General features: G+C 70.2%; 47 protein-coding genes (1 of these 47 running past the window's edge). 27 read left to right on the top strand and 20 right to left on the bottom strand.

The window, feature by feature from the left end; genetic code table 11:
• Positions 1 to 6,295, bottom strand: a 6,295-nt coding sequence (locus CV755_RS13825) for a type I polyketide synthase (protein WP_109280532.1), incomplete at its 3' end; no start/stop codon positions are given.
• A 150-nt stretch (positions 6,296 to 6,445) separates the two neighbouring features.
• Here CV755_RS13825 and CV755_RS13830 point away from each other — a divergent pair.
• The 4 genes from CV755_RS13830 to CV755_RS13845 are packed head-to-tail and all read left to right on the top strand — an operon-like array spanning position 6,446 to position 9,890.
• On the top strand, positions 6,446 to 7,027 hold the full coding sequence (locus tag CV755_RS13830; RefSeq protein ID WP_109280533.1) for a gamma carbonic anhydrase family protein: 582 nt from the start codon (positions 6,446 to 6,448) through the stop codon (positions 7,025 to 7,027).
• A gap of 33 nt (positions 7,028 to 7,060) precedes the next feature.
• The gene (locus CV755_RS13835; RefSeq protein ID WP_109280534.1) at positions 7,061 to 7,777 is read left to right on the top strand and encodes a (Fe-S)-binding protein; all 717 of its coding nucleotides are present in this window, start codon (positions 7,061 to 7,063) and stop codon (positions 7,775 to 7,777) included.
• Positions 7,771 to 9,240, top strand: a complete 1,470-nt coding sequence (locus CV755_RS13840; RefSeq protein ID WP_109280535.1) for a lactate utilization protein B — start codon at positions 7,771 to 7,773, stop codon at positions 9,238 to 9,240. The genes CV755_RS13835 and CV755_RS13840 overlap by 7 nt, the downstream gene beginning before the upstream one ends.
• A complete protein-coding gene (locus CV755_RS13845; RefSeq protein WP_241561197.1) occupies positions 9,210 to 9,890 on the top strand; it encodes a LutC/YkgG family protein in 681 nt (226 codons plus the stop codon). Before CV755_RS13840 ends, CV755_RS13845 begins: the two co-directional genes overlap by 31 nt.
• A 112-nt stretch (positions 9,891 to 10,002) precedes the next feature.
• Here CV755_RS13845 and CV755_RS13850 read toward each other — a convergent pair whose 3' ends face one another.
• Positions 10,003 to 11,808 carry an ABC transporter ATP-binding protein gene (locus tag CV755_RS13850; RefSeq protein WP_109280536.1) on the bottom strand — a complete coding sequence of 602 codons (1,806 nt, stop codon included), beginning with the start codon at positions 11,806 to 11,808 and terminating at the stop codon, positions 10,003 to 10,005.
• Between the two features lie 158 nt (positions 11,809 to 11,966).
• Here CV755_RS13850 and CV755_RS13855 point away from each other — a divergent pair, with 158 nt between their 5' ends.
• A complete protein-coding gene (locus tag CV755_RS13855; protein WP_241561198.1) occupies positions 11,967 to 12,443 on the top strand; it encodes a MarR family winged helix-turn-helix transcriptional regulator in 477 nt (158 codons plus the stop codon).
• Positions 12,444 to 12,457: 14 nt separating this feature from the next.
• On the opposite strand, the gene CV755_RS13860 is transcribed toward CV755_RS13855, so the two are convergent.
• Both CV755_RS13860 and CV755_RS13865 read right to left on the bottom strand, forming a co-directional pair.
• Positions 12,458 to 14,077 carry a peptide-N4-asparagine amidase gene (locus CV755_RS13860; protein ID WP_193553403.1) on the bottom strand — a complete coding sequence of 540 codons (1,620 nt, stop codon included), beginning with the start codon at positions 14,075 to 14,077 and terminating at the stop codon, positions 12,458 to 12,460.
• Positions 14,078 to 14,169: 92 nt separating this feature from the next.
• Positions 14,170 to 14,958, bottom strand: coding sequence for a metal-dependent hydrolase (locus CV755_RS13865; RefSeq protein WP_109280537.1), 789 nt, complete (start codon positions 14,956 to 14,958; stop codon positions 14,170 to 14,172).
• Positions 14,959 to 15,100: 142 nt separating this feature from the next.
• Between CV755_RS13865 and CV755_RS13870 the strand changes: the two genes are divergently transcribed.
• The gene (locus CV755_RS13870) at positions 15,101 to 17,614 is read left to right on the top strand and encodes a DEAD/DEAH box helicase (protein WP_109280538.1); all 2,514 of its coding nucleotides are present in this window, start codon (positions 15,101 to 15,103) and stop codon (positions 17,612 to 17,614) included.
• 95 nt (positions 17,615 to 17,709) lie between these two features.
• Here CV755_RS13870 and CV755_RS13875 read toward each other — a convergent pair whose 3' ends face one another.
• Complete coding sequence (locus CV755_RS13875) at positions 17,710 to 18,093, bottom strand: roadblock/LC7 domain-containing protein (RefSeq protein WP_109280539.1); 384 nt, start codon at positions 18,091 to 18,093, stop codon at positions 17,710 to 17,712.
• A gap of 91 nt (positions 18,094 to 18,184) precedes the next feature.
• Positions 18,185 to 18,967 (bottom strand): alpha/beta fold hydrolase, encoded by a 783-nt coding sequence (locus tag CV755_RS13880; protein ID WP_109280540.1) that lies wholly within the window; start codon positions 18,965 to 18,967, stop codon positions 18,185 to 18,187.
• A 126-nt stretch (positions 18,968 to 19,093) separates the two neighbouring features.
• On the opposite strand from CV755_RS13880, the gene CV755_RS13885 reads away from it, so the two are divergent.
• The 4 genes from CV755_RS13885 (at position 19,094) to CV755_RS13900 (ending at position 23,012) form a co-directional block, all read left to right on the top strand.
• Positions 19,094 to 19,621: a PadR family transcriptional regulator gene (locus CV755_RS13885; protein WP_109280541.1), complete on the top strand. Its 528-nt coding sequence runs from the start codon at positions 19,094 to 19,096 to the stop codon at positions 19,619 to 19,621.
• Between the two features lie 202 nt (positions 19,622 to 19,823).
• Complete coding sequence (locus CV755_RS13890) at positions 19,824 to 20,726, top strand: alkaline phosphatase family protein (protein WP_435881454.1); 903 nt, start codon at positions 19,824 to 19,826, stop codon at positions 20,724 to 20,726.
• A gap of 1 nt (position 20,727) precedes the next feature.
• Positions 20,728 to 21,996 carry an MFS transporter gene (locus tag CV755_RS13895; protein ID WP_241561199.1) on the top strand — a complete coding sequence of 423 codons (1,269 nt, stop codon included), beginning with the start codon at positions 20,728 to 20,730 and terminating at the stop codon, positions 21,994 to 21,996.
• Complete coding sequence (locus CV755_RS13900; protein ID WP_109280543.1) at positions 21,993 to 23,012, top strand: TolB-like translocation protein; 1,020 nt, start codon at positions 21,993 to 21,995, stop codon at positions 23,010 to 23,012. The genes CV755_RS13895 and CV755_RS13900 overlap by 4 nt, the downstream gene beginning before the upstream one ends.
• A gap of 66 nt (positions 23,013 to 23,078) precedes the next feature.
• On the opposite strand, the gene CV755_RS13905 is transcribed toward CV755_RS13900, so the two are convergent.
• Entirely contained in the window at positions 23,079 to 23,261 is a 183-nt protein-coding gene (locus tag CV755_RS13905; protein ID WP_109280544.1) for a hypothetical protein, read from the bottom strand.
• Positions 23,262 to 23,452: 191 nt separating this feature from the next.
• Between CV755_RS13905 and CV755_RS13910 the strand changes: the two genes are divergently transcribed.
• Complete coding sequence (locus CV755_RS13910; protein WP_241561200.1) at positions 23,453 to 26,281, top strand: DEAD/DEAH box helicase; 2,829 nt, start codon at positions 23,453 to 23,455, stop codon at positions 26,279 to 26,281.
• A gap of 93 nt (positions 26,282 to 26,374) precedes the next feature.
• Here the strand turns inward: CV755_RS13910 and CV755_RS13915 are convergent, their stop codons facing one another.
• Positions 26,375 to 27,232 (bottom strand): phosphatidylinositol-specific phospholipase C/glycerophosphodiester phosphodiesterase family protein, encoded by an 858-nt coding sequence (locus CV755_RS13915; protein WP_109280545.1) that lies wholly within the window; start codon positions 27,230 to 27,232, stop codon positions 26,375 to 26,377.
• A 219-nt stretch (positions 27,233 to 27,451) separates the two neighbouring features.
• Between CV755_RS13915 and CV755_RS13920 the strand changes: the two genes are divergently transcribed.
• Together CV755_RS13920 and CV755_RS13925 are read left to right on the top strand one after the other, a co-directional pair.
• Complete coding sequence (locus tag CV755_RS13920) at positions 27,452 to 28,696, top strand: phosphodiester glycosidase family protein (RefSeq protein ID WP_241561201.1); 1,245 nt, start codon at positions 27,452 to 27,454, stop codon at positions 28,694 to 28,696.
• Between the two features lie 172 nt (positions 28,697 to 28,868).
• Positions 28,869 to 30,275 carry a family 2B encapsulin nanocompartment shell protein gene (locus CV755_RS13925; protein WP_109280547.1) on the top strand — a complete coding sequence of 469 codons (1,407 nt, stop codon included), beginning with the start codon at positions 28,869 to 28,871 and terminating at the stop codon, positions 30,273 to 30,275.
• A 15-nt stretch (positions 30,276 to 30,290) separates the two neighbouring features.
• Here CV755_RS13925 and CV755_RS13930 read toward each other — a convergent pair whose 3' ends face one another.
• The gene (locus CV755_RS13930) at positions 30,291 to 30,485 is read right to left on the bottom strand and encodes a hypothetical protein (protein ID WP_109280576.1); all 195 of its coding nucleotides are present in this window, start codon (positions 30,483 to 30,485) and stop codon (positions 30,291 to 30,293) included.
• Between the two features lie 154 nt (positions 30,486 to 30,639).
• On the opposite strand from CV755_RS13930, the gene lysX reads away from it, so the two are divergent.
• The 3 genes from lysX to CV755_RS13945 all read left to right on the top strand — a co-directional run bounded on the left by lysX (position 30,640) and on the right by CV755_RS13945 (position 35,315).
• Entirely contained in the window at positions 30,640 to 33,981 is a 3,342-nt protein-coding gene (lysX, locus tag CV755_RS13935; protein WP_109280548.1) for a bifunctional lysylphosphatidylglycerol synthetase/lysine--tRNA ligase LysX, read from the top strand.
• A gap of 302 nt (positions 33,982 to 34,283) precedes the next feature.
• Positions 34,284 to 34,757: a hypothetical protein gene (locus CV755_RS13940; protein WP_109280549.1), complete on the top strand. Its 474-nt coding sequence runs from the start codon at positions 34,284 to 34,286 to the stop codon at positions 34,755 to 34,757.
• A gap of 39 nt (positions 34,758 to 34,796) precedes the next feature.
• Positions 34,797 to 35,315 carry an RICIN domain-containing protein gene (locus tag CV755_RS13945; protein ID WP_109280550.1) on the top strand — a complete coding sequence of 173 codons (519 nt, stop codon included), beginning with the start codon at positions 34,797 to 34,799 and terminating at the stop codon, positions 35,313 to 35,315.
• A 336-nt stretch (positions 35,316 to 35,651) separates the two neighbouring features.
• Here the strand turns inward: CV755_RS13945 and CV755_RS34215 are convergent, their stop codons facing one another.
• From CV755_RS34215 to CV755_RS13970, 6 genes are all read right to left on the bottom strand, one after another.
• Positions 35,652 to 36,398 (bottom strand): hypothetical protein, encoded by a 747-nt coding sequence (locus CV755_RS34215; protein ID WP_153068669.1) that lies wholly within the window; start codon positions 36,396 to 36,398, stop codon positions 35,652 to 35,654.
• A gap of 27 nt (positions 36,399 to 36,425) precedes the next feature.
• Positions 36,426 to 37,115, bottom strand: coding sequence for a pentapeptide repeat-containing protein (locus CV755_RS36700; RefSeq protein WP_109280552.1), 690 nt, complete (start codon positions 37,113 to 37,115; stop codon positions 36,426 to 36,428).
• A 70-nt stretch (positions 37,116 to 37,185) separates the two neighbouring features.
• On the bottom strand, positions 37,186 to 37,377 hold the full coding sequence (gene amcA / locus CV755_RS34945) for a multiple cyclophane-containing RiPP AmcA (RefSeq protein WP_109280553.1): 192 nt from the start codon (positions 37,375 to 37,377) through the stop codon (positions 37,186 to 37,188).
• 85 nt (positions 37,378 to 37,462) lie between these two features.
• On the bottom strand, positions 37,463 to 37,858 hold the full coding sequence (locus tag CV755_RS13965) for an ASCH domain-containing protein (protein WP_241561202.1): 396 nt from the start codon (positions 37,856 to 37,858) through the stop codon (positions 37,463 to 37,465).
• A 62-nt stretch (positions 37,859 to 37,920) separates the two neighbouring features.
• Positions 37,921 to 38,208 (bottom strand): hypothetical protein, encoded by a 288-nt coding sequence (locus tag CV755_RS34220; protein ID WP_153068670.1) that lies wholly within the window; start codon positions 38,206 to 38,208, stop codon positions 37,921 to 37,923.
• 431 nt (positions 38,209 to 38,639) lie between these two features.
• Positions 38,640 to 39,242, bottom strand: a complete 603-nt coding sequence (locus tag CV755_RS13970; RefSeq protein WP_109280554.1) for a bifunctional DNA primase/polymerase — start codon at positions 39,240 to 39,242, stop codon at positions 38,640 to 38,642.
• A 331-nt stretch (positions 39,243 to 39,573) separates the two neighbouring features.
• On the opposite strand from CV755_RS13970, the gene CV755_RS13975 reads away from it, so the two are divergent.
• Positions 39,574 to 40,830: an NsdA family TPR-like regulatory protein gene (locus tag CV755_RS13975; RefSeq protein ID WP_193553404.1), complete on the top strand. Its 1,257-nt coding sequence runs from the start codon at positions 39,574 to 39,576 to the stop codon at positions 40,828 to 40,830.
• Here the strand turns inward: CV755_RS13975 and CV755_RS13980 are convergent.
• Both CV755_RS13980 and CV755_RS13990 read right to left on the bottom strand, forming a co-directional pair.
• Positions 40,827 to 41,753 (bottom strand): phosphotransferase enzyme family protein, encoded by a 927-nt coding sequence (locus tag CV755_RS13980; RefSeq protein WP_109280556.1) that lies wholly within the window; start codon positions 41,751 to 41,753, stop codon positions 40,827 to 40,829. The two genes, CV755_RS13975 and CV755_RS13980, sit on opposite strands and share 4 nt — an antisense overlap.
• Positions 41,754 to 42,652: 899 nt before the next feature.
• A complete protein-coding gene (locus tag CV755_RS13990; protein WP_109280557.1) occupies positions 42,653 to 43,057 on the bottom strand; it encodes a DUF4265 domain-containing protein in 405 nt (134 codons plus the stop codon).
• Positions 43,058 to 43,240: 183 nt separating this feature from the next.
• Here CV755_RS13990 and CV755_RS13995 point away from each other — a divergent pair, with 183 nt between their 5' ends.
• The 3 genes from CV755_RS13995 (at position 43,241) to CV755_RS14005 (ending at position 45,743) form a co-directional block, all read left to right on the top strand.
• Positions 43,241 to 43,612, top strand: coding sequence for a hypothetical protein (locus tag CV755_RS13995; RefSeq protein ID WP_109280558.1), 372 nt, complete (start codon positions 43,241 to 43,243; stop codon positions 43,610 to 43,612).
• Between the two features lie 475 nt (positions 43,613 to 44,087).
• The gene (locus tag CV755_RS14000; protein ID WP_109280559.1) at positions 44,088 to 44,606 is read left to right on the top strand and encodes a ricin-type beta-trefoil lectin domain protein; all 519 of its coding nucleotides are present in this window, start codon (positions 44,088 to 44,090) and stop codon (positions 44,604 to 44,606) included.
• A gap of 354 nt (positions 44,607 to 44,960) precedes the next feature.
• The gene (locus CV755_RS14005; RefSeq protein WP_109280560.1) at positions 44,961 to 45,743 is read left to right on the top strand and encodes a bestrophin-like domain; all 783 of its coding nucleotides are present in this window, start codon (positions 44,961 to 44,963) and stop codon (positions 45,741 to 45,743) included.
• Positions 45,744 to 45,833: 90 nt separating this feature from the next.
• On the opposite strand, the gene CV755_RS14010 is transcribed toward CV755_RS14005, so the two are convergent.
• Positions 45,834 to 46,880, bottom strand: coding sequence for a LacI family DNA-binding transcriptional regulator (locus tag CV755_RS14010; RefSeq protein WP_109280561.1), 1,047 nt, complete (start codon positions 46,878 to 46,880; stop codon positions 45,834 to 45,836).
• A gap of 150 nt (positions 46,881 to 47,030) precedes the next feature.
• On the opposite strand from CV755_RS14010, the gene CV755_RS14015 reads away from it, so the two are divergent.
• The 7 genes from CV755_RS14015 (at position 47,031) to CV755_RS14045 (ending at position 57,072) form a co-directional block, all read left to right on the top strand.
• The gene (locus CV755_RS14015; protein ID WP_109280562.1) at positions 47,031 to 48,326 is read left to right on the top strand and encodes an ABC transporter substrate-binding protein; all 1,296 of its coding nucleotides are present in this window, start codon (positions 47,031 to 47,033) and stop codon (positions 48,324 to 48,326) included.
• A 20-nt stretch (positions 48,327 to 48,346) separates the two neighbouring features.
• A complete protein-coding gene (locus CV755_RS14020; RefSeq protein WP_241561203.1) occupies positions 48,347 to 49,231 on the top strand; it encodes a carbohydrate ABC transporter permease in 885 nt (294 codons plus the stop codon).
• Positions 49,231 to 50,058 (top strand): carbohydrate ABC transporter permease, encoded by an 828-nt coding sequence (locus CV755_RS14025; protein WP_109280564.1) that lies wholly within the window; start codon positions 49,231 to 49,233, stop codon positions 50,056 to 50,058. The genes CV755_RS14020 and CV755_RS14025 overlap by 1 nt, the downstream gene beginning before the upstream one ends.
• A gap of 28 nt (positions 50,059 to 50,086) precedes the next feature.
• The gene (locus tag CV755_RS14030) at positions 50,087 to 51,304 is read left to right on the top strand and encodes a glycoside hydrolase 5 family protein (RefSeq protein WP_422070548.1); all 1,218 of its coding nucleotides are present in this window, start codon (positions 50,087 to 50,089) and stop codon (positions 51,302 to 51,304) included.
• Positions 51,305 to 51,380: 76 nt separating this feature from the next.
• A complete protein-coding gene (locus CV755_RS14035) occupies positions 51,381 to 53,363 on the top strand; it encodes an endo-beta-N-acetylglucosaminidase (protein ID WP_109280565.1) in 1,983 nt (660 codons plus the stop codon).
• A gap of 35 nt (positions 53,364 to 53,398) precedes the next feature.
• Complete coding sequence (locus CV755_RS14040) at positions 53,399 to 56,398, top strand: alpha-mannosidase (RefSeq protein WP_109280566.1); 3,000 nt, start codon at positions 53,399 to 53,401, stop codon at positions 56,396 to 56,398.
• Positions 56,399 to 56,676: 278 nt separating this feature from the next.
• A complete protein-coding gene (locus tag CV755_RS14045; RefSeq protein ID WP_241561204.1) occupies positions 56,677 to 57,072 on the top strand; it encodes an NAD(P)H-dependent oxidoreductase in 396 nt (131 codons plus the stop codon).
• A gap of 28 nt (positions 57,073 to 57,100) precedes the next feature.
• On the opposite strand, the gene CV755_RS14050 is transcribed toward CV755_RS14045, so the two are convergent.
• Positions 57,101 to 57,295, bottom strand: coding sequence for a ferredoxin (locus CV755_RS14050; protein WP_109280567.1), 195 nt, complete (start codon positions 57,293 to 57,295; stop codon positions 57,101 to 57,103).
• A gap of 56 nt (positions 57,296 to 57,351) precedes the next feature.
• On the bottom strand, positions 57,352 to 57,671 hold the end of the coding sequence (locus CV755_RS14055) for a cytochrome P450 (protein WP_109280568.1). 871 nt of this gene lie beyond the right edge of the window; the window shows 320 of its 1,191 coding nt (coding positions 872-1,191); its start codon lies beyond the right edge, outside the window — the gene reads right to left on this strand; it ends in the stop codon at positions 57,352 to 57,354.

The raw sequence follows: 57,671 nt of genomic DNA on the forward strand, positions 1-57,671 counted from the left end.
GGCGGGCGGTGGCGGCGCCGAAGCCGCCCAGTCCGCCGGTGACCAGATAGCAGGCCCTCGGGTCCAGCCGGAGCACGCCGGGCTCACGGTGCAGCGGCGGGGCGGCGGCAAGCGAGATCACCACCTTGCCGATATGGCGGGAGTGCTGGAGCGCCTGGTAGCCATCGGCCACCCGCTGTGCCGGGTAGACATGGTGGGCGATGGGGCGGTGGACCTTCTCCCGCACCCGCTCGGTGATCTCGGCGAACTCGGCGGCCACGGCGGCCGGTTGCTGCCGGGCCAGCTGGGCCAGGTCGGCGGCGCAGAAGGTGAGGTTGTTGAGGAAGGGACCCAGGGGAAGGCGGTTGTCGGCATAGAGGTCCCGTTTGCCGAGTTCGACAAAGCGGCCGCCGGGCCGGAGCACCTCCAGTCCCCGGCTGATGGCCTCGCCCGCCAGGGAGTTGAGCACCACATCGACGCCGCGGCCGCCGGTGAGCTCCCGGATCCGGTCGGCAAAGCCCAGGCTGCGGGAGTCCAGGACATGCCGGACGCCCAGCAGGCGCAGCAGTTCGCGTTTGGCGGGGGTGCCCGCGGTGGCGATGACCTGGGCACCGGCCTGCCGGACATAGTGCACGGCGGCCAGTCCCACGCCGCCGGCGCCGCCGTGCACCAGTACGGTCTCGCCGGGGGCCAGCCGGGCCAGGTGGTGCAGGGCGTGGTGGACGGTGAGCAGGACCACCGGCAGGGTGGCGGCCGCGGTGAAGTCCAGCTCGCCGGGGATGCGGCCGACGGTGGCCGCGGGCAGCGCCACATGGGAGCGCAGGGTGCCCGAGCCGAAGCCGAACACCCGGTCGCCGACGGCCAGTTGGGAGACCTTGGCGCCGACCGCGGTGACCACTCCGGCGCACTCCATGCCGGCCCGCTGCCCGCCGTCCTCCGGGTCCAGCGGTACGGACCCCAGGGCCTGGAGGACGTCCCGGTAGTTGAGGCCGGCCGCGCGGACCTCGACCACCACCTCCCCGGGGCCGGGTTCGGGCACCGGGCCGGGGACCCAGTCCAGCCGGTAGCCGCGGCCGGGCTCGCTCACCCGCAGGGCGTACGCCGGCGCCTGGGCGGCGGGCGGGGGCGCGGACCCGGCGCGGACCCGGGGGACAAACCGTCCGGCGGCGCCGAGCAGGATCTCGTCCTCCTCATCGGGGTGGATGAGTTCGGCGGCCAGCCGGTCGGCGTCGTGCTCCACCCGGTCGGTGGGCTCCAGGGACACCCGGCGGACCCGGATGTCGGGGTGTTCGGCGGCCAGGCAGCGGGCCACGCCCCAGGCGGCGGCCAGCGCCGGGGCGGCGGGGGGTTCGGGGTCGGGCAGGGCACCGGTGGGCGGGGTGACCAGCCAGAGAGTGAGGCCGGTGCGGGATCCGGCGGCCACCGCCAGGGCGCGCAGCAGCGCGGTGTGGCCCACCGGGTCGCCGGTGCCCAGCAGCAGGACCACATTCAGCTCTCCAGGGTCCCTGGCCAGCAGGGTGGACCAGTAGTCGGCCTCGGTGCCGGTGGCGATGTGGCGCACCCGGCCGCCGGCCGCCGCCAGCCGTTCTCCGGTCACCGAGGCCAGGGCGGCCCGGGACGGCTCGGCGGCGATCAGCCAGCCGCCGGAGAGTTCCGGCTGTGCGGCGGCCGGGCGGGCGCGTTCCGGCCGTCCGGCCAGCAGTACGGTGCCGGCGGCCGGTTCGCCGAGGACGGCCGCATCCCGCCAGCCGCCCTCCGCCAGCAGCCGCCGCCAGCCCTCCGTGTCCGGCAGCGGCCCGTCGGGGCGGGCGGTGGTGTCCTCGCGTTCCCAGAAGGCGGGCGGCAGGGCGGTGAGCAGGGCGAGCACCGCCGGGTCCGGCGGGGTTACGGCCAGCAACTGCCCGCCGTCGTCCAGCAGTCGGGCCAGATGGTCCAGGGCGCGGGGCAGATGGCGGCTCGCGGTGAGCGAGCCCACCGCGATCACCAGGTCGAAGTCGCCCTCACTCCAGCCCTGTTGGGCCGGGTCACGGTCGGGGTCCAGAACCCGGTAGTCCATGAAGTCGTAGTCGGCGAAGCGGCGTTGGGCGCCGGGGAAGCCGGCGTTGGAGCGGTCGGCGAAGACATAGCGGGTACGGTCCGGCAGCAGCGGCAGCAGATGGGAGGTGGCGCCGCCGGTGCCGGCGCCCACTTCCAGGACGCGCAGCGGCCGGCCGGCGGGCCAGCGGCGGACCAGTTCGGCGAGCACGGTGGCGGCGGCCCGGTTGGCGTAGCGGCTGGTGCAGCCGTCGGTGCGCAGCTCCTGGAGCAGATGGCGGTTGGTCTCGGCGGCCAGCAGCTCGGCCGGGTCGCGGTGGCCGCGCAGCACCTCCACCAGTTGCACGGTGACGGCGGCGAGCAGGGCCAGTTCCACGCCGAGGCCGGGACATTCCTCGGCGGCCGCCCGGAAGCGTTCCAGCGGTGCGGCCCGGCGGGTCAGGCGCCAGCCCTGGTCCATGGGCTCGGCCAGGCCATGGGCGTGTGCGGTGCGCAGCAGCAGCTCCAGCAGTTCGCCATAGCCGGGGGCGGCGGGCAGTTCGGCGACGGTGAAGGTGCCGGTGCGGCCGTCGCCCAGCAGGGCGGCCACCGCGGCCGCGCCGAAGTGGGCGGTCAGTTCGCGCAGCCGGGCCAGGGCCCGGTGGTCCGTCTCGATGGCGCCCAATGGTCCGGCGCAGGCCAGGGCGGTCTGCGCGGGCGGGGGCAGTGGGGCGGGGGTGCGGGCGGGTCCGGGGCGGGGGGCGGCGCGGGCGACGGTGGTGTACGCCAGGCCGTGGCGGGCCCGCTGGTCGAACCGGCGCAGCCGGCAGCCCTCCAGGGTCAGGCAGACCAGTCCATTGGGGGCCAGCACGGTGATGTCCCACAGGGCCTCGCGTGTGGAGCGGGCGCGGGAGCGGACATGGATATGGCCGCCGGCCGGCATCCGCCGCCAGGCGCGCAGGCGTTCCACGGCCACCGGAAGGAAGGGCACTCCGTCCTCGGTGATGTCCTCCAGCAGCACCGCGCCGGCCTGCAGGGCGCCGTCCAGCAGCGCGGGGTGGGCCTCATAGCCGTCCAGGGCGGTGTGCGCGGCGGCGTACTCGGCCAGCACCTCGCCGTCGCCGACCCGCAGCCCGCGCAGCACCTGGAAGGCGGGGCCGTAGTGCAGGCCGTTGCGGCGGGTGAGCCGGTAGTGCTCCTCGGCGGTGCGGCGGCGGGGCAGTCCGGCGGTGATCCGTTCCAGGTCGGCGAGCTGGGGCACCGGTGCGTACAGCCGGCGCAGCCGGGCGCGGGCGTGCTGCTGCCAGGGGGCGCCGGGCTCGCTGCGGCCGGCGATCTGGATCAGGCCGTCGTCGGCGGACAGCGCGGTCTGCAGCTCGACCTGACGGTCTTCCTCGTCGAAGGGCAGTACCAGGGGTGTGGGCACGGTGAGCTGGGTGAGTTCCATGGCGGCGTCGATGACCCGGCGTCCGGCGGCCAGCATCATCTCGGCATAGCCGGCGGCGGGCATCACGGCGGTGCCGCCGATGCGGTGGTCGCTGAGGTAGGGCGCCCGGGCGGGGTCGAAGGGGCCGTGCCAGACGGGTTCGGCGACCGCGGCCCGTTCGCCGAGCAGGGGGTGGTCCACGGTGCCGTCGCCACAGCCGCCGGCCCAGGCGGCGGGGTCGCCGTTCCAGTGGTTCTCGCGCTGCCAGGGGTAGTTGGGCAGGTCCACCACCCGGCCGGGGCGGGGGAAGTGGGTCCGGTGGTCATGGCGTACGCCGCCGGCCAGCAGCCGGGCGGCGGCGTGGTGCACGGCCTGTTGTCCGGGGGCGTCCCTGGAGAGGGTGGGCAGCACCAGGGCGGGCGGCCGGGCGTCGGCGGTCAGCCGCCTGAGGTAGCCGCAGAGCACCGGGTGCGGGCCGATCTCCAGGTACATATCGCAGCCCAGGCCGGTGAGTTGGCGCACGGCGGGGGCGAACAGCACCGGGCGGCGCAGATTGTCCCACCAGTAACGGGCGCCCAGTTCGGTGCCGGAGAGCATGGTGCCGGTGGTGGCGGAGGCGTAAGGGACCTCGGCGCGGCGGGCCTTGAGGTCGGTGAGGTCGGCCAGCAGGCTCTCCTCCAGGCCGTCCATGGCGCGGCTGTGGAAGGCGTAGTCCAGGGCGAGCCGGCGGAAGAACAGCCCCTCGCGGGCGCAGTGTTCGCCGAGTTCGGCCAGGGAGTGCCGGTCACCGCTGATGGTCACGTCCTGGGCGCTGTTGATGCCCGCGATCTCCAGCCGGCCCTGGTGGGGCTCCAGCAGCCGCTGGGCGTGGGCGGGGTCGGCGCCCAGGGCGGCCATGCCCCAGTCGCCCGCGGTGCCGGCCTGGGCGCGGGAGCGGGCCACCACCACCCGGGCCGCGCCGGCCAGGTCCAGGGCGCCGGCCGCCCAGGCGGCGGCCATCTCGCCGGAGCTGTGTCCGGTCACCGCGGCCGGGGTGATGCCCTGGGCCCGCAGCATGGCCACCAGGCCCACCTGGACGGCGAACAGCAGGGGCTGGGCCACATCGGTGGTGTCCGGCCTGCCGGGGGTGGCCAGTTCCTGGTGTACCGACCAGCCGAGCAGCGGGCGCAGCACGGTGTCCGCCTCGGCCACGGCGGTGCGGAAGTCCCCGTCCTCTGCCAGGAGTTCGGCGCCCATGCCGGTCCACTGGGAGCCGTTGCCGGAGAAGACGAAGGCCACCGAGCCGCGTTCGGCGGCCGGGGTCACCGCGGCGGGTCCGGCATCGGCCAGCTCGCCCAGCCGCCGGGCGGCGGCGGCCGGGTCCGGGGCCAGTACCGCGATCCGCTTCTCATGGCGGCCCCGGCGGCGGGTGGTGGTGTACGCCAGGTCGTAGAACTCCTCGGGCGGGCAGCCGTGCAGCCGGGCGGCCAGCCGGCGGGCGGCCTCGGCGGCGGCCTCCTCGGTACGGCCGGAAACCAGCACCGGCAGGGCCCGGTGGCCGGGCGGCTGGGCGGGCCCGGTCGCCGGGGGCGGGGAGGCCAGCACCACATGGGCGTTGGCGCCGCCGAAGCCGAAGGAGTTCACCCCGGCCACCGCCCGGCCGTCGGCGGTGGGCTCCAGCGGGCGGGTCTCGGTGGCCGGGGCCAGGCCCAGCGCCCGGAAGTCGATGGCCGGGTTCAGCGGCAGCGCGTACAGATTTCCGGGCAGCCGGCGGTGGCGCAGCACCTGCATGGTCTTCAGCAGTCCGGCCATCCCGGAGGCCGGTTCCAGATGGCCCAGGTGGCTCTTGACCGAGCCCACCGGCAACGGCCGGCCCGAGGTGCGCCGGCTGCCCAGGGCCCGGCCGACCGCGCCGCACTCCACCGGGTCGCCCACCGGGGTGCCGGTGCCGTGCATCTCCACATAGACCAGCTCGTCCGGCTCGATTCCGGCGGCGGAGTAGACCTCGCGCAGCAGGGCCTCCTGGGCCTCGGGACTGGGCTGGGCCAGGCCGGGGGTGCGTCCGTCGGTGTTGACACCGCTGCCCAGGATGACGGCCTGCACCCGGTCGCCGTCGGCCAGCGCCGCGGCCAGGGGTTTGAGCACCACCAGGCCGCCGCCCTCGGCCCTTACATAGCCGTCTGCCTCGGCGGAGAAGGGGCGGCAGCGGCCGGTGGGCGAGAGCATGGAGGCCTTGGCGAAGCCGATGAACTCAAAGGGGCTGAGCAGGACATTGACGCCGGCGGCCAGGGCGAGTTCGCTGCGGCCGGTGCGCAGCGCCTCGCAGGCGTGGTGCAGGGCCACCAGGGAGGAGGAGCAGGCGGTGTCCACGGCCAGGCTGGGTCCGCGCAGGTCGAGGAAGTACGAGACCCGGTTGGCGATATTGCAGGCGGCGCCGCCGGTCATGGTGTAGGCGTTGGCCGAGCGGGGGTCGAGGCCCTGGAGCAAGGCGAAGGACTGGCTGGAGGCGCCCGCGTAGACGGCGGTCCGGGAGCCGGCCAGGGTGGCGGGGTCGATGCCGGCGCTGTCCAGGGCCTCGACGGCGAGTTCCAGCATCAGCCGCTGCTGGGGGTCCATGCGCCCGGCCTCGCGGGGCGACAGACCGAAATAGCCGGCGTCGAAGCCTCGTACATCGTCCAGGAAGCCGCCGGCCATGCAGTAGCTCTTGCCCGGGCGCCGGGGGTCCGGGTCCAGCCAGCGGGCCGCGTCAAAGCGGTCGGGCGGCACTTCTCCCGTCAGGTCCCGGCCCGCGCACAGGGCTTGCCAGAGTTCGTCCGGGCTGCTGATGCCGCCGGGGAGCCGGCAGGCGGCACCGACGATGGCGATGGCCCCGGAGCCCGCATCACATGACGACACCATGGAAAGACTCCTCACGGTGGAATGCCGGTATTTCGCTCTCAGGGGCTCATGCTAGGGGCGACTGTCGGAATATTCGGCCGCATGTCCGCAAGAAGGCACGGACAGCCCAAAGAACTTGGCGCTCCAGCAACCCGGGGAATCGGTACCTCCATGAAAAGTATTTCCGCACAAGACATTCAGGTTCCGGCGCTGCCGGGCGTGCTGACGGTTCCGGTTCTGGGCCGTGGGCCGCTGCCCGACCCCTCGGCTTTTGTGGCGCCGACCGCCGTGCTGGTGGGCCCGGTGGTGCTGGCCGCCCGGTCCAGCGTCTGGTACCACGCGGTGCTGCGGGCGGACGGCGACGAGATCCGGCTGGGCGAGTCCAGCAATGTGCAGGACGGGGTGGTGGTGCACAGCGATCCCGGGTTCGCCGTGCGCATCGGCGCCCGGGTGAGCGTGGGTCACCAGGCCACCCTGCATGGCTGTGTGGTGGAGGACGATGTGCTGGTGGGCCTGGGGGCCAGGGTGCTGAACGGGGCGCGGATCGGGGCGCTGAGCATTGTGGCGGCGGGCACCGTGGTGCCGGAGGGGCGCGAGGTGCCGCCGCGTTCCCTGGTGGCCGGACCGCACGGGGCCGTGGTGCGGCAGGTGACCGAGGAGGACATCGCCCTGATCGACACCCATGCCCAGAACTACCTGGGCCTGGCCGGCCTGCACCGATCTTCCCTGGCGCCCGGGGCTGCGACAGGATGACGGCGGGCCGGTCACCGTCGAGGAGGAGGGCCGATGCGCGTCGCGCTGTTCGTCACCTGCGTCAATGACACGCTCCGTCCGCGCACCGGGCGGGCCACGGTGGCGGTGCTGGAACGCCTGGGCGTCACCGTGGACTTCCCCATGGGGCAGAGCTGTTGCGGCCAGCCCTTTCTCAGCACCGGCTATCGCGGCCGCACCGGGCCGCTGGTGCGCCGGTATCTGGAGGCGTTCGGCGGTTACCAGCACATTGTCACGCCGTCCGCTTCCTGTGCCGCCATGGTCCGTGAGCAATTCCCGCGGCTGGCCGGTGAGACGGCAGCCGGGGTGGCCTCCCGGACTTTCGAACTGACCGAATTCCTGGTCGATGTGCTGGGGGTGACGGACGTCGGCGCGTATTTCCCTTATCCGGTCGCTTACCACCCCACCTGTCATGGGCTGCGCGTCCTGGGACTGGGTAACAGACCACGGCGGCTGCTGGAATGCGTAAAGGGGCTGGAATTGCGGGAGTTGGCGGGTGCGGAGGAATGCTGTGGATTCGGCGGCACCTTCTCGGTGAAGAATCCCGCGGTGTCCGCCGCCATGGGGGCCGACAAGGCGCGGGCCGTCACCGCCGCCGGGGCGAGCGCGGTATGCGCGGTGGACAACTCCTGTCTGCTGCATATCGGCGGCACCCTGGCCCGCCAGGGGTCGGCGGTGCGCCCGGTGCATCTGGCGGAGATCCTGGCCAGCACGGAAGGGGAGGTGTGGTGAAAACCCAGCTGGGCATGCCCGCCTTTCCCGAGGCCGCCGGCCGCTCCACCCGGGACCTCAGGCTGCGGGCCAATCTGCGGCATGCCACCGGACTGATCCGCGAGCGGCGGGCGGCGGCGGTGGCCGAACTGGCGGACTGGGAGCGGCTGCGGGCAGCGGCCGCCGCCGTCAAGGACCGCACCCTGCGCCATCTCGACCACTATCTGCTGCGGCTGGAGGAACGGGTCACCGCCGCGGGCGGCACCGTGCACTGGGCGGCCGACGCCGAGGAGGCCAACCGCATCGTCACCGGACTGGTACGGGCCACCGGCGAACGCGAGGTGGTCAAGGTCAAGTCCATGGCCACCCAGGAGATCGGGCTGAACGAGGCCCTGGCCCGGGCGGGCATCCGGGCCTATGAGACCGATCTGGCCGAACTGATTGTGCAGCTGGCCGACGACACCCCCTCCCACCTCCTGGTGCCCGCCGTGCACCGCAACCGCGGTGAGATCCGGGACATCTTCCGTGAGCGGATGGGGCATTGGGGCCGCCCGGCACCCAAGGGGCTGGGCGACCGGCCCGCCGAACTGGCCGAGGCCGCCCGGCTGCATCTGCGGGAGAAGTTCCTGCGGGCCAAAGTCGCCGTCTCCGGCGCCAACTTCATGGTCGCCGAGACGGGCACCCTGGTGGTGGTGGAATCCGAGGGCAACGGCCGGATGTGCCTCACCCTGCCCGAGACACTGATCTCGGTGGTGGGCATCGAGAAGACCGTGCCCACCTGGCAGGACCTGGAAATCTATCTGCAACTGCTGCCGCGCTCCTCCACCGCCGAGCGGATGAACCCCTATACCTCGCTATGGACCGGCACCACCGAGGGCGACGGCCCGCGCCACTTCCATCTGGTGCTGCTGGACAACGGGCGCACCGACACCCTGGCCGACCAGGTGGGCCGGCAGGCCCTGCGCTGCATCCGCTGCTCGGCCTGCCTCAATGTCTGCCCGGTCTATGAACGGGCCGGCGGCCATGCCTATGGCTCGCCCTACCCGGGGCCCATCGGCGCCATCCTCACCCCGCAACTGCGCGGCCTGGCCTCGCCGTTGGAGGAGTCGCTGCCCTTCGCCTCCACACTCTGCGGAGCCTGCTACGAGGTGTGCCCGGTGGCCATCGACATCCCCGAGGTGCTGCTGCATCTACGGGCCCGGGTGGCCGAGGGCGGCGAGGCCACCCTGCGGGGCACCCGCACGGTGATCAGGCCCGCCCGAAGGCACACCCTGGAACGGACGGTGATGGACGCCGCCGCCTGGGCGCTGGACCGCCCCGGGGTGCTGCGCCGGGGCCAGCGCCTGGCGGCCCGTACCCGCCGGCTGCATCCCCGGCGGCTGCCCGGGCCCGGCCGGGCCTGGACCGAGAGCCGCGAACTGCCCGAGGTACCACCGGAGTCGTTCCGCGACTGGTGGGCGCGCACCCGGGGCGGTGGCCGGTGAACGGCTATGGCAGCCGGGAGCGGATCCTGGCCCGGGTACGGCGGGCACTGGCGGACGTCCCCGCCCATGAGCGGCCCGCCGACCACCCCGTCCCCCGCGACTACGCCGCCGTGCACGGCACCCGGACACCCGAGGAAACCGTGGAACTGCTGGCCGCCAATCTGGCCGACTACCGCGCCCGGGTGCACCGTACGGACACCGCGGGCCTGCCCGCGCTGCTGGCCGGGCTGCTGGCCCGGCGCGGTGCGCGGCGGGTGGTGGTTCCCGCCGGGCTGCCGCCCCAGTGGCTTTCCCGGGCGGTGGTGGAGCCGGTCACCGACTCCCCCGCGCTGACCCACCGGGACCTGGACGCCATGGACAGCGTGGTCACCGGCTGCGCCCTGGCCATCGCGGAGACCGGCACCGTGGTCCTGGACGCCGGCCCGGACCAGGGGCGGCGCCGGATCACCCTGATCCCCGACCACCATCTGTGTGTGGTGCGCCTCCCCGACCAGGTGGTGGACTCGGTGCCGCAGGCCCTGCGCCGGCTGGACCCGCTGCGGCCGCTGACCTGGATCTCGGGCCCCTCGGCAACCAGCGATATCGAACTGGACCGGGTCGAAGGGGTCCATGGGCCGCGCACCCTGGAGGTGCTGCTGGTCAACCCCTGAGGGTGACCCTGTGGTTCGCGCCTGCGCGGGATGTGCCGGCCAAGCCGGGCCACCGGCTGATGGCCGAGGCAGTGGATCTCGCCGTGCTCGGACCGTCCCAAGGAGGCACCCTCTATCCCACCGTGGCCAGTTGGGCGTCCCGGCGCAGCAGGGCGGCATAGCGCCCGTCCTGCGCCAGCAGTTGCTCATGGGTGCCGGATTCGGCGATCCGCCCGGCGTCCAGGACCACGATCTGGTCGGCGTCGCGGATGGTGGAGAGCCGGTGGGCGATGGTGATGGTGGTGCGGCCCGCGGAGAGAGCGTCAATGGCCTGCTGGACGGCGTACTCGGTGCGGGTGTCCAGGGCGGAGGTCGCCTCGTCCAGGATGAGGATGGGCGGGTTGCGCAGGATGGTGCGGGCGATGGCCAGCCGCTGCTTCTCGCCGCCGGAGAAGCGGTGGCCCCGCTCGCCGACCAGGGTGTCATAGCCCTGGGGCAGGGCGTCGATATGGTCATGGATCTGGGCCGCCCGGGCCGCGGCCCGGATTTCCTCATCGGTGGCCTCCGGCTTGGCGAAGCGCAGATTGTCGGCCACCGAGGCATGGAAGAGATAGGTCTCCTGGGAGACCACCCCGACCGCCCGGGAGAGGCTGTCGAAGTCCAGCCGGCGCACATCCACTCCGTCGATCAGCACCCGCCCGCCGGTGACGTCATAGAGCCGGGGCACCAGCTGGCTCAGGGTGCTCTTGCCGGATCCGGTGGGCCCGACCACGGCCAGGCTGCCGCCGGCCGGCACGGCCAGATCGATCCCGGTGAGGGTGGGCGGGACGGAGCCCTCGGGGTCATAGCTGAACTCCACCTGTTCGAAGCGGACTTCGCCCCTGATCCGCTCCAGCCGCACCGGCCGCTCCGGTTCGGTGATCTCCACCGGGAGGTCCAGGTACTCGAAGATGCGCTGGAAGAGGGCGAGCGAGCTCTGGATGTCCACCCCGGTGCTCAGCAGGCTCACGGTGGGCCGCAGCAGGCCCTGTTGGAGGGAGACAAAGGCCACCAGGGTGCCCAGGGAGAGCCCCGGCCCGCCAAAGGCCAGGGCCATTCCCCCGGACCAGTAGAGGACGGCGGGCATGGCGGTCATCACAATGCCGATCACGGACATCCGCCAGCGGCCTGCCGTCCCGGCCCTTACCTCCAGCCCGGCCAGCCGCTCGGACTCCTCGGTGAACCGGGCGGTCAGCGAGTCGGCCCGGCCCATGGTGCGGCCCAGCAGGATGCCGCTGACCGAGAGCGACTCGGTGACCATGGTGGCCATCGCGGCAAGTTGCTTCTGCCGCTGGGAGGTTATCCTCTTGCGCTCCCGGCCCACCCGGTGGCTCAGCCAGGCGAACAGCGGCAGGAGCAGCAGCGAGACCGCGGTCAGCCGCCAGTCCAGGGCGAGCATCGCGGCAATGGTGGCCACCACACTGGTGAGATTGGAGACCAGCGAGGTGGCGGTGGAGGTCACGGTGGACTGCATCCCGCCGATGTCATTGGCGATCCTTGACTGGATCTCCCCGGAGCGGGTGCGGGTGAAGAAGGCCAGCGGCATGCTCTGCAGCCGGGCGTAGACCGCGGTGCGCAGATCGTGCATCACCCGCTGGCCCACGGTGGTGGAGATCAGCGTCTGGAGCACTCCGAAGACGCTGTTGACCACGGCGGCGCCGATCATCCCCAGGGCGAGCAGGGTGAGCAGCCCGGTGCGGTGCCGGGGGATGGCGGTGTCCAGCATCTCGCGCAGCAGGAACGGCGAGGCCAGGCCGACCAGCGAGGAGGCGGCCACCAGCCCGCCCACCAGGGCCAGTCGGCCCCGGTAGGGGCGGAACAGCCGGAAGATCCGGCGGACTTGGGCGGGTTGCCCGGTATCAGCGGGGGTCGGTAGAGAGTCGGTGGAATCGCGGCGCATGGCTCCTTCAGTGTGGTCGGGCTCGGCCGGGAAGGCCGCAACGGGACGGAGGCGGGCTTGGCACGCTCGGGGGCGGACCCTCCGAGCAACCCAACCAAGCAGAGCATAGCTCATTGTTACCTACGCTCACAATGCACTTCGTCCGATATCCTGGGCCCATGACCGCCCCCGACCCGTCCACGACCATGGCCGACCCCTCCGCCCAGGTGGCCGAGCAGCTGCTGCGGCTGACCCGCAAGCTCCAGCGCGCCCAGAAGCGCTATCTGGACCCGATCGGGATCACCCCCGCCCAGGCCCGGCTGCTGCGCGCGCTGTCCCATCACGACCGGGAGAGCGGCCCGCCGCGGATGGCGGATCTGGCCGGGCGCCTGGAGGTCGTCCCCCGGGCGGTCACCACCCTGGTGGACGCCCTGGAGGCGAATGGCGCGGTGCGCCGGGTGCCGGATCCGGTCAACCGCCGGGTGATCCGGGTGGAGCTCACCGAGGAGGGCCGGCAGACCCTCCGGGCGCTGCGCGAGGCGCGCCGCGGAGCAGTGGAGGAGATCCTGGCGCCGCTGACCGCCGAGCGCCGTGCGGCACTCGGCGGCCTGCTGGCCGAACTACTGGGCGGCGGCCCGGCACCGTGCGGGGATTAGGGCGCCGCCCCGCATCAGCAGCCCGAGCGGTCCTCGGTCAGCTGTCCTTGCACACTGACCAGGCTGCGGTCGTAGCACACCCCGGCCCCCCGCAGCTGGTACCGCTCCCGGGAAACCCCCTTCGCATGCCGCTGCTCCCGCGGCACGTTCTGCACATAGGACGCGTTACCGGCATAGGTGTCGTCCAGCCGGCTCCAGCCGAGCCGCTTCCCCGCCCGTACCGTGTCCATATCCGCCCGGTCGCCCATGGTCAGCACGGTCCGCAGCCGGTTGTCCGGATTGACGGTGGTCACCCCTTCCATGCGGTACTCGCGTCGAGTGGTGCTCACCGTGGCCGGTCCATGGCCCGCGACGGTGACCGTCTCGTCGTCGTTCCAGCGGGCCCGCAGACCGTCCGTGTTCTCGCCGTCCCTCCAGCGGTGCAGTGAGGTGTCGGTGACCCGACGGCTGACCGTGGTGGTGACGCGACCGTGCGAGGTCTTCAGATACCCGGCGACGGTCAGGGTGTGCTCGGCGTCGGCGGTCACCCGGTGCGGGGTGCCGGCCTGGTAGGCGGTGGTGTGCCGCGGGGTCTCCTCCCGGTACCCGGTGAGCCCGCCGGTGACCACGGCCGACTTGGCGTCCTGCCAGACCAGGACGTTGACCGGGGTGTCCCAGCCGCTCTGCCCCTTGGGTACCCCGGCCACCGACACCGATATCCGGTGCGGCTTCCCATCGTTCAACTGCCCGGCGAAGGGGGTGAGATCGAACTCCACCGGCTTGACGTCAAAGGCCCGCGGGCCGGGGATGACGTACCACAGGAAGGGGTTGGACCAGCCGCCGGTCCATACCGTCGGGTACGGGGCGGCGATCCCGGCGAGCCGGCCGTCCACCGAGACCCGCACCTCACGGTGCGGCCCGTACTGGGACTTGCAGGAGTAGGGCGCCTGCTCGGGCGCCGCCAGATACCAGAACTCCTCGCAGCCGCCGCCGGATCCGGTGGCATAGACCTCGGCCAGAATCCGCTCGGTGTTCCGCGGAGTGCTCAACTTCCCCTCGTACACCGCCCCTTCACTGTGCGCCCCGTCCAGGGTGAGCACCCGGTCCGGGGTGCGGGCGGCCGGGGTCCGGCCCCCGGCGGCATAGAAGGTCAGGGTGGCCTTGACCTTGATGACCCCGGTATAGGTGGCGTTCACCACATTGCCGATCAGCATCTCCACCGGCTGGTTGGAGCGCAGCACCGGCGCATAGCGGGTGACGTCCTTCTCCATATGCCAGGCCACGCCCTTGGGTGAGGGCTCGGGGGTGGAGGTGCGCAGCACTTCCACCCCGCCGATGTGCAGATAGCCGAGCCTGTCGTACTGCCGCCCGGCCACCGAGCCGTCCAGCCGCAGCACCACCTTGCTCCAGTGGTCGCCGCAGCCCCGGGGCGGGGTGTAGGTGGCGCGATAGGGGGTGTAGTCGCGGAATTCGGTCTGGGCGACGGTGACTTGGCAGGAGTGGGTGTGGGGTACGGACACCGGCGGGGCCGCGGTGACCGGGTCGTGCCAGGAAGTGCCGAACTCGGCGGGCGGCGGGGGCGCGGCGGCCGCCGGGTGGACGCCCAGGGCCAGCCCCAGGGCCATGGCGCTCAGTGCGATCAACAGTCGTCTCATGCGCCAGGAGTGAAGCGCGTTGCGCCGCGCCCGGCTAGGGTGCGTCTTGGCCACCAGCGGAATCCCGGCCACCGGGCGCCCGGAGCGTCCCCTCAGACCAGATCCAGCGCACCCGCTCCACAGACCCCGCCGAGCAGGATGAACACCGGGGTGAGCACCTTGAGTTCCACCCAGCTGCCGGCCTTGAAACGCATCGGCTTGGGGGGACCCAGCGGATACCAGCGCTTACGGGCTATGGGCAGCGGCCAGAGGATGGGGCAGCCGGAGACGGTCAGCGCGTCCCCGATGTCGTGCACCAGCGCGCCAAGGAGTATCGGCAGTCCCAGCCAGAGATACTCCCGGCCGTCACCGAAGAGCCAGCCGGCGCCATTGCCGGGCCGGTTGAGGATCTCGGCGAGGATCCAGGCGCCCGCCGCGCCGAGCAGCCAGACCATGACATCGTGGGCGGTACGGGCAAAGCGCCACAGCAGTCCCTCGACCGCGAGCACCAAGTGGACAAAGAGGATGCCCAGTACGGCCCACCGCCCGCCGAGCACGGCGAGCGCGGAGGAGCCCGCGCCGATCAGCACGGCCCAGAGCGCGGTATGGGTCAGCGTGCGGTGGCCGCCATTGCGCCGGGGGTCGCCCTGGCCCCGGGTGGCCTGGTAGACCGCGTGCGACAGCTTGTCGATGAGCTCGCACAGCACTCTGGACACCGGGCCGAACGCCCTCGCTATGGTGGCCGACTTATGGTCCAGGTCCGGGGCGAGGGCGGCGCCCGCGCAGATCAGCGCCCCGACCACCAGCACCGGCCAGGGCATGGGCTCCCCGGCGGCGGCCATGGCCGCGCCCAGCCCCAGCCAGGCCGCCGCACCGGACAGCGAGTGCGCCGGTCCCATCATGGTCGTCCACCCCTTTTGTTGGCTTGTGCCGTAAGGCGTCCCATGTTTCTGACGCCGGTTCGGCAACTCAGCGTAACCCTCGATGATCACCGACTGACCGGCCGGTTGTCCGATCCGGGGGCGGGCCAGGCAGTATGGAGGCGTGACCCTTATCGATCAGATGCCGAGCCATGCCGACCCCGATGCCCTCTTCGAGGCCTTCTCGACCTGGGCCGAGGAGCGGGGCATCACGCTCTACCCCGCGCAGGAGGAGGCGCTGATCGAGGTGGTCTCCGGCGCGAATGTGATCCTTTCCACTCCGACCGGCTCCGGCAAGAGCCTGGTGGCGGCCGGTGCCCACTTCACCGCGCTCGCCCATGACCAGGTGACCTTCTACACCGCGCCCATCAAGGCGCTGGTCTCGGAGAAGTTCTTCGACCTGTGCAAGCTCTTCGGCACCGAGAATGTCGGCATGCTCACCGGCGATGCCTCGGTCAACGCCGACGCCCCGGTGATCTGTTGCACCGCCGAGGTGCTGGCCTCCATCGCCCTGCGGGACGGCAAGGACGCCGATATCGGCCAGGTGGTGATGGATGAGTTCCACTTCTATGCCGAGCCGGACCGCGGCTGGGCCTGGCAGATCCCGCTGCTGGAGCTGCCCCAGGCGCAGTTCATCCTGATGTCGGCCACCCTGGGCGATGTCTCCCGGTTCGAGGAGGATCTCACCCGCCGTACCGGACGCCCCACTTCGGTGGTGCGCTCGGCCACCCGCCCGGTGCCGCTGTCCTATGAGTACCGCAGCACCCCGCTCACCGAGACCCTCACCGAGCTGCTCCAGACCCGCCAAGCCCCGGTGTATATCGTCCACTTCACCCAGGCGGCCGCCGTGGAGCGGGCGCAGGCGCTGATGAGCATCAATATGTGCTCCCGCGAGGAAAAGGACGAGATCGCCAAGCTGATCGGCAACTTCCGGTTCACCACCAAGTTCGGCCGGAATCTGGCGCGTTTCGTCAAGCACGGCATTGGGGTGCACCACGCGGGGATGCTGCCCAAGTACCGCCGCCTGGTGGAGCGGCTGGCCCAGGCCGGCCTGCTGAAGGTGATCTGCGGTACCGACACCCTGGGCGTGGGCGTCAACGTCCCCATTCGTACGGTGCTGTTCACCGCGCTCACCAAGTACGACGGCCAGCGGGTGCGCACCCTGCGGGCCCGGGAGTTCCACCAGATCGCCGGGCGGGCCGGCCGGGCGGGCTTCGACACCGCGGGCTTTGTGGTGGCGCAGGCCCCCGACCATGTGATCGAGAACGAGAAGGCCCTGGCCAAGGCGGGCGACGACCCCAAGAAGCGGCGCAAGGTGGTGCGCAAGAAGGCACCCGAGGGCTTTGTCAACTGGACCGAGAACACCTTCCAGAAGCTGATCGCCGCCGAACCGGAGCAGCTCACCTCCCGGTTCCGGGTCACCCACACCATGCTGCTGTCGGTCATCGCCCGCCCGGGCAACGCCTTCGAGGCGATGCGCCGGCTGCTGGAGGACAACCATGAGCCGCGCAAGAACCAGCTGCGCCATATCCGCCGGGCCATCGCCATCTACCGCTCGCTGCTGCACGGCGGTGTGGTGGAGCGGCTGGACCAGCCGGACGCCGAGGGCCGTATCGTCCGGCTGACGGTGGACCTCCAGTCGGACTTCGCGCTCAACCAGCCGCTGTCCACCTTCGCCCTGGCCGCCTTTGAGCTGCTCGACCCCGAATCCCCCTCCTACGCCCTGGACATGGTGTCGGTGGTGGAGTCCACCCTGGACGACCCCCGGCAGATCCTGGCCGCCCAGCAGAACAAGGCCCGGGGCGAAGCGGTGGCGGCGATGAAGGCCGAGGGGGTGGAGTACGAGGAGCGCATGGAGCGGCTGCAGGACATCGACTACCCCAAGCCGCTGGAGGAGCTGCTCACCCACGCCTACGACGTCTACCGCAAGAGCCACCCCTGGGTCGGCGACCATCCGCTCTCCCCCAAGTCGGTCATCCGCGATATGTACGAACGCGCCATGACCTTCACGGAGTTCACCTCCTTCTACGACCTGGCGCGTACCGAGGGCATTGTGCTGCGCTATCTGGCCAGCGCCTACAAGGCCCTGGACCACACGGTGCCGGACGATCTGAAGTCCGATGACTTCGAGGACCTGATCGCCTGGCTGGGCGAGATGGTGCGCCAGGTGGACTCCAGCCTGCTGGACGAGTGGGAGCAGCTGGCCAACCCGGAGGAGGAGACCGCCGAGCAGGCCCAGGAGCGGGCCGACCAGGTCAAGCCGGTCACCTCCAACGCCCGGGCGTTCCGGGTGCTGGTGCGCAACGCCATGTTCCGCCGGGTGGAGCTGGCCGCCCTGGACAAGGTGGATGAACTGGGCGAGATGGATGCCGAGTCCGGCTGGGACGAGGAGCGCTGGGCGGAGGCGATGGACGCCTACTGGGACGAGTACGAGGACCTGGGCACCGGCCCCGACGCCCGCGGCCCCAAGCTGCTGCGCATCGAGGAACACCCCGAGGACGGTCTGTGGCGGGTCCGCCAGACCTTCGCGGACCCCAACGGCGACCATGACTGGGGCATTTCGGCCGAGGTGGATCTCACGGCCTCCGACGAGGAGGGCCGGGCGGTGGTCCGGGTCACCTCGGTAGGGCAGTTGTAGGGCGGCCTTCCGGGGGCGGGTAACGAGTGCGTGGGTGGGGGCAATCCGCCGAAGGCGGCAACGGCTCCGCGCCATCGCGCGGACCGGTACCCCACTCACTCCCTGCCGGGCTCCGCCCCCCGCTCCCCCCGGTCCACCAGCACCGTCATCTCATAAGCGATCTGCCCGATATCGGCCCCGGAGCCGCCCAGCACACAGAGACAACTCCCGTCCCCCGCCGCGGTGACCAGCAGCACTCCCCCGTCGAACTCGACCATCGTCTGCCGCACCCGCCCGGCCCGGAACTGACGTCCCGCCCCCTTGGCCAGGCTCTGCAACCCGGAGGCCACGGCGGCCAGATGCTCGGCGTCCTCGCGCTGCAACTCCGCGCTGGCGCCGGTGACCAGTCCATCATCGGACAGCACCAGCGCGTGGCGTATCCCCTCCACCCGCCGGGTCAGATCGTCGAGCATCGGACCGAGTTCCCTGTCGAGCGTCATATGCCGCCGCCTCCCCGTTTCGCGGTTCCCGAACTGCCGTGCAAGCCTTGCTCACCCGCGACCCGTCGGCAACCCGGCCCCGTGCCGGAGCTCAGCCCACCGGTACGGCCGCCGCCCGCACCGGACCCCGCCGCACCGCGGCGACAAAGGCATCGGGGTTGTCGAACATCAGGTTGTGCCCGGCCCCCGGCACCGTCTCCACCTCCACCCCCGCGGTCACCAGCTCCTCCCGCCCGCGGAGTTCACCGCTGAGCTCTCCTTGCAGATACCGCCGCGGTATCCGGGCATCCAGCAGCATCCGCCGCATCGTCGGCCGGGTGCCCCGCACCAGGTGCACCGAGCTGCGGTGCAGGGCCACCGGGTCGGCCAGCCGCATGGTGGCCCGCCACACCGGCCCCACTCGCTCCAGGGTCCGCCGGCATCCGTCCCGGAGGAACTCCTCCTCGCCATAGGCCGCGATCCCGCTGCTGCCCGCGGTCGCCGGCGGGCGGGGATCGAGACTGGCCTCCGCCAGCAGCAGTCCGCCGACCAGCTCCGGCCGCCGGTGGGCCAGCACAATGGCCACCGCCCCGCCCATGCTGTGCCCGATCAGCTCGGCCCCGCGCACCCCGGCCGCGTCCAGCGCCGCGGCCAGCGCGTCGGCATGCTCCTCCAGGGAGTAGCCGAAGTCCGCGGGCCGGTCGCTGATGCCATGGCCGGGCAGATCGACGAACAGCGAGCGCCGCCCGGCCAGTTCGGGGCGGGCGGCGATATGGGCGTAGTACACCGGCGAGGAGGAGCCCAGCCCGTGGACATACACCCGGGCGGGGCCCTCCCCCGCCGTCTCGGTCCACCGCACACAGGCCCCCTCGGGACCGAATTCCGCCTGGTACATGCCCGTTCCCCTTTCGACGGCGGTACAACGCGGCGGCACAACGTGTACCGCGACGGGGCGCAACAATACATCGACTTCGATGTATTGCAATGGCGATGTACCACGCCCCTGAGGTTGAATACCGGCATGCTGGAACTCGCCATCCTGGGCTTTCTCTTCGAGGCCCCGCTGCACGGCTATGAGCTGCGCAAGCGCATCGCCGCCCTGACCGGTCACATCAAGCCGGTGGCCGAGGGCTCGCTCTACCCCGCGGTCAAGCGGCTGGAAAAGGCGGGACTGCTGACGCGCGAGACCCGGCCGGGCGCCGGGGCGGCGCCCCGGCATGTACTCAGCCTGACCGCTGCCGGCCGCGCCGAGCTGCGCCGCCGTCTGGCGGAGCCGGCCGAGACGGACATCACCGATGAGAACCGCTGGTTCACCCTGCTGGCCTTTCTGCGCCACCTCGAGGCCCCCCGGGCCCAGGCGGCCGTGCTGGAACGGCGGCTGGCCTTCCTCAGCGAGCCCGCCAGCTTCTTCTACTCCGGCGACCGGCCGCTGCGCGCCGAGGAGATGGACGACCCCTTCCGGCGCGGGGTGCTGCTGATCGCCCGTGCCACCAGCCGCGCCGAACTCGCCTGGCTGCGCGGCACCCTGGCGGAGCTGCGGGCCGGCTGACCCGGCGCACCGGTGTGCGCCGGGGATTCAACTCCCCTGGCGAGGGGCACACTTGGACAGCCCCCGGGGCGTGTCACCAACCGCTCGGCCGTCCTTTCCCTTTCCGTCACCTCCAAGTCGTGTACATGCCAGTACGGCCGTCCTACGCTGCCACCGCACCACGCCGGAAGTGCTGCCGCCCACCCCCATGTACGGAGGACCCGTGCCCGCCGCAGCCCTCGACCACCCCGCCCCGCGCAGACCCCGCCACCGCCGGACCGGCGCCCTGGCGGCGGCCTTCGCGCTCGCCGCCGCCTCCCTCGGCCTATGGGCCTCCAGCTCCTCCGCCTCCCCGGCCGCGGCCGTCCCCACCCCGGACCATGTGGTGGTGGTCGTCTTCGAGAACCACGCCTATGACCAGGTGGTGGGCTCATCCAGCGCCCCCTACATCAACTCCCTGGTCAGGGGCGGCGCCAATCTGACCCAGTCCTTCGCCGAGACCCACCCCAGCCAGCCCAACTACTATGCACTGTTCTCCGGTGACACCCAGGGCGTCACCGACGACAGCTGTGTGGACATAGGCTTCAGCGACGCCCCCAACCTGGCCTCCGAGCTGGCCGACGCCGGCAAGAGCTGGGGCAGCTACAACGAGTCGCTCCCGTCGGAGGGTTCCACGGTCTGCCGCAGCGGCGACTACGCCCAGAAGCACAACCCCTGGTTCGGCTTCAGCAATGTGCCGCTGTCCAGCGCCCACACCTTCGACGCCTTCCCCGCCGACTACAGCCAGCTGCCCACGGTGTCCTTCGTCATCCCCAACCTCTGCAGCGATATGCACGACTGCTCGGTGGCCACCGGTGACAACTGGCTGAGGAACAACCTCAAGAGCTATGCCGACTGGGCGCAGAACCACAACAGTCTGCTGCTGCTCACCTTCGACGAGGACAACCGGCTCAGCGGCAACCGCATCCCCACCGTCCTCTACGGCCAGCCGGTCAGGGCCGGTTCGTCCACCGACACCACCTACAACCACTACGACGTGCTGCACACCCTGGAGGACATGTACGGCACCGCGCACGCCGGAAACGCCGCCAACGCCCAGGACATCACCGGCATCTGGAACAACTGACGTGTATCTCGCGGACAGCCGCGGCACCCCCGACACCTCTCGCCCCGCCGGCCGGGCCACCATGCCCGGCCGGCGGGCCGTGGTGCCCGGCGCGGTGCTGGTGCTGGGCACCGTCAGCCTGGTGACCGATGTCTCCTCGGAGATGGTCACCGCCGTCCTGCCGCTCTATCTGGTCGGCGAACTGGGGCTCACCCCACTGGGGTTCGGGCTGCTGGACGGCGTCTACAACGGCTTCAGCGCCCTGGTGCGGCTGCTCGGCGGCAGGCTCTCCGACCGCCATGGCGGCGGCCACAAGGCGGTCGCGGCGGTGGGCTACGGCCTGTCCGCCCTGTGCAAGCCGCTGCTGCTCACCGTGCACAGCCTGCCGCTGATCGGCGCGGTGCTGGCCGCCGACCGCACCGGCAAGGGGCTGCGCACCGCGCCCCGGGACGCCCTGATCTCCCTCTCCTGCGAACCGGCCGTCCGGGGCCGGGCCTTCGGCGTCCACCGGGCCATGGACACCGCGGGCGCGCTGCTCGGCCCGCTGACGGCCTTTGTGATCCTGCGGCTGGCCGCCGGGGGATATGACGCGGTCTTCACCGTCAGCGGCTGTGTCGCCGCGCTGGGCGTACTGATCCTGCTGCTCTTCGCCCCCGGCCGCACCGCCCGCGCCACCCCGGCCGCCGAGCGCCAACGCCGGGCCGTACGCGGCCTGTTGCGCCGGCCGGCCGTACGGCGGCTGACCTGCTGTGCGGTGCTGCTGGGGCTGACCACGGTCAGCGACTCCTTCCTCTATCTCACCCTGCAGCGCCGGCTGGAGCTTTCGGAGTCCTGGTTCCCGCTGCTGCCGCTGGGCACCGCGGCCGCCTTTCTGCTGCTGGCCGTGCCACTGGGCATGCTGGCCGACCGGACCGGCCGCCGCCGGCTGTTCCTCACCGGACATCTGGCCCTGCTGGCCGCCTACGGTCTGCTGATCACCTCCCCCGGCGGCTCCCCGGCCCTGGCCTCGGTGGTGCTCACCCTGCACGGCGGCTTCTACGCCGCCACCGATGGGGTGCTGGCCGCCGCCACCGCCGACGCGGTGCCCGAGCGGCTGCGCGGCAGCGGTCTGGCGGTGGTGCAGACCGGGCAGGCGGCGGCCCGCTTCCTGTGCTCCCTCGCCTTCGGTGCGGCCTGGACCGCCTGGGGCGACCGCACCGCGCTCACCGCGGCGGCGGCCGGCCTGGCGGTGTCCGCCGCGCTCAGCGCCCTGCTGCTGCGCCCCGACCCCGCCCAGGAGCAAGCCCGTTGACCCGTACCCATCGCCTGATCGTCCTGCTGGCCGCCATAGCGCTGCTGGGCGCGGTGGCGGTCGGCGCCACCCTGCACGCGGCCGGGCGGGCGGCCGAGAAGGACCGTACCCAGCCGGGCGGCCCCGAGGTCCGCCCCGGCCCGGTGCTGCTGGACGCGCCGGGCCGCACCGTCTTCCGCAATATGGCCTGGGGCCCGCACCGGGACGAGCTGACCTCGGTGCCGGCGGCGGACCCCGGCGGCGCGCGCACCGCCTCCGGGGTGCGCTGTCTGCGCTTCCACTCCGCCGGCGGCACCGGAGTATGCCTGCAGGCGGTGCACGGCAAGCTGCGGGACGGATATCGCGCGCTGGTGCTGGATGCGCATCTGCACGAGCGGCACCGCTACGGCCTCTCCGGGATCCCCACCCGGGCCCGGGTCTCGCCCAGCGGCCGCACCGTGGCCTGGACGGTCTTCGTCAGCGGGGACTCCTATGCGGGCACCTCCTTCTCCACCCGCACCTCCATCGCCGACGCGGCCTCCGGCGGCCTGGAACGCAATCTGGAGGACTACCGCTTCTTCCTGGACGGCCGCCCGCACCGCGCCGCGGACCTCAATGTCTGGGGCGTCACCTTCGCCGATGACACCCGCTTCTTCGCCACCGTGGCAACCGGCGGCCAGACCTATCTGGTGCGCGGGGACCGGCGGGAGCGGACGCTGCGCTCGGTGCACCGGAATGTGGAGTGCCCCTCGCTGTCCCCGGACGGGACCCGGGTGGCGTACAAGAAGCGGGTGGCGGGCGTCTCCTCGGACGCGCCCTGGCGGCTGTACGTCCTGGACCTGCGCACCCTGCGGGAGACCGCGACCGCGGAGGGGCGCAGTGTGGACGATCAGGCGGTGTGGCGGGACGGCCGCACCCTGGTCTACTCGCTGCCGGGCGCCTATGGCTCCGATCTGTGGACAGTGCCCGCGGACGGCTCCGGCCGGCCCCGCCTGCTGGCCAGGGCGGCGCTGGCCCCGGCGTTCCCGGCCGGGTGAACGGTCAGCTCCGGGCAGCCGGGCACCTCTGGTGAGCGCCCGGGCGCCGGGCCGCCGGGCAGCCCGCTAGCGCCCCAGCTCCTTACGGGTCACCCGCCGCAGCCGCTTGCGCTGCGCGGGGTCCAGCAGCAGATAGGCACCCACCGGCACCCCCACCAGCACCAGCAGCCCCACCCAGAAGCCCACCAGCCATATCAGCAGCACACCCGCCGCGACTCCGCCGACGGCTGCCTTCGCCCCGTTGCTCATCCGACCGCACCTCCTCGCGCGACCGCGCGTCGCGCTCTCCCGGCACAACGCCGGGCCGCCGCGCGGGGTTCCCGCCCGGCCGGGCGGAAGTGGTAAGGGTCACCTTCGCCATCCCCTCGTCCGGTATGCCGCTGGGGTACCCTCGACCGCTCCCGCCCCGGCCAGTCGAGTTCGAGGAAACGCGCAGCCCTGTGACCCCGCCCCCTGTCGCGACGCCCTCCGACATCGCCCGCCTCGACCATTCCTCGGCCACCTTCCTGCCCGGCGACCCCGCCCGTACCGGCCGTATCGCCTTCTGGCGTCCCGACGGCCAACTCCCGCTCCCCGACGGCCCCTTCGAGGAACTGACCGTGGTCGTTCCCGACGGCACCGGGGTCACCACCACGACCGTCCCCGCCACCGTGCTGCCCGTGCGCGAGGCCCTGCCCGTACTCACCCGCGCCCGCGCCGCCGGGGCCGACGAGGCGGCCGCCTTCTGGGGCACCGCGGCGCTGCTCGCCCTGCAACTCGCCGCCCGGGGACGCCTGTTGCCCCAGCCGGCCGCCTCCGGCGAGGACAGCCGGAAGGCGTGCCCGCCGGCCCCGGAGGACCTGCGCCGGATCGGCGAACTGGCCGACGCCATGCCGCCCGCCGCCCATGCCGTCCCGGTCCCCGGCAGCGATCCGCCGCTGCTGCCCGAGCCCGGGCCGCTGGTGCGCTCCTTCCTGGAGGCCGTCGCCGACGGCCTGCCGCGCAGCCCGGCCGCCCAACTCGCCACCGGCAGCCGGACCTTCACCGCCCCCGAACCCCGACGACCGCCGGAGCGACGCCCACGGGCATCCGGGCCGGCCGCCTCGCCCGACGCGAGGGTGCGCATCTCGCTACGGGTGGAGGCCCTGGGTCCGGACGGCGCCGAGCCCCGGCTGCGGGCGGTGGTGCAGGTGCACAGCCTGGGCGACCCGGCGCTGGTGGCGGACGCCGCCCGGGTGTGGTCCGGGAGCACGGCGCTGGGCCCCGGTGCCCGGTCGGGCGCGCTGCCGGCGCTGCGCCGCGCGGTGCATGCCTGGCCGGTGCTGGCACCGCTGCTCTCGGCGGCCGTCCCGGACGCCCTGGAACTGGCCGACCGGGAGGTGGGCGAACTGCTGGGCCCGGCCGCCGCCGCCCTGGACGCGGTGGGCGTGGAGGTGCACTGGCCAAGGGAGTTGGTGCGGCCGCTCACCGCCCGGGCGGTGGTCGGCTCGCCCGGGGACGAGGACCGGTCCCACTCCCCCGCCCTGCTGTCCGCCGGCGCCCTGCTCACCTTCCACTGGCGCTTCGCGGTCGGCGAGCAGGAGATCACCCGCGCCGAACTGCACCAACTCGCCGAGGCCGGACGGGCGGTGGTGCGGCTGCGCGACCAGTGGGTGGTGATCGACCCGGCCGCGCTGCGGCGCGCCCGGGACCGCGAGGAACGCAAGGTCACCCCGGCAGAGGGACTGCGGGCCGCGCTCACCGGCGAGATCGAGGCCGAGGGCGGCGAGCAGCGGGTGCCGGTGGAGGCGACCGGCCGGCTGGCCGCCCTGCGCGATGTGATCGCCGAGCCCGGCGGCATCCGCCGGCCCGTGGCCCCGCCCGCCGCGCTGGCCGCCACCCTGCGCGACCACCAGCTGCGCGGACTGACCTGGCTGCACCGGATGACCTCGCTCGGCCTGGGCTGCTGCCTCGCCGACGACATGGGCCTGGGCAAGACCGTCACCCTGATCGCCCTGCATCTGCACCGCCAGGGCCTGCCGGGGGCGGCCGGGCCCACCCTGGTGGTCTGCCCGGCCTCACTGCTGGGCAACTGGCAGCGCGAGATCGAACGCTTCGCCCCCGGCACCCCGGTGCGCCGCTTCCATGGCAGCGGGCGCAGCCTGGAGGGCCTGGCGGACGGGGAGTTCGTCCTCGGCACCTATGGCACCATGCGGCTGGACGCCGAACGGCTGGCGGGCGTGGACTGGGGCCTGGTGGTGGCCGACGAGGCCCAGTACATCAAGAATCCGCACTCGGCGACCGCCCGGCGGCTGCGCACCATCGGCGCCCGGGCCCGGGTGGCGCTCTCCGGCACTCCGGTGGAGAACAACCTCTCCGAGCTGTGGGCCATCCTCGACTGGACCACCCCCGGGCTGCTGGGCTCCCTGGACACCTTCCGCCGCCGCTACGCCCGGCCCGTGGAGTCCGGCACCGACCCGGGCGCCGCCGAGCGGCTGGCCGCACTGGTGCGCCCCTTCCTGCTGCGCCGCCGCAAGAGCGACCCGGGCATCGCCCCGGAGCTGCCGCCCCGGACCGAGACCGACCATGTGGCGGCGCTCACCCGGGAACAGGCCGGGCTCTACGAGGCGGTGGTCCGCGAGCTGCTGGCGGAGCTGGCGGGCACCGATGGGCTGCGCCGCCGGGGCCTGATCGTCAAGCTGCTCACCGCGCTGAAGCAGATCTGCAACCATCCGGCGCAGTACCTCAAGGAGAAGTCGCCCCGGACCGAGGGGCGTTCGGGGAAGCTGGAGCTGCTGGACGAGCTGCTGGACACTCTGGTGGCGGAGGGCGCCGGAGTGCTGGTCTTCACCCAGTACGTCCGGATGGCCCGGCTGCTCCGGACGCATCTCCGGGCGCGCGGGGTGCCCGTCGCGCTGCTGCACGGCGGCACTCCGGTGGCCCGCCGCGAGGAACTGGTGCGCGGCTTCCAGAACGGTGAAGTCCCGGTGTTCCTGCTGTCGTTGAAGGCGGCGGGCACGGGTCTGAACCTCACCCGGGCCGGGCATGTGGTGCACTTCGACCGCTGGTGGAACCCGGCGGTGGAGGCGCAGGCCACCGACCGGGCGCACCGCATCGGCCAGACCCGCCCGGTGCGAGTGCACCGCCTGGTCACCGAGGGCACGGTGGAGGACCGCATCGCCGAACTACTGCGCCGCAAACAGGCTTTGGCGGACGCGGTACTGGGCACGACGGGCGAGGGTGCGCTGACGGAGCTGACCGATACGGAGCTGGCCGAGCTGGTGGCTTTGCGTCCGGGGCCGTCGGCCTGACCCTTGCGGCTGCGGGCCGTGCGTGGCCGGTCGCGCCCACGCGGCGCAGCCGAAGGATGTAGCTGCCCCGCGCCCCTGAGCGGGCACCCGGAATCACGCGCCGTGTGCCCGGAGGAACGTCTCCAAGCCGGCGAGGTCGTCCGTGTTGAGGTAGTCCACGCCGGCCGCCAGCAGTTCGCGCCAGAGGGCGTCGCGGGCCGGGCCCGGCTGGTCCGGGGTGGCCCAGAAGCGCACCTGGCGGCCGGCGGCGTGGGCTTGGCGGACGATGCGGCGGAGTCCGGCCCGTTCCCGGGCCGGCATCGGCCCCACCCCCCGCCAGCCGAAGTGCTTGGTCCAGTCGTCGCTGATCAGCGGGCAGAAGGAGGCGGGTGCCCGGCCGTCCAGGTCGGTGAGCCGTCCGTCGTAGAAGGCATAGCGCACCCGCTCCCGCTCCATCGGCGCACGGGCCCCGCGGTCGCCGGAGACCACCGCGGTCAGGGCGCCGCGATGCACCCGCCCGTCGGAGTAGCGGGTGAACATCGAGCGGTAGCGCTCCAGATGCCGGGCCAGCTCCCGGTAGGTGGGATCACCGGGCGACTTGATGTCGATGAGCAGCTGCACCGTGCGGTCGTAGCCGCGGTAGACCCGGCCGCCGTTGGCTCTGACACGGTGCCACAGCGGCTGGAGATAAAGCGATTCCAGCGTTCGCCGCGGATCGAGCTTGTCCGCGTCGTGTCCGATCAGCAGCTGGCCGCCGACCAGCCAGATGTCCGGCTCGATGCTGTTGAAGCCATGGGAGAGGGCCTCGGTGAGCGGGTGCCGGTGCTCATAGTCGTTGTGCGCGTGCGCATGGCGCAGCGGCGGCTTGCCGCGGCTGGTGTCCGAGTCCTCGGCGAAGGCGGGTGCCGCCAGGGAACCGGCGAGGGCGGCTCCAAGGCCGAGGACGACGGCGCGGCGCGTACGGACGGTCATGGGAATGCCTCCGGTTCCGGGAAGCCAATGGAGCCAATGGAGTGAATACACCTTGGCGCTGCGTGCTGCTGACGATGAGTATCGAGGCTCGCAGGGCCATTCGACAGACCCGGGAAAAGAGTTGCCCTGATGGACGCCAAAGCGTTCCCCGGCGTTTTTTCCGGGCATGATGAAGGCCCGTGTGGCCGAGCGCAGTTGACGTTTCTTCTGGGGTTGACAGTGAGTAGACGCGAATACCGCGTGCGCGCGGTGCTGACGGTGTGGTTGACCTGGCTTTCGCTTATCGGGACCGGAGGGGCGTCCTGGGCCGCGACCCAGGACGCCTCGGCCCCGCGGCTGGGCGCCGCCGGCACCGTGGCCCCCGGCGTCGGCTACCGGGAGTTCTCCCTCAAGGGCGCGCACGGCCCGGTGCTGGGGCATCTGCTGACGGTGGATCTGCGCGACCGGCGGGTCTCGGTGGACCTGCTGTATCCGGGGGCGGTGGGGGCGCGCGCCAAGATCTCCCAACTGGCCGAGAAGCAGCGGGCGGTGGGCGGTGTCAACGGCGACTTCTTCAATATCGCCGAGGACCAGCATCCCGGCGTGCAGGCCACCGGCGCCCCCGTGGGCCCGGCGGTCGCCGCCGGGCGGGCCCTGAAGGCCGCGGTGCCGGACGGCCAGCGCTTCGGCCCGGCCCTGCCCCGGGGTGCGACCACCGAGGACGTACTTGCGGTGGGCACCAACCGGGTGGCCCGGCTGGACCGGCTGTCGCTGGAGGGCTCGGTGCGTACCGAGGAGGACGACGATCTGCCGCTGGCCGGCTTCAACGAGTACGCGCTGCCGGTCAGCGGCGTGGGCGCCTACACCTCGGCCTGGGGCGCCGCCTCCCGGCTGCGCGCCACCTGTGGCACCGACACCGACCGGGCCGCGTCCTGCAGCCGCACCACGGTGGAACTCACCGTCCGCGACGGCCGGGTGACCTCACTGCGCAACCGTCCCGGCGCGGGCCCGATCCCGCGTGGCACGGTGGTCCTGGTGGGCCGCGAGCAGGGCGCCCGGGACCTGCGCCGGCTGGCGGTGGGCGACCGGGTACGGGTGACGGAGCGACTGCGCTCCCAGCGCTCGGGGGCGTTGCGCTGCGCCCTGGGCGGCTTCCCCATCCTGCGCGGCGGCCGGGCGCTGGACGGACTGGACGGCACCACCCCCGCCGTGCGTACCGCCGCCGGGCTGGCGGACGGCGGCCGGCGGCTGTATCTGCTGGCGCTGGACGGACGGGCCGCCTACCGTTCCGGTCTGACGCTGGCCGAACTGGCCCGTGCCATGCGGAAGATCGGGGCGGTGGACGCCTTCAATCTGGACGGCGGCGGCTCCAGCACCCTGGTGACCCGGAGCGCGCACAGCGCACACGCCACGGTGCGCAACCATCCGTCGCATGGCGAGGAGCGGGCGGTGGCGAACGGGATCGGCGTTTTCGTCCGTTCCTGAACCGGCCCCCGAACAGGCCCGGTTACCCCACACTTTCGAGTGATGTCTCCGGCTGATCCCCGCTGCTAGCTTCGGAATTCGCCGGCCGGTCGCGGAATTTTCCGGTCAACTCTTCGCGTCGCCCGTGCGGTTATCCGTCGTGCACCACACAACAGATGGGTGAACACCTCTTATGACGACGGCAGTGGAGCCGGAGAACACCGCACCGGAGAGCCGGAACCAGCTCAGCCTGGGCACGGACGCGGCCCGCCAGTTGGCGACCACCACCAAGTCCGTCCCGCAGATGCAGGGGATTTCCTCGCGCTGGCTGCTGCGGGTGCTGCCCTGGGTGCAGGTGTCGGCCGGCACCTACCGGGTCAACCGGCGGCTGAGCTACACCGTCGGCAATGGCATCGTGGAGTTCCTCTCCACCGGCACCGATATCCGGGTCATCCCGGCCGAGCTGGGTGAACTGCCTTGTCTGCGCGGCTTCGAGGAGCCCTCGGTGCTCCAGGCGCTGGCCGACGGCTGTGTGCAGCGGCAGTACGCGGCGGGTGAGGCACTGGTGGAGCGGGGCCGCCCGGCGGACGAGATCTTCCTGATCGCCCACGGCAAGCTGACCAAGAAGGGCACCGGCAAGTACGGCGACGAGACGCTGCTGGCCACCCTGGCCGACGGGGCCTTCTTCGGTGAGCGGGTCCCGCTGGAGCCCGACGCCGAGTGGGACTTCACCGTCCGGGCGGTGACCCGCTGCACCGTACTGGCGCTGCCGCTGCGCACCTTCCAGGAGATCGCCGAGCGCTCCCCCGAACTCCGGGCGCATCTGGCGGACTTCGCCTCCCGTCCGGCCCCGCCGGCCAACGCCCGGGGCGAGGCCGATATCGCGGTGGCCTCCGGGCATGAGGGCGAGCCGGTCATCCCCGGCACCTATGTGGAGTACGAGCTCAGGCCGCGTGAGTACGAACTCAGCGTCGCCCAGACGGTGTTGCGGATGCACACCCGGGTCGCCGACCTCTACAACGAGCCGATGAACCAGCTGGAGCAGCAGCTGCGGCTGACCGTGGAGGCGCTGCGCGAGCGCCAGGAGCACGAGATGATCAACAACCCCGATTTCGGCCTGCTGGCCAATGCCGACCTCGGGCAGCGCATCCATACCCGCAGCGGCCCGCCCACCCCGGACGATCTGGACGAGCTGCTCTCCCGCCGCCGCAAGACCGAGTATCTGCTGGCCCATCCGCGCGCCATCGCCGCCTTCGGCCGGGAGTGCAGCGAGCGGGGCCTGTATCCCCAGGCCGTGGAGGTGCTGGGCCATCCGGTGCGCTCCTGGCGCGGGGTGCCGCTGCTGTCCTGCAACAAGATCCCGGTCAGTGAGTCGGGCACCAGCTCGGTCATCGCCATGCGGACCGGGGAGAAGGACGAGGGGGTGGTCGGCCTGCACCAGACCGGCATCCCGGACGAGTACCAGCCCAGCCTCAATGTGCGCTTTATGGGCATCGACGAGCACGCCGTCTCGTCCTACCTGGTCAGCGCCTACTACTCGGTGGCCATCCTGGTGCCCGATGCGCTGGGCGTGCTGGAGGACGTGGAGACCGGCAGCTGATCTCCGGTCGCCCGGTCACGGCCGTACGCCGCTGACCAGCGAGGCGGCGGCGGACAGGCCGTTGGAGAGGGTGGGCGCGATGCTGGTGTTGGCGAGCAGGAAGCCCAGCAGCACACAGACCAGCGCATGCGACATCCGCAGTCCCCCGTTGCGGAGGAACACCACGGCCAGGACGACCAGCAGCAGGACCACGGAAATCGAGATGGCCATGGCGTACCTCCAGGCGAAGCGGCGGTGGGTGGTCCGCCAAGTCTGGCGCATCACCGGGCACCGGCCCGGCAGCGCGGCTACTCCGTTCGGGTATCTATTCACCGATTCGGACGCCCGACGGGCATACGCTCCCCGCCCTGCCTAGGCTGACGGAATGATCCGCACAGTCCGGGAGCGTACGCCCGTCACGGTGCACGGGACTTCTCACAAGACTGCGGAGGACGGTGATCCGGGCTCCGCCTGGCACCGTCTGCTGCACCGGGTGCCCAATGGCTTTGCGCTCTTCTTCGGTCTGCTGGGCCTGTTCTGCGCCGTCACCTCGCTGATCCCGCCGCTGCGGCGGGGCTCCCACCCGCTGACGGACGCCCTGGACACCCTGACCGTCCCCACCGCTCCCAACCTGGCCTATGCGGTCTTCCTGCTGCTGCTGGCCACCGCCATGGCGGCCCGTAAGCGGGTCACCCTCTGGTTTGTCCTGGTGTATCTGGGGCTGCTGGTGCTGGCCGATGTGCTGCTGCTGGCCGTCGGCTACTGGGACACCATTCCCTCGCTGGTGCTGTCGCTGCTGGCGATGACCCTGCTGGTCCTGGCCCGCCGGGAGTTCTACGCCGAGGTACGGCACGGCGCCTTTCTGCGTGCCCTGCTGGTGCTGGCGGCCGGGCTGGGCATCGCGGTGCTGCTGGGCTGGGGGCTGGTGGAGCTGTTCCCCGGCTCGCTGGAACCCGGCGCCGGGAACCGGCTGCTGTTCGTCGCCAACAAGGTGTGCGGCGGCCTGGTCAGCACCCGGCAGATCCCCGGCCACCCGCCGCACTGGGTGTATTTCCTGCTGGGCCTGCTGGGTGCGCTGGCGCTGCTCAACGCCACCATGACGCTGTTCCGTTCGCAGCGTCTGGAGGCGGCCCTGCACGATGACGAGGAGGCGCGCATCCGCGCCCTGCTCGCCCGCTACGGGGGCCGCGACTCACTGGGCTACTTCGCCACCCGCCGGGACAAGGCGGTGGTCTTCTCCCCCAGCGGCAAGGCGGCCGTCACCTACCGGGTGGAGGCCGGGGTGTGCCTGGCCTCCGGCGACCCGCTGGGCGACCCCGAAGCCTGGACCCCGGCCATCGAGGCCTGGCTGGCGCTGGCCGGCCGCTATGGCTGGCAGCCGGCCGTGATGGGCGCCAGCGAGACCGGCGCCCGCGCCTACGCCCGCTCCGGCCTGGGCGCCCTGCAACTGGGCGACGAGGCCATCCTCCAGGTCGCCTCCTTCAACCTGGAGGGCCGGGAGATGCGGGTGACCCGGCAGGCGGTGCACCGGGTGGAGCGCACCGGGGCCACCGTCCGCATCCGCCGTCATTCGGCGCTCAGCGACGAGGAGATGGGCGAGGTGATCCGGCGGGCCGACGCCTGGCGGGACACCGAGACCGAACGCGGCTTCTCCATGGCCCTGGGCAGGCTGGGCGACCCCGCCGACGGGGACTGCCTGCTGGTGGAGGCGCTGGACGCCCAGGGGAACATGATCGCCCTGCTGTCCTTCGTCCCCTGGGGCCCGGACGGGGTCTCCCTGGACCTGATGCGCCGCGACCGCGCCGCCCCCAATGGGGTGATGGAGTTCATGGTCACCCAACTCTGCGCCCAGGCGGTCCGGTTCGGCGTCAAACGGATCTCCCTCAACTTCGCGGCCTTCCGCTCCGCCTTCGAGGAGGGTGCCCGGATCGGCGCCGGCCCGGTACTGCGGCTCTGGCGCCGGCTGCTGCTGTTCTTCTCCAAGTGGTGGCAGCTGGAGGCGCTTTACCGCTCCAACGTCAAATACGACCCCGAGTGGCACCCCCGCTTCCTGTGCTACGCGGACGCCGGTGCCCTGGCCCGGATCGGGCTGGCCTCCGGCATCGCCGAGGGCTTTGTCGCCGTCCCCAGCCTGGGCCAGCTCTGGGGCCGGGGCCGGGCCAAGGGCATGACCCGCCCGCCGTCCACCGCCGGACTGCCCCCGCTGTCCGAACTCGGCCCCGGCCCCCGGGCCGCCGCCGAGGGCGCCGAGGACCTGGCCCAACTGCCCGAACAGGTAAGGGTCCGGCGGCAGAAACTGGACCGGCTGCGCGACCAGGGCATCGACCCCTACCCGGTCCACGCCCGCCGCACCCACACCCTGGCCGCCGTCCGCGCCGCCCACCCCGGCCTGCCGCCCGGTGCCCGTACCGGGCAGCAGGTCACCGTCACCGGCCGGGTGCTGCTCAAGCGCAACCACGGCGGGGTGCTCTTCGCCGTGCTGCGCGACTGGTCCGGCGACCTCCAACTCACCCTCACCCGCGACGGGTTCGGCGAGGAACCGCTGCGCCGCTTCGCCGCCTGGACCGACCTGGGCGACCATATCGAGGCCGAGGGCGAGGTGGGCACCACCGACCGGGGCGAGCTCACTGTCTTCGCCGACCGCGCCCGGATCATCGCCAAATGCCTGCGCCCGCTGCCCGACAAGCGCCGCGGCCTGGCCGACCCGGAGACCCGGGTACGGATGCGCTATGTGGACCTGGCCGTCAACCCCGGCGCCCGCCACACCCTGCGCGCCCGCAGCGCCGCCGTCCAGGCATTGCGCCAGGGGCTGCTGGACCGGGGCTATCTGGAGGTGGAGACCCCCATGCTCCAGCAGGTCCACGGCGGCGCCAACGCCCGCCCCTTCACCACCCATATCAACGCCTACGACCTGGACCTGTACCTGCGCATCGCACCCGAGCTCTATCTCAAACGGCTCTGTGTGGGCGGCCTGGAGAAGGTCTTCGAACTGGGCCGCACCTTCCGCAACGAGGGCGTCTCCTACAAGCACAACCCCGAGTTCACCATGCTGGAGGCGTACCAGGCGCTGGGCGACTACGACACCATGCTGGAACTGACCCGGGAGCTGATCCAGGAGGCGGCCGTCGCCGCCCATGGCTCGGCGATCGCGGTCCGCGGTGGCACCGAACACGACATCTCCGGCCGCTGGCCGGTGAAAACGGTCTATGGCGCCGTCTCCGAGGCACTGGGCGAGGAGATCGGCCCGGACACCTCCGCCGCCGCCCTGCGCCGCCACTGCGACGCCGCCGGGGTACCGCACCGCGCGGAGCACACCCGCGGCGATATCGTCCTGGAACTCTATGAACGCCTGGTGGAGGAGCGCACCACCCTCCCCGTCTTCTACAAGGACTTCCCCACCGACGTCTCCCCGCTCACCCGCCCGCACCGCGCGGAGCCGCGCCTGGCCGAACGCTGGGACCTGGTCGCCTTCGGCACCGAACTGGGCACCGCCTACTCCGAGTTGGTCGATCCCGTGGAGCAGCGCCGCCGCCTGACCGCCCAGTCCCTGCGAGCGGCCGGCGGCGACCCGGAGGCCATGGAACTGGACGAGGACTTTCTGCGCGCCCTGGAATACGCCATGCCGCCCACCGGCGGTCTGGGTATCGGCGTGGACCGGCTGGTGATGTTCCTCACCGGCCTGTCCATCCGGGAGACCCTGCCCTTCCCGCTGGTGCGGCGCTTGTAGGGCAACCGGTTCCACAACTGCTCGCGCCGGCCGACTCCTTCGCGCTACCCGGCGTCATAGCCAGGTGCCGGCGGAGCACAACAGGCTCGCTGTGCAGACTGACACCGGAGGGACCGCTTCACAGTGCGAACAGACCCTTCACTCCATCCCCAACCGTCTTACGTTTCTGGTTGCCCCGGTTCCAGCGCGGCTTGGCGGTGCACATGTGTGGCCGACCCGAAGCTCCGACGAGCATGCTGATTCCGTCGGGGCATAGCCCTCGTCCTGGCCGTCATCGACCCGAAGCGAAGGAGATCCCCTCCATGAAACGCTGGTTGGCCACCGGACTCGCCTCCGCAGGCACCATCGTCGCCACGCTCGCAGTCGCCGCCCCGCCCGCGCATGCTGTGAACGTGTGGCACGCCTGCCGCACCGTCAACGGCGTCCAGACCGACGGCCCGCTCGGCCACGGGTGGACCGCACAGCCCTGTGTCTACCTCGACTACGACAGCCACATCGCCGTCGCCAAGGTCACCTACCATGGCGGCAGCACCGATGTGCACCTCATCGCCGAACTCGGCGTCCGGTACGGGGACGGCAGCATCCAGTGGGGCGTCGGCCAGAACATCGGTCCGGCCGTCAACCCCGTTGGCGGCGGGTCGGCCTACGAGTGGTCGAAGTTCGTCCCCATCCCCGGCGGCAGAGGCATCACCAGCGTATTCGCCCGCGCCCGCCTGATGGACTCCGGCATCATCTCCGGCGACGTCGAATCCGGCTCTGTCCCGCTTGCCTGGTAAGCGCCAGGCGAGGCTCACCTCGACGCCTTGGAGGCGTAGATGAAGCTCCTGTCCAGCCGTAAACTCCACTCCGCCGCGATCGTCACCGCCACTGCCGCCATCACAAGTGCTCTGATGGCCGGCCCGGCTCACGCCGACATCTTCCTCCCGTCCGTCCACATCCAGGCCAAGCACGGCAAGCGGTGTCTCACAGAGCACGGAGAAGAGAAGCGCTTGTATCTGGACGGCTGTAGTAACAGCCCCTGGCAGAAATGGGAGGTCGCCTCCTACAACGGCGACACCAACGGCATCCACAACGTGCGGGTCTACAACCTCGCCAGCAAGAAGTGCCTGACCGTCGACAGCGGCAAGGCCTCGATCGAAGGCTGCAAGCCGGGACAGGTCCGCAGCCAGATCTGGGCGCTGACCGGCAACAACTACAGGAGCTTCAACTACCAGTTCTACACCTACGACATCCACGCCTGCCTGGATTCCGGACAATCCAGCAGCCTGCTGCTCAGGCAGAACGGCTGCAACACCAAGAACGATTACCAGTACTGGGGTCTCCCCAACGCCTGACGGCCCGACAGCACAGCACCGCTCCCCACGTCCGGCTTGTGCAAGCCGCCGCTGTTGGCCGGCTGGATCAGCGGGCTGATGCGGGTCCAGGCGTCCACTCACCACCCACTTGTGCGCGAGACGATCGGCAGGCTTCACTGGCCGCGTGGGCCAGGCATGCAGCCCCTCTGTCAAGCTCCTCGATGTTCCTGATCCGGGAACACTGAGGGGCTTGCGTGTTGGCGGGCTGGTCGGGAGGGACAAGACTCCCGCGACCACGGCGAGCGGACGACCTCCATCGTCGCCACCGGACGCACCGAGACGCTCGCCTCCCGGCCATGGTGAACGAGTCCGATCTCATCCGGAGGCCACCAAGGGGCCGTCCAATCCGCGCACCGGCCACCGCCCGAGCCAGAAGGCCGCTGTAGAGGGTTGGACTACATCCTGGGTCGAGCCGTCATGCGGCAGGAGTTCAGTAGGAGCGATATAGCCCTCGCCCGGTTCCAGGCGAATGCGCAGCGAGCGAAGTTCCTGCCCCTGCTCAACGTAGCGCCGTATATCGTCGGTATGCGGATAACGCTGGGAAACGTCTTCGTAGAGCGCCTCGCAGATCTCTTCCACGGTCCGATCACCTATGAGCAAGTAGCGAGGGCCGGGGCCCAGGTTGAGGCACAGCCGGCGCCGTCCTATGTGCCGAGCTCCATGGCGCAGCCGGTCCCAGTTATCGACATGGAGACCCAACCTGCGCCCTTTGGCGGCGTCTTCGGTTGTGGTCCAGGAGCCGCCGCCAGCGGTGGCACAGCCCAGGAATTCGGGCTTCCACCGGTTGGCGAATGGTTCGAGGCCGACTGTCAACTCATCAAGGTTCAGAGCCTTCCCGGCCAGTGCGGACCGTAGCCGGATCAGTTCGATCACGGTTCCGTCTGGAGTATCGGCGTCCGCCCATAGCCGTTCGGCTTCCGTCGTGGTCAGCGGTTGCCAGTCCCCCACGGGTACCACGGCACCGTCGTCGTAGTCCGCCAGACTCCGGCATCGGCGAACCGAACCGGCCTCGCACCGCTGCAGCAACGTCTTGCAGGGCAAGAAAGCCAGGCGGCCTGCCATGCTCCTTCCCCCCTTCCGGCAGTCGGGCTATTTGTCGTCAAGGTCCTCGCCGTACATGAAGTCCAGCTCGGCTGCGAGTGCTTCGGCGAGCTGGCCGAGCTGCTCGCGGTCGATGAGTACACCCCTGAGTGCGCCGATACCGCGCACGCCGCTCAAGTCATTGCCCCGAAGGTCACACCCCCGGTGCTTGCCACCGTCGAATTCGGTCAGTCGCAGGTCACATGCTTCGAAGACCACTGCCGAACCGAAGTCCGAGGACTTGAAGGACGATTCCTGAAGCGCGCATTTGACGAAGGCCACAGGGCCAGTAAATCGAAGCCGGTCAAAGGTGGCGTAGTCGAATCTGCAGTTCTCGAAGAGCACGTTGTCGAGGACCATGCCTTCGAACAGGGCGCCCATCAGCTTACAGTTTCTGAATGTGACTCGAGTGAGCTTACTGTCTGCCCAACGCAGAGAGGAAAGGGAACAGTTGGACAACTCTACGGAGTTGACCAGAACTTCTTGGAGCCTGGTGCGCCGACTCCGTACATCTCGGATGCGACCGTCCAGCAACTGAATGTCAACGAGGTCCAGTTCCCGTAGGTCCTTGTCGGCGTACTGGAAATCCGAGACCCTTCCCCGACTACCTTCGAGCGATGTCACGTTCGATAGATACAGGCCCCGCTCGTCCAGAGCCGGGAGGGTTACGCTCGTACGGCGTACCGTGCGGGATTCCATTCGACTTTCCTTCGGTCCTGCATCACGGGCAAGGTGACGCGCCAGGATGACGCGCCACCGGAGGATCGGCCTACTTCTTCTTGTTCCAGTTGTCCCAGGTGGGCTGGTTGTTGAATGGCGAGGAAGACTTCCCCCAATTATCCCACGTCGGCTGGTTGTTGAATTTTGCGTGAACGGTCTTGGTCCGGAGACGGCCGTATGCGGTGACCAGCTCGTGCACTACGGAAGCGTCGGTGACAGTGAGCTGTTCCAGCAGTGTCATGCGTCCTGCTCCTTCATCGCGGTGGTGCACAGCGCCATTACCAGTGCCTGCCGGGAGACACGACAGTAGTTCGTCTCTGTGGTCGTTAGGCTGCCCGACTCGAAGTAGCGGTTGCCGGCCTGTGCTCCCCGCGCGAGACACTGCCCTTCCCGCTAGTACGGCGGCTGTGAGCGCGGCCCGCCAACGCCCTTGGCCGGCCGTTGGTGATGACGTCATCCGGCCAGCCGGTGAAGATGGATCGCCAGGACGCCAAGGGCTTCCTTCTCGGGTGGGTAGATGTCGCGGCAGCCGCGAGGAGCTCTTCGCGGTTCAGGTCACCGCTGATGGCGGTGATGTCTTCCGCGTCCGCCATGGCCTCGAAAGACGGGTATTCGACGAGCTTGACGACCCGAATACGAAAGGAGTCGTCGCCGGACCGGAACACCAGCACCTGCCCTGCGGCGATCTTCCTCATGCTGGGGTAGCCGACGCGGACCTCCATCGTCTTGACGCCATCCTTGATCAGCTCAAGGTAGGGCTTGCGGATGTTGATCTACCGTTCGGTCATAAGGTGCCTTCCGGTGGTTGTGGTTGTCCGGCCGGGGGCAGCAGGCGTTCCTGGAAACCTCTCGCTGCCTCCAGCCGGGGATACCGGCGGGTGAGGAACGAGGCGAGTTCGCGAGCCCGGTTGCGAACAGAGCCCAGTACACGGGTGCTGCCAAGAGCCTGGTGGCCAAGGACGAGCGCATCCTGCGGCTCGCCGAGCAGGGCATGGGCAATGGCAAGGTCGATTCGTGCGATTGCCTCGCGGCTCGGGGACCGCGAGGCGGCCGGTGCCGTCTCATAGACCACGACAGCGGATTCCGCAGCCTGCTGGGCCAGAACCGGGTTGCCGAGCCAGATGTGGGCACTGGCCGGAAAGGAGGTCAGGGCGTAGTCGGCCAGGGGCAGGAGTCCATATCGAAGCGCCGCTGGGGACGCGGTGATAGCAACCGGTACGCGTCCTGGGCTTGGCAAAAGGCAGTTATGAAGCCATCGCCGTCACCATCCGCCACTGAGCCGGTTCGTACCGAGGAGACGCGGAGGTAGCACCCTGTCAGCGTCACCGAGCACCGCGGTCGGAACAGCGGGAGCGCAACCGCCGCACCCAATGGCCGTGTCGGCCTCTTCCCCAACCGAGCGCAGCCGTAGTGGAGATCTGTGCGAATGCTTCCGACGAGGGCAGGCGCTTCCTCAGCGGCTGAGCAGGCCGGCCGTGATCAGCATGTCCGGCAAGGCTGCCGTCATCCACGCTCCGCGTGGTGCACCACCCGTTCCAGCACCCAGATTCGCTCTTCGCCGTACTGCTCGGCGCGTGCCAGCAGTTCGGCGGACGCCACCAGCATCAGGGCGAGAGCAACCGCTCGTGCCGGATTCGCATCCAGTTGACGAAACGGTGCGCTCAGCCAGGCATAGCGGTCTTCCGACAGGGACAACCGCCCGGGTACCACCACCATGGACTCCCTGCCGAGGTAGCGGTATTCGGGCGGCGATGTCGTCTCACAGGTCACCTGCCGCCGGAACCATTCGCGCGAATCCGGTGGCAGGAAGAACCCGACCTTCTTCGCCGCCCGGTCGATCTCAACGGGACCGACCGGCAGCTGTCTGCGGACGAGTTGATCGAAGGTCTCAACACCAAGCTGCTGGTTGACCACCACAACGTCGAAGAGCCGGCCCGCCGGAAGGGCGACCGGCTTGCGCGGATCCATCTCCCAGATCTCACGGCATTCATGCGGCCTGTCAGCCGCCGTGGACAGCCACTCGGCCCCACGCCTAGTCAGCAACTGCACGCGGTCCTCACCCAGTTGGTCTCCGGGACGACCGTTCGGCCGCCGTGCGACCAGCATCGACCACAGGGCCCTGGCCAGTAGAGATGACGAGAGGTGACATGGGGTGACGCGAGCAGTGCCACCCCGTCACCGCACGTCGTCACCGGCGGTGGTGGAACTTATTGAGGAACCGCATATGCAGCGGAACCGAGATGCGTACCTTGGGTGAGGTGACGGTTACAACTGCCAGTCCCCGTCAGGGGAGGCGGCCATAACAGATTCCGCGAAGCCCTTCGGCATGCGTCTGAGGGAAGCTCGTAAGCGCCGCGGCTGGAGTCAGTTGCGCCTGATTACCGAAATGCGCGCCGCCGCCGCGCGTCACGGTAAGTCTCTGGTATCCGACGAAGGAGTGAAGCGCAGGGTCGCCAGTTGGGAGAACGGGCACAGCGTGCCCGACGAGTTCTACGGGACGGTCGTCTGTGAAGCTCTCGGAGTCACCACTGCCGAACTTGGACTGTGCCATTTGGCAGGAGACGATGCCGAGTTCTTGGGAGCGCGCTACTCTCCGAGTCCTGAGGCCGCTATCAGCACCGTTGACCAGCTCTGGAGCGCGGACCTGCGTGGCTTCGAGCCACTGGTCACGTCGGAGGCGTCGGCACCAGCCTGGCACGAGGCCTCTCTGTATTGGCTAGTGGCCTCGCACCCCTGCCCCCCACCGGTTGCCATGAGCAGCAGCCCCCGAGTAGGGCTCGCTGACGTGGCGACGGTCAAAGCGACGACTGACGTCTTTGCCCAACTGGATGACCGGTTCGGTGGCAACCATGCTCGGCAGTCGCTGGTGCAGTACCTCAGCCGGGATGTCGCTCCACTGCTCAAGGGCCGGTATACGGAGTCCGTGGGACGTGCTTTGTTCGCCACGGTCGCGGAATCCACGCTCCTCGCGGGCTGGATGTGCTACGACGCCTGTCATCACGGTTTGGCTCAGCGCTACTTCCTCCAGGCACTGCGCTTGGCCCAGGACGGCAACGACCGCCGGCTGGCGGGGAGCATCCTGTCCGCCATGAGCCATCAGGCCACGTTTCTCGGGTACTTCACCGAGGCGGTAACCCTGGCCCGCGCGGCCCGGATGGGAATCTCCGGTGTGACAACGCCCACGCTCATGGCCCAGTTCCATGCCATGGAGGCTCGCGCTCTGGCTCGAACCGGCGACAATCGTGCATGCGAGTTGGCCCTCGCAGAGGCCACCAAGGCTTTGGAGAGCCGGAACCATGGGGACGAGCCGGAGTGGATCACTTACTTTGACGAATCCGAGTTGGCCGCCGAGGCCGCCCACTGCTTCCGCGATGTGAACCATGCGCGCCAGTGCGCAACCCATGCCGAGCAGGCGATGACCGGAAAGCATGTACGCAGCGACTTCTTCGCGACCATGGTGCTGGCCGACGCGCACCTATGTGCGGGGGAGCCCGAAGATGCCTGCCGAGTGGCCCTCGACGCCCTGGATCTCGGGGAACAGCTCAAGTCGGCGCGCTGTGTCGCCTACCTCAGCGAGTTCCGCAGACATATCACCGTTTACGGCGAAACGACCAGCGTCCGTGACTTCTGCGATCAGGCAGCCGACCACCACTTGTGGGTCGCCTCCGAATCCGGAGCCGGCCGGCGACTCTAGAACGGTCGCCAGCTCCTCCGGCTTCCCCCCGTCCTCAATGAGTCCATGCGCCGGGTGAACTCCTCGTCCGACTTCTCGCTCGTCGAGACCTGTTTCCCCATCCAGGCCACCATCATCAACTCACGGATGTCTGCCAGGACTTCATACCCGGGCCAGTTCATGATGTCGAAGCCGTAGCAACGGACGAATCCCTCATACTCCCTTGGACTGTGCCAGGCAAACCGGTCGTAATAGACGGCAGTGAGTATGAGATCCCATTCGCGAGGCGCAAGAGCGAACCCATCGAGGTCGATGAGCACGGCCTGGCCGTCCCTCCCCCGCAACACATTCCCTACATTCGCGTCACCATGAATGACGCCGAAAGGGAGCTCAAAATCCAGCTTGTCGTAGTCCTTGTTGAGCTTGGCCGCCCGCCGCTCCAGAAACGCCCGGTCCTCCGGCGCCACTCCATCCAGATCGCGCATAGATGCCCAGACCTTCGCGAAAGGATCGAAGTACGGGAGCCCCAGTGACTCCGGTTCCTCCAACCCGTGGAGTCGGCGCAGCAGATCCGCCAGCTCCGCCACCGTCGCGTACTCCTCACGATCCTGCTCGCTCTGCCAGAAGGTGACGACCCGGCCAACCGCCGTCAACGGCTGCCGCATTCCCGGCACCAAGCGGGTAGCCGGGAACTCCTCCGCCTCCAGCCACCGCGCGACCCGGACCGCCCGCCGCATCTCGCTCAGAGCCTCCGGATCCCGTGCAACCCGTACGACCACCGGCTCCGCCGTCAGCCTGAACACCGCATTGGACCCCAGCCGTACCAGCTCAGCGCCGGACGCCGTCAACCCCACAGCCCCACAGGCCTCTTTGAGCGCAACCCTCGCACATTCCGCCGTGAAGTCCGACACACCACCCTGAGTCTCGCCGCCGCCCGGGATCATGCAATCGACGCTACCGCCCGCACCACGACGACGTCAGGCCATGCAGAGGCCCCGACAACTCACAACCGAGAAAAGGACTTCAAGTCGGCCTGGTGGCCGCCCGGCCGGCGCAATCACCGCTGTCGCGGCGGGAAATCACGGCGTAGGAGAACCAGGAGATCATGATTCCCTCGGTAAGCGGCAATCGGCGCGCATCGCATCCCAGTAGCCGCGGAAAACAGCGATCTTGCCTGGCTCACCGTTGGGGCCGTGGGCATCGACTACGGCGTACCGTTTTAGCCCGGGAGGACGAGCCCCGCTTCTTCTCCGAGTTCACGGGCGATGGCGTCCTCCGGGAGTTCGTTGTTGCTGTCACGCTTGCCGCCCAGGGAGCGGGTGCCCGGATCGCAGATGCCCGGGATATTGTCGCGGAGGTGCAGGAGTACTCCCCCTGGCAGTTGGTGATCAGGGCAGCGGTGCCCTTGGGTTCCTGCAAGCCCACGGAATCTCCTCGTTCCGACCGGGCGCCCCGAAATGGGGGCTTGGTGGGGCGCCCGAGCTGGCGGATCGTCCAGCCGGCCGTCCGCCAGCGATCGGCGTCAAGGGTGTTACGGACATCAACCATCACCGCGCCATCGCCGGCGATCGTTCGCAGCTGTGCCGGATCGGCGTCGCAGGACTCGGGCCACTCATTGCCAGTACGTCCAGTTCGGGCGCCCCCCAGACCATCTGGAATCCACGGCCCGAGTGCATCTGTACGAGGCCCGGCAACTGACCCATGGGCAACACAGCACCTCTCCGCCTGCTGAACGGGACTGCGCACTGACCTGGTGGCCCATGACCGACGCCATCACCGCTGCCACGGAAGGGCGCTTCCTCCTGCCGGCCGGGCCCCTTGCCCTGCTTCTCGCCGAGCGCGCTCAGACGTCGATCTCCCAATGGAGGGCACCTTTCTGGCTGGGGGATTCCAGCACCGCGACGAGTCCTGCCGCGTCGGCCCCTGGGGCGAGATCGACTGCGAGGTAGGTGCCGTGAAGCCATTCGTGAGGCAGTCCGACTTCGGTGACTTTGCCGTGCAGGAGATCGTGCAGCCGCTCCCCGTCTCGGTGCTCGGCGGCGAGCGCGACGCGCAGGGTGCGGTGGCCGGACTTCTCCACCACGGCGGACACCATATGGTTGCCGTCGATGGTCACCACATCGCGGTAACAGATGCCATAGGTGAAGAAGGGCAGACAGGTGACCTCGAATCTGTCGTCGGCAATCCGGCGGGTCCACAACTGCTCGCGCCAGTCAGCCGTCCGCTTGGACAGATCAGCGCGGATCATGTAGTTGGACGGGCCCCGACCGATTGGGGCCCCGTGCGTGATGATGGTGATGGCGTACCTGCTGTGCGATCAGGGTGAAGGCGAGGCGTAAGCCGCAACCGGAGACTGGGGGGCTGCTGCGCCGGCCTCGTTGAGTACCGTGAGGGCTGCTTGAACCGATACACATATCGAGAGGCCGACACCATGCTCACCGCCAGGTTCTTCTTCGACGCAGGGTCAGGCATAGTTCTCTGGGCGGCCACACCCGAGACCAAGGAGGTGTGGGGGTACCCGATCGAGTTGGACAGACTACCGATCAGTCACGGCCTCCGCGACAACCTGGCCAGGCTGATTGCTCGTTACGATACGTCGTTGAACTGGGATTACCCCCCGCACCCGGGACCGTGGCGTGAAGCGGAGTGCCAAGACTTCAACGAGGCGGTACACCAAGCGCTCGACCGCCTCCGCACCGAGCTCGGTCCGGCATGGCAGATTTACGACGAGTTCTACCCACTCCACGAAGACCCTGACCTCGACCGCTACCTAGCCGATCCAGCTGGCTTTGTCCGCACCTGACCGCGCCGGACGCACTCGTCATCACTGCTGCGCCGGTGGCGTACGCCAACTACTTGATCCCTCAGAATCAGGCCAATCCGGCTAATCCGCCCCCGGGTTGACGCCGAAGACCCTTCAGTTCCGCGAACTCGCGGGCTTCTACGGTGTGTGAGTAGGCGAGGTACAGGATGTAGCGCTGAGCTTGCGGCAGCACCGATGTGCACCTCATCGCCAAACTCGGCGCCCAGTACCAGTACGGCAGAATCCAGTGGGGCGTCGGCCAGAATCGGTCCGGCCGTCTACCCCATCGGCGGCGGATCGGCCTACGAGTGGTCGAAGTTCGTCCCCATCCCCGGCGGCAGAGGCATCACCAACGTGTTCGCCCGCGCCTGCCTGATGGGTTCCGGTCAAATCTCCGGCGACGTCGAATCCGGCTCTGTCCCGCTGTCCTGGTGATCGCCCAGGCGAGGCTCACCTCGACGCCTTGGAGGCGTAGATGAAGCTCCTGTCCAGCCGTAAACTCCACTCCGCCGCGATCGTCACCGCCACTGCCGCCATCACAAGTGCTCTGATGGCCGGCCCGGCTCACGCCGACATCTTCCTCCCGTCTGTCCATATCCAGGCCAAGCACGGCAAGCAGTGCCTCACAGAGCACGGAGAAGAAAACCGCTTGTATCTGGACGACTGTCGTAACAGCCCTTGGCAGAAATGGGAGATCGCCTCCTACAACGGCGACACCAACGGCATCCACAACGTGCGGGTCTACAACCTGGCCAGCAGTAAGTGCCTGACCGTCGACGGCGGCAAAGCCTCGATCGAAAAGTGTGATCGGGGACAGGTCCGCAGCCAGGTCTGGGCGCTGACCGGCAACAACTACAAAAACTTCAACTACCAGTTCTACACCTACGCCATCCACGCCTGCCTGGATTCCGGGCAACCCAGCAGCCTGCTGTACAAGCAGAACGGCTGCAACACCAGGAACGATTACCAGTACTCGGGTCTCCCCAACGCCTGATGGCTCGGCAGCACAGCACCGATCCCCGGTGACCGCGCGACCGTCCCGGGGCGTGGCCAAATCCGAAACAGGGGCGGGGCCGGATGGGCCGCGCCGCCCCGTCTTCAGACCGCCTGCGCGAACGACGGATCGTGCCTGAGATGGTCCGGCGCACCGCCCGACACCGCACCTCACTGGGCCTACAGATGGCCAGTTGGCCAGGCATCGTGCGTGAGTGCGGAGGAGTTGTGCACTTCGCACGCTTCAGGCATACGGGACCGCGAGTCGGACAAGCATGAGAGTGCCTCGGCCCGATCACCTGGTCACGGGCTTGAGCGGGCATGGGCCGACTTGTGTTCACAAGGGGGCGACGCGGTGGTCGGACTGATCAATAGCTTGGGTACGGTCGTTCTGGCTTTCCTGTTCGTCGGCGGTGCGGTGTGCTTGGCGGCGGCCGGGAGTCTGCTGGTGCGCTGGAGGTTCCCGGACACCATCCAAGGCCAACACAACAAGACCATTGGTGATGTCCTCGGCGTATACGCGGCGATCTACGGCATCATCCTCGCCTTTGTGGTCGTCGCCGACTGGGAGGCCCTGGGAAGCGCCGAAGTCAATGTGGCCGCCGAGGCATCCCAGACGGCTGAAGTCCTCCTTGACGCCGGCGCCTTCCCCGCGGCGCAACGGCAGAAGATCTCGACCGCCATAGGGGAATACGTCCATGCCGTCGTCGAGCGGCAGTGGCCGCTCATGCGGCGCGCCGCCCCCGACGCCGATCTCACCAATCCACAACTGACGGCCCTCTACGCCGCCTTCCAGGGCTACGAGCCCACCACCGAAGCGCAGAAGGCCTACTACAACCAGGCGATCACCAATATCGGCGGGGTCGCCGCGGCCCGCCGGAACCGGCTCACTGCCAGCCAGAAGGAACTACCGCTCCTGCTCACCGCGTTGGTCTACGGGGGCGCGCTCGTCCTCATTCCACTCACATTCCTCTATGGAATCGAAAGCATCAGGATCCAGCTCCTGTTCGTCTGCTCGATCGCGGCCCTCGTCGGGATGAGTGTGCTGCTCGTCCTCACCCTGGACCATCCCTTCTCCGGAGACGTCAGTGTTTCCCCCGAGGCCTTCAAACAAGGGATATTGGCCCAGTTCTGGTGACGAACCGCCGCCTGGCCTGCTCCGGTGAAGCCGGGCGCACGCCCTCAGGCAGGGCTCCGGTGCGGTCGAGGACGAGTGCGCCACCCCGGATCAGTGAACCGGCGGCGCGGCAGTCGAATCGCGGGCCGTCAGGCGTGGCGTGGGCCGGCGCACCTGGCGGGGCGGCCCCCCGTCCAGCAGGGCGATGAGCTCCTCCGCCGCGCACCGGCCGAAAGCGGAGGCATCACGGACCAACGCGGTAAGCGTGGGATGGGTGTTGCGGCAGAGGATGGAGTCGTCCCAGGCGACGATGGACAGATCGCCGGGTACGGACAGTCCGCGCTGGGCGGCGACGGCCAGACCGGCCACCGCCATGACGTCATTGTCGTAGACGATCGCGGTGGGCGGGCGCGGCATGGCCAGGACCCGGCGGGTGGCCTCCGCCCCCTGGGCGTCGGAGTAGTCGGTGGGGACGGACAACGTCTCCTCCAGGCCCCGGCGTTGGGCTTCCGAGCGCAAGGAGTCGATGCGCCGCCGGGTGTGAGCGAGACCGGTCAGGCCGGCAATATGGACGATCCGGCGGTGGCCGAGGGCGTGCAGATGGCCGATGATGGCGGCCATCGCACCGGTGTCGTCGGCCCAGAGGTTGGAGACGGCTCCGCTCAGGTCCCCGGGGTCACCCGGGGCGCCGATCAGCACCGCGGGCAGGGCCAGTTCGGCCAGCAGGGCGGGGCGGGGGTCCTGGTCGCGGGGATCGACCACCAGCAGGCCGTCCACCCGGTGCTCGGCCCACCAGCGGCGGTGGACCGCGCATTCGGCGTCCAGGTCCTCCACCACCTGGAAGAGCAGGCCCAGCCGGCGTACGGCCAGTGCTTCCTGTACTCCGGAGACCAGTTGGAGGAAGAAGGACTCCACACCCAGGGTGCGCGCGGGGCGGGCCAGTACCAGGCCCACCGTGGCGGAGCCCTCGCCGGACAGGGCGCGGGCCGCCGCGCTGGGCTGCCAGCCCAGTCGCTCGGCGACCCGGCGCACGCGTTCGCGGGTGGCCGGGGAGACGCCGGGGCGGTCATTGAGCGCGAAGGAGACCGCGCTCTCCGAAACGCCCGCCTGACGGGCGATGTCCTTGATCGTCGGACGGCGGGCCGGCAGGCGGCGCATGGGCGGTTCTCCTATAGCGCTTCGGTTCCCAACACACTAAAGCGCATTAGTCGTTGCCGGAAGTGTTGACGTGGCTCCCTTGCCGGGTGCACCTTTTGGACCGCCACTCCTGGCCCGATGCAGGGCCCGACCAGAGGAGCTCGCCCGGCCATGCCCCTGCCCAGAAGAGCAACCCTGTTACCGGCCATATTGCTTGCCCTCACCCTCACGGCGGCCTGCGGTTCCGGTGGCGGTGATGACGGGGGCGGTTCCGCGGAGGGCAGGGCCACGGGCGGGATCAGCTTCCAGACCTGGAACCTGCGCGCAAACTTCAAGGAGTTCTTCGAGGGGCTGATCCGGGATTTCCGGCAACGGAACCCGGAGGTGAAGGTCAAATGGCTGGACCAGCCGGCCGACAACTACGCCGACAAACTCAGCGCCGACGCGGCGGCCGGCACCCTCCCCGATGTCGTCAATGTCTCCCCCGATCTGGCCTATCCCCTGGCCAAGGCGGGGTTGCTGATGAATCTGGACCAGGAGCCGGCGGCCGCCCGCTTCAAGGGTGAATACACCGCCGAGTCCTGGCAGGGCAATACGCTGCCGGGGCTGCGTGGCTGCTATGCCTTCCCCTGGTATCTCAACACCGGACCGCTCTTCTACAACAAGCGGCTCTTCAAGGAGTCGGGACTGGATCCGCAGCGGCCGCCCCGCAGTTACGCGGAACTGTTCACCATGGCCGACACCATGGCCCGGCGCTCCGGCGGCAAGGTGGCCACCCTCGGCGGCATTCCCTCCATCGAGGACTTCGGCCGCTATGGGGTTCCGCTGATGAACGCCGATGCCACCGCGTTCACCTACAACGAAGCCAAGGGCGTTGAACTGGTCGCCAGATACCAGGAGTTGTACCGGAGCGGGGGGCTGGATCCACAGGCGCTCACCAATACCCCGGACAAGGTGGGGCAGAGGTTTCTGGAGCAGAAGGTCGCGATGAATCCGGGCAGCGCCCATGACCTGGCCAACTTCCGTAAGAACGCGCCCTCGTTGTACCGGAACCTGGGAATCACCGACGCGCCCAACAACAATGGCAAACCCAATATGTATGTGATGGGCCTGGCCGTGAACGCCCACAGCGGGCACAAGGCCGCCGCCGTGGCCTTCGCGCACTTCATCACCGACCGCGGGAACCAGGAGGCGTTCGCCCACCGGGTGGCGGTCTTCCCCAGCACCAAGGGCTCGCTGGAGGACCCGTACTGGACCAAGGACGACGGCACCGACGAGGGCCGGGTGAGGGTGGCCTCGGCCAGGATGCTCAAGGGGGCGGTCAATTACACCCCGGTGGTGATGAGCGACGAGATGAAGACGATTCTGCGCAATGAGATCGCCAAGGCGCTCCAGGGCGAGAAGTCGCCGCGACAGGCGCTGGACGACGCGGTGGAGCGCAGCAACAAGCTGCTGAAGCGGGGCTGATGAGGGTGAGGGGGAGGATGATGCCGGCAGCCCGTATACGCACTCACCGGGCCATCACACCCTGGCTGTTTCTGCTCCCCGGACTGGGTGTCATCGGCGCCTTCAGCCTCTATCCCTTTGTCACCACCGTGGGCCGGGCGTTCACCGACGCCCGTACCCTGAGCCCGGGCCACTGGGTAGGGCTGCGCAACTTCCAGGACATCTGGCAGGACGAGGAGTTCTGGACCGCCCTGGGCAACAGCACGCTCTATGTGGTGCTGGTGGTGCCGTTCACGGTGCTGCTGCCGCTGCTGCTGGCCCTGCTGGTGCAGGGCAGGCTGCCGGGCATCGGCTTCTTCCGCTCCGCCTTCTACCTCCCGGTGGTGGCCTCCATGGTGGTGGTCGCCCTGATCTGGGAGTGGATGCTGGACGACCGGGGGCTGGTCAACGGCATCCTGCGGCTGCTGGGCGGCGGCCGGGTGGATTTCCTGGGCGACGCCTGGCTGTTGCTGCTGAGCGCCATGGCCCTGACCGTGTGGAAGGGCCTCGGCTACTACATGGTCGTCTATCTGGCCGCCCTGGCCAATGTCCCCCATGAGCTGCACGAGGCCGCCGCCATGGACGGGGCCGGGGCGCTGCGCCGGTTCCTCAGTGTCACCCTGCCCGCGCTGCGGCCCACCATGGTGCTGGTGGCCGCGCTGTCCTCGGTGTCCGCCTTCAAGGTCTTCTCCGAGGTGTATCTGCTGGCCGGCCCCAACGGCGGCCCGGCGGGACGGGACACCACCCTGGTGATGCTGGTGCAGCGCACCGGCACCGGCCTCGGCGGCCGCACCGGCTATGCCTCCGCCCTCTCCCTGGTCGTCTTTGTCATCGCCCTGCTGCTGATGCTGCTGGTGCTGCGCGCCAACCGTGAGGAAGACCGCTGATGGTGATGCGGGTGATGCGCAAGGCGCTGCGCTATCTGCTTCTGCTGGCCGTACTGGCCCTGACCATTGGACCGTTCCTCTGGCAGCTGTCCACGTCCTTCAAGGGCACCACCGAGGACATCTACACCTCGCCGCCGCGGCTGCTGCCCCGCCATCCCACCCTGCACAACTACACCGCGGTGGCGGACATCATCCCGGTGTGGCATTACGCGCTGAACTCGCTGAAGGTGGCGCTGGCCAGTGTGGTGACCAATCTGGCCGGTGCCTCCATGGCCGGGTACGCGCTGGCCAGACTGCGCTTCCGGGGACGCCGGGTGGCCATGCTGGCCTTTCTGCTGGCGCTGCTGGTACCGCTGGAGTCCATTGTCATCGCGCAGTTCACCATGATGCGCGAGCTGGGGATCAACAACACCCTTACGGCAGTGGTGTTGCCGGGGGCGGTTGGCTCGCTCAATGTCCTGCTGATGCGCAATGCCTTTGCCGCCCTTCCCATGGAGGTGGAGGAGGCGGCGGTGATCGACGGAGCCAATGCCTGGCAGCGGTTTGCGCGCATCGCGCTTCCCTCGGTGCGCGGCACACTGGCGGTGGTGGCCATCTTCGCCTTTATGGGCGCCTGGGACGACTTCCTCTGGCCGCTGATCGTCCTCTCCGACTCCGACCACTTCACCCTGACCGTCGGCCTGAACTTCCTGCATGGCACCTTCCAGCAGAATCCCCGGCTGGTGGCCGCCGGAACGGTGATCGCGGTGGCCCCGCTGGTGGTGCTGTTCGCCTGTTTGCAGCGGTACTTCTTCCGTGGAGTCGGCGAGGGCGCCGTCAAAAGCTGAAGGGATTCCCGTCATTGTGCGTTTTGGAGTGAACTACACGCCGTCCAGAGGCTGGTTCCACCACTGGCTGGACTTCGATCCGGACGACATCCGCGCCGATCTGGATTCCATCGCCGGGCTGGGGCTGGACCACATCCGTGTCTTCCCGCTGTGGCCGCTGTTCCAGCCCAACCGCACCCTGATCCGCCCAAAGGCGCTGGAGCAGCTCGGAATGCTGGTGGACGCGGCCGCCGAACACGGGCTGGACGTCGCCGTGGACGGGCTCCAGGGCCACCTCTCCAGCTTTGACTTCCTCCCCTCGTGGATGACCACCTGGCACCGCCGCAATCTGTTCAGCGATCCGGAGGTGATCGACGCCCAGGAGCGCTATCTGGGCGCGCTGGCCGGGGCGTTGGCCGGGCGCCACAACTTCCTCGGGCTGTGCGTCGGCAATGAGGTCAACCAGTTCTCCGGTGATCCGCATCCCGATCCCGACCGCGTCACCACCGGTCAGGCGGAACACTGGCTGCGGCGGATGCTGGCCGCCTGCGACCGGGGAGCGCCGGGGCTGCCCCATGTGCACGCCTCCTATGACGCGGCCTGGTACGACGGGCGGCACCCCTTCACACCGGCGCACTCGGCGCGGATCGGCGCCATGACCACGGTGCACTCCTGGGTGTTCAACGGCACGGCACAGCGGTACGGGCCACAGGGCGCAGCGACGGAACTGCATGCGGCGTACGTGGTCGAGCTCGCCAAGGCATGGGCGGACGACCCCGCCCGTCCGGTCTGGCTCCAGGAGGTCGGCGCGCCGGCTCCGTATATTCCGCCGGAGCAGGCGGCGGACTTCGCATGGGCCACGCTGGCGGCTGTGGCGGACTGCGCGGGGCTGTGGGGCATCACCTGGTGGTGCTCGCATGATGTGGACCGGGCGTTGGCCGATTTCCCGGAACTTGAGTACGGACTGGGGTTGTTGACCAATGCGCGGGAGGTCAAGCCGGTGGGAGAGGCGCTGGCCCGCTTTATCCGCGAGCGGGGTCCGGGGGCTGTGACGCCGCCGCGTACGGCCTTGGTGCTGGATGCGGGGGATGCGGAGACGGCGCCGGGGCGGGGGGTGTGCGCGCCGGGCGGTGCGTTCTTCGAGTCCTGGATGCGGGTTGCCTCCGGCGGTTTACGGGTGGGGGTGGTGTTGGCTCACCTGGCCGGTGATGCGGGGTATTTGGCGGGGCGGGGGATTGGGGAGGTGGTGGGTTCGGTTGCGTTGTGAGTGCGGGTTGTGTGTGGCTGGTCGCGCAGTTCCCCGCGCCCCTGAGGGGGCGCCCCCACCCGGATTGGGAGCCCTTATGCCTGCTCGGAGAGCCGTGCTCAAAGCTGTTGCTCTTGCTGCTGTGTTGCCGGACGTCACGGCGCGGGCCGAGGGCAACGGCCTCCAGCCGTACGCCTCCTACTGGTTCCCCGACTCGCTGCCCAGCGGCACCCCCGCCCCCGGCGTGCGGTGGCGCAGCCTCGCCCAGTGGCGGCCGGAGGAGGATGCCGAGCTGCCGTTCAACCGCTCGGCCACCCCGCTCGCTCCCCGCTTCACTCCCCCGCCCGGCAATTCCACCGCGCACCCCGGGCAGGCGCGGATTTCCGCGCTGGTCTCCTTCGCTCCCACCTCCGGGAACCCTTCACTGGGGTCGGGCAGCGCCGACTACTATGCGCTCACCAACTGGGCCTATCTGGATGAACTGGTCTTCTGGGGTGGGTCCTCCGGTGAGGGACTGATTCTGGCGCCCAATGCCCCGGTCATCGACGCCGCCCATCGCAATGGCGTCCCCGTCCTCGGGACCGTCTTTCTGCCGCCCACCGCCTATGGCGGACAGCTGGCCTGGACAAGGGAGTTGGTGCGGCGGGATCCGGACGGCCGCTTCCCGCTGGCGGACCAGCTGGTCCTGGTCGCCCGTACGCATGGCTTCGACGGCTGGTTCCTCAACGCGGAGACCGATGGGGGCGACCATGAACTGGGCGCTGCCATGCGGGACTTCACCGCGTATCTGCGCCGGCAGGGGCAGGGGCTGCGCATCACCTGGTACGACGCCATGGCCATCTCGGGCGAGGTCGCCTGGCAGAACGAGCTCAATGACAACAACGCCCCGTTCTTCCGGGCCGCCGACACCATCTTCCTCAACTTCGGCTGGACCCGTTCCGGGCTGGATTCTTCGGCCCGGCTCGCGGAGAGCCTGGGGCGCGGGCGTTATGAGCTCTGGGCCGGGGTCGATGTCGAGGCACGGGGCTGGGACACGCCCGTGGACTGGGATGCCATCGCCCCACCCGGCACTTCCCGTCACACCACCTCCATCGGCTTCTACCGCCCCGAGTGGACCTGGAAGAGTCTCTCCGGCGCCGACCGCTCCCCCGCCGCCTTTCATCGCCGGGACGACCGTTTCTGGGCCGGTGATTCCGCGCTCGCCTCCTGGCGCGCACCCGCCGCCATCGTCGCCGACCGTTCCACCATCACCTCACTCCCCTTCGCCACCACCTTCAATACCGGCCATGGACTGGCCTGGTACGAGGACGGCGGCCGGGTGTCGGACGCCCCCTGGAACCAGCTGGGGCTGCAGGACCGGCTGCCCGCCCGCCGCTGGTCCGTTCACACCGTGGGCCAACGCCCGGATGTGGGCTTCGACTTCGGCGCGGCCTGGCACGGTGGCAGCAGTCTGCTGGTCAGCGGGCGGCTGACGGCCCCCACCACCATTGACCTCTACTCGACCCGGCTGCCGCTGTCCTCGGCGACGGTCATCGCTCTCACCCACCGCGCGGACCCCGGTTCCACCGCCGTGCTGGCCGAACTGGTGGTCGGCGCGGGTGGCAGGACCGTCTCTCTCCCCCTGGGACGGCTCAATGGGCACAACTGGACCACCAGCACCATCCACCCCCAGCCCCAACTGCGCGGCGCCACCACCATCGACTCCCTGGGCATCCGGCTGACCGCCTCGGCCACCGGCACATTGGGCTGGCGGCTGGGGGCGCTGGCGGTATGCGACACCGCTTCTGGCGCGCCCGGCGCACCGGGGCCCGTACGGCGCACCGCCGGCGCCCGCAACCCCGATGGCACCGTGGCTCTCCGCCTGGCCTGGGGCGCGGCCCCCGGTCCCGTGCGCCACTACGAGCTGCGCCAGTCGCTCCCCGGGGGTGGGTTCCGCTTTCTCGGCGGCACCTGCGGGCATGCCTACTACGTTCCGGCGCTGCGCCGTACGTCCGGTGAGGCGGTCAGCCGCCTTGAGGTGCGGGCGCTGGACGAGCTGTATGTCCCCTCCCCGCCTGCCGTGTTCGACCACCGCTGGTAACGACCACCGAGCCCCTCCCGGTTAGGACGATCCCGATGCACAACGACCGCAGCATCCTGGAAGCCCGTCTCAGGCGGGTGCTGGACGAGCGCATCCGCCCCGCGGTGTATCCCGAGTCGGTGCCGCTGGCCGTCTCGGTGTGGCAGGCGCCCGGGGAGCCGGTGCCGGTGGCGGAGGGGCTGGCCGCGCCGCGCACTCCGGTCGAGGTGGGCGCGGCCTGGGGTCCGGCCTGGGGGACCAGCTGGTTCACGGTGCGCGGGACGGTGCCGGGGGAATGGGCGGGACATACCGTCGAGGCGCTGCTCGACCTGGGCTTCGACGAGAATATGCCCGGCTTCCAGTGCGAGGGCCTGGTCTACCGGCCGGACGGCTCCCCGGTGAAGGGGCTCAACCCGCGCAACCAGTGGGTGCGCATCGCCGACCGGGCGGCCGGGGGCGAGCAGGTGCTGCTGCATATCGAGGCCGCCGCCAACCCGGTGATCATGGACTACCACCCCTTCCGGCCCACCGAACTGGGCGACCGGGAGACGGCCGACAGCGAGCCCCGCTACCGGCTGGCCCGTATGGACCTGGCGGTTTTCGACCGTACGGTATGGGAACTGGTCCAAGACCTGGAGGTGCTGGGCCAGTTGATGACCGAACTGCCGCTGGACTCCCCGCGCCGCTGGGAGCTGCTGCGCTCCATCGACCGGGCCCTGGACGCCATCGACCTCCAGCATGTCCCCGGTACCGCGGCCCGCGCCCGGGAACTGCTGGCCCCGGCCCTGGCCTCCCCCGCGCATGCCTCGGCGCACCGCCTCAGCGCCGTGGGGCATGCCCATATCGACTCGGCCTGGCTGTGGCCGCTGCGCGAGACGGTGCGCAAGGTGGCCCGTACCACGGCCAATATGACGGCTCTGCTGGCGGACGAGCCGGAGTTCGTCTACGCCATGTCCCAGGCCCAGCAGTACGCCTGGATCAAGGAGCACCGCCCGGAGGTCTACGCCCGGGTCAAAAAGGCGGTGGCCGAGGGCCGGTTCATTCCGGTGGGCGGGATGTGGGTGGAGTCCGACACCAATATGCCGGGCTCGGAGGCGCTGGCCCGCCAGTTCGTCCATGGCAAGCGCTTCTTTCTGGAGGAGTTCGGGATCGAGACCGAGGAGGTCTGGCTGCCGGATTCCTTCGGCTACTCGGCGGCACTTCCCCAGCTGGTGAAGCTGGCGGGCGCCCGGTGGTTCCTCACCCAGAAGATCTCCTGGAGCCAGAGCAACAAGTTCCCGCACCACACCTTCTGGTGGGAGGGGCTGGACGGCACCCGGGTCTTCACCCACTTCCCGCCGATCGACACCTACAACTCGCAGCTGTCCGGCGCGGAGTTGGCGCATGCGGTGCGCAACTTCCAGGAGAAGGGCGGGGCCACCCATTCCCTGGCTCCCACCGGGTGGGGGGACGGCGGCGGGGGCACCACCAGGGAGATGCTGGCCCGGGCCAGGCGGCTGGCGGACCTGGAGGGTTCGCCCCGGGTGTGCTTCGAGAAGCCGGCCGCCTTCTTCGAGAAGGCGCAGGCCGAGTACGGCAATGCCCCGGTGTGGGTCGGCGAGCTGTATCTGGAGCTGCACCGCGCCACCCTGACCAGCCAGGCCCGCACCAAACAGGGCAACCGACGGGCCGAACACCTGCTGTACGAGGCCGAGTTGTGGTCGGCCACGGCCACGGTGCGCACCGGGGCGCCCTACCCCTATGAGCGGCTGGACCGGCTCTGGAAGACGGTGCTGCTGCACCAGTTCCATGACATCCTGCCCGGCACCTCCATCGCCTGGGTGCACCGGGAGGCGGCCGAGACCTATGCCCGGGTCACGGCCGAGCTGGAGTCGCTGGTGGCCGAGGCGCTCACCGCCCTCGCCGGTTCGGGAGAGCAGGTGCTGGTCTTCAACTCCGCCCCGCACCGCCGGGCCGGCACCCCGGCCCATGGCGCCGCCCCGGCCGGCGCCTGCAAGCCCGCCCCGGCGAAAGCCGAACCCCGCCCCGGCGGCGGCTATCTGCTGGAGAACGGCCTGCTGCGGGCCGAGATCGACGAGCGCGGGCTGGTGGTCTCCGCCTATGACAAGGAGACCGGCCGCGAGGCCGTCGCCCCAGGCCGCGCCGCCAATCTGCTCCAGCTCCACCAGGACTTCCCCAATATGTGGGACGCCTGGGATGTGGACGCCTTCTACCGCAACACGGTCACCGACCTCACCGGACTGGACTCGCTCCGGCTGGTGGACGGGGCCGTCCACCTCACCCGCTCCTTCGGCGGCTCCCGGGTGACCCAGCGCATCAGCCTGCCCGCCGGGTCCCGGCGTCTGGACATCCACACCGAGGTGGACTGGCAGGAGACCGAGAAGTTCCTCAAGGCCGCCTTCCCGCTGGATGTGCACACCGACCGCATCGCCGCCGAGACCCAGTTCGGCCACCTCTACCGCCCCACCCACACCAACACCAGCTGGGACGCGGCCAAGTTCGAGGCCTGCGCCCACCGCTTCGTCCACCTCCAGGAACCCGGCTGGGGGGTGGCCCTGGTCAATGACTCCAGCTATGGCTATGACGTCAGCCGTACCGGCACCACCACGACCGTCCGACTCTCCCTGCTGCGGGCCCCCCGCTTTCCCGACCCCCGCACCGACCAGGGCGTACACCACTTCCGTTACGCCCTGGTGCCGGGCGCCGACCTCGGCGACGCGGTATGCGAGGGCTACCGGCTCGCCCTTCCCGAGCGCCGGATCCCGGGGAGGGCCCCGGTCGCACCCCTGGTGAGCCTCGACAATGACGCCATCGTCATCTCCGCCGTCAAACTGGCCGACGACGGCAGCGGCGATCTGGTGGTCCGCCTCTATGAATCCCTGGGCGGACGGGCCCGGGGCGTACTCACCCCCGGCTTCCCCACCACCTCGGCAAGCGTCTGCGACCTGCTGGAGCGGCCCCTGTCCCCGGCCGGAGCCGACGGCGGTGAAGTCGCCGTGTCGCTACGGCCGTTCGAGATCCTGACGCTGCGGCTGCGGCGGCGGGACGGAGAGTAGGCGGTGTCCGACGGCTCAAGGGCCGGGCCATCGCCGGCCGGGTGCGGTTCCTGCGGTGAGCGGCCCCATAGAGTCGGTCACTTGTCACGTGCGGGACGTCTGTGGCTGGTCGCGCCCACGCGGCGGAGCCGCACGGTCCAGCGCCCCGCGCCCCTTACGGGGCCCCAGCGGTCGGCCAAGAGCCATCAGACAGGCCGTAGATCCATCGCACGGACCCGGATGCGGTTGGCAGCGATCGGCAGGGCATAGTCGGGGGACCAGCCACCGATTGACGCACAGTGGAGCTGCACCGGTCCGAGGTGGCCACCCTTGACGCCATGGTGCTGGTCCATCCCAACTGGTGGGGCATGCCGCCCGCCGTCCTCACGGGCTGGGTGCAGCGGGTGCTCGCGCCCGGTATCGCATACAAGCTGGGCACCGCGGACGGGGAGCCCGCAGGGCTGCTGAAGGCCGGCCGGGCGCTCGTTCTGAACACCTCCGACACCCCGGCCGACCGCGAGGAGAGCGAGTTCGGCGACCCGCTGCAAAGGATCTGGGCGGCATGCGTGCTGCCCTATGTGGGTGTCACCGATGTCCGCCGGGTCGTCTTCCGTACGGTGACCGGCTCGACCGACGCAATGCGCGCATCATGGCTGCGCCAGGCGCGTGAGCACGCCGCCGCGCTGGTGGCCTGACGGCACACTGCCGCAGTACGCGTTCTCGTCAGGACCCGTACCGGATGGCCCGGGCCGGGCAGAGGTCCGCTGCCTCGGCGACGGCGGGCTCCAGGGCCGGGTCCGGGTTCTCCTGGAGGAGGGTCACCACTCCGCTGGACTCGTCCTGGTCGAACACCTCCGGGGCGGATAGGACACACAGCCCGGCGCCCACACACAGTTCCTGGTCGAGGGAGACCTTCATTGTCATACGCTCCTCACGGTTGACGGGGTTGACGGGGTTGGCGAAAACACCGGGCATCACCAGGTCACGGGGAGTTGATGCACCCCGTAGACCGCCATATCGGATCTGAAGCGGATCTCCTCCACGGGCACCGCGGTGCGCAGCGTGGGTACGCGCCCGGCCAAGGCGCTGTAGAACTCCTGGAGTTCGACCCGGGCCAGGGCCTGGCCCAGGCATTGGTGGATGCCATAGCCGAAGGCCAGATGGTGGCGTGAGTCGCGGGTGATGTCGAAGTCATCGCCCGAGGTGAACTTCGCCGGGTCGCGGTTGGCGATGTTGATGGCGGCGATCACGCCCTCACCGGCCCGTACGGGATGGCCATTGACCTCGACATCCT

It is taken from the genome of Streptomyces orinoci, from assembly GCF_003121295.1.
In the GTDB taxonomy this organism is placed as follows: domain Bacteria; phylum Actinomycetota; class Actinomycetes; order Streptomycetales; family Streptomycetaceae; genus Streptomyces; species Streptomyces orinoci.

What these genes read in the sequence shown, in the direction of transcription:
- CV755_RS36700 (WP_109280552.1), bottom strand. Translation starts at nt 37,115, where the DNA reads ATGGAATCCCGCACGGTACGCCGTACGAGCGTAACCCTCCCGGCTCTG.
- CV755_RS13930 (WP_109280576.1), bottom strand. Translation starts at nt 30,485, where the DNA reads ATGGCCATCTCGATTTCCGTGGTCCTGCTGCTGGTCGTCCTGGCCGTG.
- CV755_RS14040 (WP_109280566.1), top strand. Translation starts at nt 53,399, where the DNA reads ATGCACAACGACCGCAGCATCCTGGAAGCCCGTCTCAGGCGGGTGCTG.
- CV755_RS13915 (WP_109280545.1), bottom strand. Translation starts at nt 27,232, where the DNA reads ATGACCGTCCGTACGCGCCGCGCCGTCGTCCTCGGCCTTGGAGCCGCC.
- CV755_RS13940 (WP_109280549.1), top strand. Translation starts at nt 34,284, where the DNA reads ATGAAACGCTGGTTGGCCACCGGACTCGCCTCCGCAGGCACCATCGTC.
- CV755_RS14015 (WP_109280562.1), top strand. Translation starts at nt 47,031, where the DNA reads ATGCCCCTGCCCAGAAGAGCAACCCTGTTACCGGCCATATTGCTTGCC.
- CV755_RS14050 (WP_109280567.1), bottom strand. Translation starts at nt 57,295, where the DNA reads ATGAAGGTCTCCCTCGACCAGGAACTGTGTGTGGGCGCCGGGCTGTGT.
- CV755_RS13980 (WP_109280556.1), bottom strand. Translation starts at nt 41,753, where the DNA reads ATGATCCCGGGCGGCGGCGAGACTCAGGGTGGTGTGTCGGACTTCACG.
- CV755_RS13965 (WP_241561202.1), bottom strand. Translation starts at nt 37,858, where the DNA reads ATGGAGGTCCGCGTCGGCTACCCCAGCATGAGGAAGATCGCCGCAGGG.
- CV755_RS14010 (WP_109280561.1), bottom strand. Translation starts at nt 46,880, where the DNA reads ATGCGCCGCCTGCCGGCCCGCCGTCCGACGATCAAGGACATCGCCCGT.
- amcA (WP_109280553.1), bottom strand. Translation starts at nt 37,377, where the DNA reads ATGACACTGCTGGAACAGCTCACTGTCACCGACGCTTCCGTAGTGCAC.
- CV755_RS13860 (WP_193553403.1), bottom strand. Translation starts at nt 14,077, where the DNA reads ATGAGACGACTGTTGATCGCACTGAGCGCCATGGCCCTGGGGCTGGCC.
- CV755_RS13970 (WP_109280554.1), bottom strand. Translation starts at nt 39,242, where the DNA reads ATGCTGGTCGCACGGCGGCCGAACGGTCGTCCCGGAGACCAACTGGGT.
- CV755_RS13850 (WP_109280536.1), bottom strand. Translation starts at nt 11,808, where the DNA reads ATGCGCCGCGATTCCACCGACTCTCTACCGACCCCCGCTGATACCGGG.
- CV755_RS13880 (WP_109280540.1), bottom strand. Translation starts at nt 18,967, where the DNA reads ATGTACCAGGCGGAATTCGGTCCCGAGGGGGCCTGTGTGCGGTGGACC.
- CV755_RS14000 (WP_109280559.1), top strand. Translation starts at nt 44,088, where the DNA reads ATGAAGCTCCTGTCCAGCCGTAAACTCCACTCCGCCGCGATCGTCACC.
- CV755_RS13995 (WP_109280558.1), top strand. Translation starts at nt 43,241, where the DNA reads ATGCTCACCGCCAGGTTCTTCTTCGACGCAGGGTCAGGCATAGTTCTC.
- CV755_RS13925 (WP_109280547.1), top strand. Translation starts at nt 28,869, where the DNA reads ATGACGACGGCAGTGGAGCCGGAGAACACCGCACCGGAGAGCCGGAAC.
- CV755_RS14025 (WP_109280564.1), top strand. Translation starts at nt 49,231, where the DNA reads ATGGTGATGCGGGTGATGCGCAAGGCGCTGCGCTATCTGCTTCTGCTG.
- CV755_RS13875 (WP_109280539.1), bottom strand. Translation starts at nt 18,093, where the DNA reads ATGACGCTCGACAGGGAACTCGGTCCGATGCTCGACGATCTGACCCGG.
- CV755_RS13990 (WP_109280557.1), bottom strand. Translation starts at nt 43,057, where the DNA reads ATGATCCGCGCTGATCTGTCCAAGCGGACGGCTGACTGGCGCGAGCAG.
- CV755_RS34215 (WP_153068669.1), bottom strand. Translation starts at nt 36,398, where the DNA reads ATGGCAGGCCGCCTGGCTTTCTTGCCCTGCAAGACGTTGCTGCAGCGG.
- CV755_RS13945 (WP_109280550.1), top strand. Translation starts at nt 34,797, where the DNA reads ATGAAGCTCCTGTCCAGCCGTAAACTCCACTCCGCCGCGATCGTCACC.
- lysX (WP_109280548.1), top strand. Translation starts at nt 30,640, where the DNA reads ATGATCCGCACAGTCCGGGAGCGTACGCCCGTCACGGTGCACGGGACT.
- CV755_RS13835 (WP_109280534.1), top strand. Translation starts at nt 7,061, where the DNA reads ATGCGCGTCGCGCTGTTCGTCACCTGCGTCAATGACACGCTCCGTCCG.
- CV755_RS14020 (WP_241561203.1), top strand. Translation starts at nt 48,347, where the DNA reads ATGCCGGCAGCCCGTATACGCACTCACCGGGCCATCACACCCTGGCTG.
- CV755_RS13865 (WP_109280537.1), bottom strand. Translation starts at nt 14,958, where the DNA reads ATGATGGGACCGGCGCACTCGCTGTCCGGTGCGGCGGCCTGGCTGGGG.
- CV755_RS13905 (WP_109280544.1), bottom strand. Translation starts at nt 23,261, where the DNA reads ATGAGCAACGGGGCGAAGGCAGCCGTCGGCGGAGTCGCGGCGGGTGTG.
- CV755_RS13855 (WP_241561198.1), top strand. Translation starts at nt 11,967, where the DNA reads ATGACCGCCCCCGACCCGTCCACGACCATGGCCGACCCCTCCGCCCAG.
- CV755_RS14035 (WP_109280565.1), top strand. Translation starts at nt 51,381, where the DNA reads ATGCCTGCTCGGAGAGCCGTGCTCAAAGCTGTTGCTCTTGCTGCTGTG.
- CV755_RS13885 (WP_109280541.1), top strand. Translation starts at nt 19,094, where the DNA reads ATGCTGGAACTCGCCATCCTGGGCTTTCTCTTCGAGGCCCCGCTGCAC.
- CV755_RS13830 (WP_109280533.1), top strand. Translation starts at nt 6,446, where the DNA reads ATGAAAAGTATTTCCGCACAAGACATTCAGGTTCCGGCGCTGCCGGGC.